The organism is Kitasatospora sp. NPDC051170 (genome assembly GCF_044455705.1).
Lineage (GTDB): Bacteria > Actinomycetota > Actinomycetes > Streptomycetales > Streptomycetaceae > Kitasatospora.
Genome location: NZ_JBITFA010000002.1, coordinates 1 through 56,666 on the forward strand (window position 1 = coordinate 1; position 56,666 = coordinate 56,666).

Below are 56,666 nucleotides of genomic sequence, written 5' to 3' on the forward strand. Positions count from 1 at the left end.
AGCCCTGTAAGGGGTGGAGTTGACCGGTACTAATAGGCCGAGGGCTTGTCCTCAGTTGCTCGCGTCCACTGTGTTGTTCTGAAACAACGACCCCCGATCCCCATGAGAAGTGGGGGGTTGGGTGCGGTTGACAGTTTCATAGTGTTTCGGTGGTCATAGCATGAGGGAAACGCCCGGTTACATTCCGAACCCGGAAGCTAAGCCTCATAGCGCCGATGGTACTGCAGGGGGGACCCTGTGGGAGAGTAGGACGCCGCCGAACAATTATTCAAAGCCGCGGCCCCAGCGATTTCGCTGGGGCCGCGGCTTTTTTGTTTTCCGCGAACGTGCACAACAAGGCCGGCCAGACCGGGACCCCCTCCGCCCAGGCGCGGGGGGATCCAGGATGCCGGACAATGGAGAAGGCGCATGGCCAGGAGGCCGGGCGCCGATACCGCGGCGGCAGTGAACCTGCCGGATACGCGGTGGAGCTGAAGAAGCAGAAGGAGTCACCAAATGTCGAACCAGTCCCAGGACCGTCCTGAGCGCCGATCGGACGGGGGCCGCGGCGACGAGCCCCGGTCCCGTGGGGGCTGGTCCAACGACCGTCAGGGCGGCGGCTTCCGCCGCGACGACCGTCGCGATGACCGTCCGTCGGGTGGCTACCGGGGTCGTGACGACCGTCCGTCCGGTGGCGGCTTCCGCGACCGTGACGACCGCCAGGGTGGTGGCGGCGGTGGCTACCGGGGTCGTGACGACCGTCCGTCCGGCGGTGGCTTCCGCGACCGCGATGACCGCCAGGGTGGCGGCGGCTTCCGCCGCGACGACCGCCCTTCGGGCGGGTACCGGGGGCGTGACGATCGTCCGGCCGGCGGCGGCTTCCGTGGCGGCCGTGACGACCGGCCGTCCGGTGGTGGGTTCCGTCGCGATGACCGCCCCTCGGGTGGTTTCCGTGACCGTGACGACCGCCAGGGCGGTGGCGGCGGCTTCCGCCGTGATGACCGCCCCTCCGGTGGTGGGTTCCGTCGCGATGACCGCCCCTCGGGTGGTTTCCGTGACCGCGATGACCGTCAGGGCGGTGGCGGCGGCTTCCGTCGCGACGACCGCCCGTCCGGTGGTTTCCGTGACCGTGACGACCGCCAGGGCGGCGGTGGCTTCCGTGGCGGCCGTGACGACCGTCCCGCCGGTGGCGGTTTCCGCCGCGATGACCGCCCCTCCGGTGGCTTCCGTCGGGATGACCGTGATGACCGTCCGCGTCGTGACGACCGTCCGGCCGGTGGCGGCTTCCGTGACCGCGATGACCGTCAGGGCGGTGGCGGCGGCTTCCGTCGCGACGACCGTCCGTCGGGCGGCTTCCGTGGCGGCCGTGACGACCGTCCCGCCGGTGGTGGCTTCCGCCGTGACGACCGCCCCTCGGGTGGTTTCCGTGACCGTGACGACCGTCAGGGCGGTGGCGGCGGCTTCCGCCGTGACGACCGTCCGTCCGGTGGCGGCTTCCGTCGCGACGACCGCCCCTCGGGTGGTTTCCGTGACCGTGACGACCGTCCGTCCGGTGGTGGCTTCCGTCGCGATGACCGCCCCTCGGGTGGTTTCCGTGACCGCGATGACCGTCAGGGCGGTGGCGGCGGCTTCCGCCGTGACGACCGCCCGTCGGGCGGCTTCCGTGGCGGCCGTGACGACCGTCCCGCCGGTGGTGGCTTCCGCCGTGACGACCGCCCCTCGGGTGGTTTCCGTGACCGCGATGACCGTCAGGGCGGTGGCGGCGGCTACCGAGGCGGCCGTGACGACCGTCAGGGTGGCGGCTTCCGCGGCCGCGATGACCGCCAGGGCGGTGGGTACCGGGGCCGTGACGACCGCGACGACCGCGGTGGTTACCGCCGCGACCAGGACGACCGGCGGGGCAACTACGAGCCCGTCAAGCGTCTGCCGATCCCGGAGGACGTCACGGGCTTCGAGATCGACGCGGACGTGCGTCAGGAGCTCAAGAGCCTGCCCAAGACCCTCGCCGACGACGTCGCCCGCAACCTGGTGATGGTCGCCCGCCTGCTCGACAGCGAGCCGGAGGAGGCGTACCAGTACTCCCGCGTCGCGCTCCGTCTGGCCTCCCGCGTGGCGGCCGTCCGTGAGGCGGCGGGCTTCGCCTCGTACATGACGCAGCGGTACTCCGAGGCGCTGACCGAGTTCCGCGCCGCCCGTCGGATGACCGGCCGTGCGGACCTGTGGCCCGTGATGGCCGACTGCGAGCGCGGTCTGGGCCGCCCGGAGCGCGCCCTGGCGATGGCCGGCGAGCCCGAGGTCAAGCAGCTGGACAAGGCCGGTCAGGTCGAGATGCGTCTGGTCGCCGCGGGTGCCCGCGCCGACATGGAGCAGTTCGACGCGGCTGTCGTCACCCTGCAGAGCCCGGAGCTGGCCTCCAGCTCGGTGCAGCCGTGGACCGCGCGTCTGCGGTACGCCTACGCCGAGGCCCTGATCGCCGCCGGCCGGGCCGACGAGGCCCGTGATTGGTTCGCGAAGGCCGCCGAGGCCGACACCGAGGGCAGCACCAACGCCTCGGAGCGGCTGGCCGAGATCGACGGCGTGGAGTTCACCGACGCGCTCGACCCGGAGCTGGCCGAGGAGACGGCCGAGCAGGCCGAGGCCCCGGCGAAGAAGCGCGCCGGCGAGGTCTCCGACGACCGCGTGATCTTCGAGGACGAGGAGGACGTCGAGGAGTTCTACGACGAGGACGACCTCGAGATCGACGAGGACTTCGACGGCGTGGTCCCCGGGCGCGAGACCAAGAGCACCGAGAAGGCCGAGAAGGCCGAGAAGGCCGAGAAGGCCGAGGAGACCGACCAGGTCTGAGCCCTTCGGCCGTGGTGAGCCGTGGTGAGCCGCGGTGACACGAGTGAGGCCCTGCCGTTCCCCCGAGGGGGAGTGGCAGGGCCTCATCGCGTTGCGGGTGACGCCCCCCGAGGGCGTCAGTCCGGTGTCAGCTCGGTGTCAGCCAAGTTCGAGGTTGCGCAGCACCAGGCCGGTGGCCGGTTTCGGCCCGAAGGAGGTGGACTTGCGCGGCATGGTGACGCCCTGCTCGGCGAGCCGCCGCACCACGCTCTCCTTCACGGGGTGCAGCAGGACGGCGGTGCCGCCGGTGCGGGCGGCCTCCCGTTCGGCGGAGGCGGCGGTGTGCAGGTAGCCGATGTCGTCGGGGCCGTCCGGGACGTGCCAGGTGTGGTCGAGCAGGGTGGCGTGCAGCACGGTGGCGTCCAGGCGGCGCCACTCCTCGGGCCGGTCGTGCGGCACGGTGGCGTCGAGCAGGGCCTCCTCGGGCTCGCCGACGAGCCAGAAGACGCCGTCCCCGCCGGTCAGGACGAAGCCGTTGCCGCCGTGGCGCTTCTGCTCGGCGAGGGCCTGGAGGGCGGCGGTCAGCGGGCCGGGCACCTCCTTGACCCGCCAGTGTTCGCCGAGCCCGTCCAGTGCCTCGGCGATCGGCAGGCGGTACAGCACCCGGTGGATGGCCCGTACGCGCAGCGGGTAGCGGGCGGTGTCCACGAGCAGGACCAGGCCCCGGTCCCAGGGGCTGCGCGGCAGGTGGCGGTGCTCGCGCTGGAGGCGCAGGTACATCTCCCAGCGGTGGTGGCCGTCGGCGATCAGCGCGCGGCAGGTGGCGAGGTCGCGGCCGATCTCGGCGATGTCCTCGGCGTCGGTGACGGCCCACAGCCGGTGGTGGGTGCCGTCGCTGGTGGCGGTGGAGAGCAGGGGCTCGCCCTGGACCGTCCGTTCGATGACCTCGGAGGCGCCGCCCTTGCCCCGGTAGGTGAGCAGCAGCGGTTCGAGGTTGGCACGGGTCGTGCGCATCAGGCCGACGCGGTCGGCGACCGGGCGGGGCATCACGTCCTCGTGCGGGAGGACGACGCCGGCCTCGCGGTCGCTGACGGCGAGGGCGCCGATCAGGCCGCGCTGGAGCAGTTCGGGAGAGTCGGCGGTGGCGGGAAGGCGCTGTTCGTAGACGTAGAGGGCGGGTTCGGAGTCGGAGGAGAGGATGCCCTCGCGCTGCCAGTCGGCGAGCAGCCGGGCGGCGTGGCGGTATTTGGTGTCGCGATCGGGTCGGTCGCCGGCGTCCTCCGGCTCGGGTCTGGGAAGGATCAGCCGGACGACGTTGTGCGGATCGGCGGTCTCGAGGTCCAGCCGACGCCCTGGGTCGACCACGTCGTAGGGCGGGGACATCACCGCGGCGAGCGCACCGACCCGGTCGGGGACGTAGCGCAGACCTCGGAAGGGGGACAGGGACAGTCCTGCGGCGGCGACGTGCCCGGGATCTCCGGGGCCGCCCTCGGGAGTCTCGACTCCGTCGTATGCACTGGGTGTGCTCATTCTGGGCATCGTAACCGGGTACGCGTTGTTGAGAGATCGGAACGCCCGCCTCCGCGGGCGCGGGAGTGCGACCGAGGGCGAGGTACGGCGTGGACGACGGTCAGGACCGGCTGGGCGAGGGGCTCGACGGGACGGGCGGCGGGGTGCCGCCGCAGAGCCGGGGAGGGGAGCCGACCGGCGACGTGTACGACTGGTTCCGGCGCGGCGCGAGGCTGCTGGCGCAGGGCAACCCGGCCGCCGCCGAGCAGTTGCTGGCCCGGGCGGCGGCCGCCGAGCCGCACTCGCGCAGCATCCGGGAGGCGCTGGCGCGGGCCCAGTTCGACGCGGGCTCGTACGCGGCGGCGCTGGAGAACTTCCGGGCCGTGGCGCTGGCCGATCCGTCCGACGACTACGCTCAGTTCGGGTGGGGCGTCTCGGCGGCCCGGCTGGGCGACTTCGAGACCTCGGCCGAGCACCTGGCGCTGGCCGTGGCGATGGCGCCCGGCACCGACCACTACCGGGCGGCGCTGCGGCAGACCAGGGCGACCCTGGCGGCCCGCACCGGGGCGTACGGCCCGCTGCTGCCCGGGGCGCCCGGGTACCTGGAGCCCGGGGCGGAACGACACGACGCCAGTGAATGACGCCAGTGAATGACGCCCGTGAATGACGGCAGTGAATGACGCCCGTGAACGGCGGCAGCGAACGACGGCAGTGAATGAGGTAGCGCAGGCATGAGCGAGACGGCCCCCATCGAGCGACGCACCGCCCCCGGCGGGAGCGCGGCCCCGCTGACCGGGGAGTACGACACGGCGCTGCTGGACCTGGACGGCGTGGTGTACGCGGGCCCGCACGCGATCGAGCACGCCGTGGAGTCGCTGGACGCGGCGCGGGCGGCGGGGATGCGGCTCGCGTACGTGACCAACAACGCCTCCCGGCCGCCCCGCGTGGTGGCCGAGCACCTGACCGGGCTGGGCGTGCCGGCCGAGCCGGCGGACGTGATCAACTCGGCGCAGGCCGCCGCCCGGGTCGTCGCCGAGCAGGTGCCGGCCGGGGCGAGGGTGCTGGTCGTCGGCGGGGCCGGGCTGGAGGAGGCGCTGGCCGAGCGTGGTCTGGTCGCCGTCCGCACGCTGGCCGAGGAGCCGCAGGCCGTCGTCCAGGGCTACGACCCGACGGTGGGCTGGGCGCAGCTGGCCGAGGCCGCGTACGCCGTCCAGAGCGGGCTGCCGTGGGTGGCCTCGAACACCGACCTGACCATCCCGACCGCCCGTGGCATCGCGCCGGGCAACGGGACGCTGGTCGCGGCGGTGCGGGCGGCGGCCGGGGTGGACCCGGTGGTGGCGGGCAAGCCGCAGCCGCCGATGCACCGGGAGACGGTGCTGCGCACGGGTGCGCGGCGGCCGCTGGTGGTCGGCGACCGGCTGGACACGGACATCGAGGGCGCGTTCAACGGCGGGGTGGACAGCCTGCTGGTCTTCACCGGGGTGACCACCCCGGCGGAGCTGCTGGCGGCCCCGGCCGAGCACCGGCCGACCTACCTGGCGAAGGACCTGCGGGGGCTGCTGACGGCGCACCCGGAGGTGGCGGCGGCCGGCGCCGGGTTCGTCTGCGGCGGCTGGACGGCGACGGCCGAGGGCGGCGCGCTGCGGCTGTCGGGGGCGGGGGACCGCTGGGACGGCCTGCGGGCGCTGTGCGCGGCGGCGTGGACGGCGCTGGACGCGGGCGCCGGGGCGGTGGACGGAGGGAAGGCGCTGGCGGAGCTGGGGTTCTAGGACCGCCGGCTCAGAGGAGGGTGCGCAGGCGCAGCAGGTCGCGGAATCCGGCCTCCAGCCGGACGCGGCCGCTCGCCCAGGCGGAGGCGAAGTTGAGCCCGCCGCCGACGAGGGCGACCAGGTCGTCGCTGCTCATGGTGAGCCGGATCTCGGCCTTCTCGGCGGGCGCGCCGGGGGTGGAGACGACGTCCTGGATGCTGCCGTCGCGCAGGCGGCCGGTGAAGGTCAGGTCGAGGTCGGTGATCCGGCAGCTGAGCGAGCGGTCGAGCGCGGCGGCCTTGCGGACGTCCCCGGTGGACTTCGCCATGTTGCGGCTGAGCTGCTCCAGGGCCTCGCGGCACTCTTCGGCGTTGGCCATGACGGCCCTCTCTTTCGACTCTTGCCGGGCGGTCGCCGCCGGGGCACGCACCTCGCCGGCTTCTCGTCAGTCGCCGATGCTCCGCATCTACTCCCTCCTCGGCACCGCCGATGCACGCACCCCAACGACGCCCGCTGATCCGACAAGAGTCGAAAGAGAGGGCCGGGTCCGTTCCCGGGGCGTGACGGTGACTGAAGGGGCCACGGTACCCCAGGGCGTGTTTGGCGGTAGCGTCGTGCGTGGGAACGGCCCGGGACGGCCCGGGTCAATGGCGACGGAGCGATGCGCGCAGGCGCTGAGGAGGCACCCGGATGCTGCCGAGGACGGTGCGGGGAGCGGTGGCGGCCGCCGCCGTGGTGGTGGAGGAGGTCGGCAGGCGGGTCACCGCCACGGCGGCGACGGTCCTGGAGAGGACCGGGGTCGACGTGGCCGAGGTGGAGCGCCGGTTCGGCGGCCAGTTCCCGCCCTCCGCCGAGCAGTTGCAGACCCTGGCCGGGGAGGCGTTCACCGCCGGGCGTGCCGGGGTGGACCTGGCGGTCGGGGTGGCGCGCGGCGAGGTGGAGAAGGTCTTCGAGAAGGTCGGGGACCAGGTCACCAAGGTGGGCGTGGTGCTGGCCTATCTGGAGAGCAAGCTGCGCGAGGTCGAGGGCGAGGAGGCGGCGCAGCCCGCGCCGGACCCGTATGCGACCGAGGCTCCGGCGCCCCGGGCGGACGACCTGTTCGGGCGCGGCTGGGAGGAGCGGGCCGACGAGCCGGTCCTGGCCGAGCGAGTGGAGGTGGACGAGCCGGTGGAGGTCGACCCGCCGGTGCCGCCCGTGGCCCCGGTCGTGCCGGTGCGCAAGGCTGCCGCGAAGAAGGTGGCGGTCGAGAGGACGGCGGCGCAGAAGACCACCGCGAAGAAGACGACGGCGAAGAAGACCACCGCGAAGAAGACCACGGCCTCCAAGGCGACGGTGAAGCAGCCGACCGTGAAGAAGGCGGCCGCGGCGAAGAAGACCGCCGTCAAGAAGACGACCGTGCGCAAGGCCACCAGCCGGAAGCAGCCCGATGGCGAGTGAGCCCGGCGGGGCGGACCCGGCCGCCGAGACGGCCGCCGAGGTGACCGGCCCGCTGGGCGTGGAGTTCACCGCGACCGGGCACCCCGGGGTGGACACGGCCCTCGCCCGGCTGGAGGCGTTGGACGGGGTGCCGGCCGAGGCGCACGTCCCGGTGTACGAAGATGTTCACCAGCGGCTGGTCGACACGCTGGCCGCGCTCGACCAGGACTGATCGCAACCCGCACCACCCGTAGGAGCTGAAGTACCAGTGGCAGTGGCACGACGCCGACTCGACGCGGAGCTCGTCCGCCGCAAGCTGGCCCGGTCGCGCGAGCACGCGTCCGAGCTGATCGCGGCCGGGCGGGTGACGGTCGGCGGGACCACCGCGACCAAGCCGGCCACCCAGGTGGAGACCTCGGCGGCCGTCGTGGTGGCCAAGGACGACAACGACCCCGACTACGTCTCGCGCGGCGGCCACAAGCTGGCCGGGGCCTTCGCGGCCTTCGTGCCGCAGGGCCTGGTGGTCGAGGGCCGCCGGGCCCTGGACGCGGGCGCCTCCACGGGCGGGTTCACCGACGTGCTGCTGCGCGCCGGTGCGGCCCACGTGCTGGCGGTGGACGTCGGTTACGGGCAGCTGGCCTGGTCGCTGCAGAGCGACGAGCGGGTGACGGTGATGGACCGCACCAACGTGCGCGAGCTGACCCTGGAGACGATCGGTGGCGCGCCCGTCGACCTGGTGGTCGGGGACCTGTCCTTCATCTCGCTGGGCCTGGTGCTGCCCGCGCTCGCCGCCTGCGCGGCCGAGGACGCGGACCTGGTGATGATGGTCAAGCCGCAGTTCGAGATCGGCAAGGAGCGACTGGGCAGCGGCGGGGTGGTGCGCAGCCCGCAGCTGCGCGCCGAGATGGTGCGCCAGGTCGCCGGGCAGGCGTGGGAGCTGGGTCTGGGCGTGCGCGCGGTCACCGCGAGCCCCCTGCCGGGGCCGTCGGGGAACGTCGAGTACTTCCTCTGGCTGCGGCGCGGCGCCCCGCAGTTGGACCCGGCGGAGGCGGACCGGGCCGTCGCGGAGGGGCCGCAGTAAAGGCGTGCCGACGTGATCCGACAAACACGCCCTAAGCTCCTCAGCGGACGTCCGGTCCGTCATGCTGGGTGGCGCGACCGAACCGGGGCTCAGGGCGCCCGGCAGGCGTAGGGCCCGGCAGGCGTAGGCCCGGCAGGCGTAGGCCCGGCAGTCGTAGGGAGAGGGGCAGCGGCATGAGCGATGAAGAGCGCACGGTCTTCCTGATCGCGCACACCGGGCGGGAGACGGCGCTGCGCAGCGTCGAGGCGCTGGTGCACGGGCTGCTCAAGGCGGGTATCCGGATCAGGCTCCTCGCCTACGAGGCGGAGGGGCTGGACCTGCCCGAGGGCGTCGAGAAGGTCGTCGAGGGGCCCCGGGCGGCGGACGGCTGCGAGCTGATCCTCGTCGCGGGCGGGGACGGGACGCTGCTGCGCGGCGCGGAGTTGGCGCGTGAGCACGGGCTGCCGATGCTCGGGATCAACCTGGGGCGGGTCGGCTTCCTCGCGGAGGCCGAGCGGGACGACCTGGCCGTGGTGGTCGAGCGGGTGGTCGACGCCGACTACGAGGTCGAGGAGCGGATGACGATCGACGTCCTGGTGCGTACCAACGGCGATGTGGTGCACCAGGACTGGGCGTTGAACGAGGCGTCGATCGAGAAGGCGTCCCGGGAGCGGATGCTGGAGGTCGTGACGGAGGTGGACGGCCGTCCGGTCTCCAACTTCGGCTGTGACGGGGTGGTGTGTGCGACCCCGACCGGTTCCACCGCGTACGCGTTCTCGGGCGGGGGCCCGGTGGTGTGGCCGGAGGTGGAGGCGCTGCTGATGGTGCCGATCTCCGCGCACGCGCTGTTCGCCCGGCCGTTGGTGACCTCCCCGGATTCGGTGCTGGCCGTCGAGGTGCAGCCCAAGACCCCGCACGGGGTGCTCTGGTGCGACGGGCGGCGTTCGGTCGAACTGCCCGCCGGCGCGCGGGTGGAGGTGCGCCGGGGGCAGACGCCGGTGCGGCTGGCCCGACTGCACCGGGCGCCGTTCACGGACCGCCTGGTCGCCAAGTTCGCGCTGCCGGTGACGGGTTGGCGGGGGCGCTCCGACACGGAGCGCTGACGGCCCGTCGGTTTCCTTACGGGGGTGGCGGCTGGGTGTCGTCGGCGGTGGCGAAGCCCGGCCCGGCGGCCGCGCGGGCGGCCAGGTCGGCGAGCCGGTCGACGGCGGCGGGAACGGCCGCGGCGGGCACCGTGAACGGGATGCGCACGTGGTGCTCGAAGGCGCCGTCCGAGCCGAAGCGGTTGCCGGCGGCGATCCGCACCCCGTGCTGCTCGCCGGCCCGGGCCAGCGCGGCGCCGGACAGGGTGCCGGTGGAGACCCACAGCACCAGGCCGCCGGGCGGCAGGTGGAAGCGCCAGTCGGGCAGCCGCTCGGGCAGGGCGGCGGCGAAGGCGTGCGCGGTGGCGCGCAGCCGGGCGAACCGTTCGGCGCGGATCCGCGCCAGTGGTTCGCCGAGCAGTTCGGTGGCGATGAGCTGTTCGAGGACCGGGCTCCCGGCGTCGCTGTAGACCCGCTCGGTGGCCAGCCGACGCACCAGCTGGGGCGCGGCCCGTACCCAGCCGATCCGCAGGCCGCCCCAGAGCAGCTTGGCGGCCGAGCCGACGGTGATCACCTGGGCGGCGCGGTCCAGGGCCGCCATCGGGCGCGGCAGGGGCTCGGACTCCGGTACGCCCCAGCCGAGTTCGGCCGTGGTCTCGTCGACCAGGACGAGGGTGCCCGAGGCGCGGGCGGCGGCCAGCAGCTCGCGGCGCGGCTCCTCGGGGACGAGGGCGCCGGTCGGGTTGTGGAAGTCGGGGATGAGGTAGGCCACCTTGGGCGAGGCCCCGCGCAGCACCTGGCGCCACTCGGCGAGGTCCCACGCCGGGGTGGGGCCCGTCTCGCGGGCCCCGGGCGTCCAGGCGAAGGGCACGGGCACCAGCCGGGCGCCGGTGAGGCGCAGGGCCTGCAGGGTGTGGGCGTAGCTGGGCGCCTCGACGGCGACGCGGTCGCCGCGGCCGACCAGCAGTCGCTGGACGAGGTGCAGGGCCCCCATGGCGCCGGTGGTGACGAGGATCTGGTCGGGCGTGGTCGCCAGCCCGCGCTCGGTGTAGCGGCGGGCGAGGGCCTCGCGCAGCACCGGCAGGCCCGTGGGGTAGTGGCCGTGCCCGGTGGCGTAGTGGGGCAGCAGCTCGACGGCGCGGGCGGCGGCCCGGCCGAGCCAGGGCTCGGGGGCGGGCAGGGCGGCGATGCCGAGGTCCAGGGTGGCGCCCTGCTCGTGCGGGGGGAGGGGGTGCAGGGCGTCGGTGGGCGGCGGGGTGCCCTCGGGCAGGGCCGTCCAGCTGCCGGAGCCGCGGCGGCTGCGCAGGTAGCCCTCGGTGCGCAGGGTCTCGTAGGCGGTGGCGACGGTGGTGCGGCTGAGGTCGAGGCCCGCGGCGAGTTCGCGTTCGGCGGGCAGCCGGGCGCCGACGGGCAGACGGCCCTCGGTGACGAGCAGCCGGATCTGCCCGGCGAGGGTCCGGTAGGCGGGGCGGCGGGCGCCGGTGGGCTCGGGCAGCCGGGTGGCGGCCAGCAGCCGGGCGAGCGCGGGCGGGGTGACGGTGGTGTGCCAGTCGGCCATCGGCGGCGGGTTTCCAGTCCACTTGCTCGTGATTGGCCCTTGGGTGGGCCGTTTTGGCCCGCCCATCATGGCAGGGCGGCCGTCGGGGCCGCCACCGCCGGAGCCGCCGCCCCGGGGTGCAGCACCACCCGCAGGAGCACCCGTTGGCCACCACGACCACCCCGACCCCGACCCCGACCTCGACCGCGACCTCGACCTCGACCTTGACCCCGACCTCGACCGCCGGAACGAGCGCAACGGCCGGAGCGGCCCGCCCGAGCCTGGCCGTCCGCGTCCTCGGCGACACCCACGCCCTGGGCCGGCGCCTGCCGCAGCTGGCCTTCGGCCTGGTGCTGTACGGCACCAGCATGGGGCTGATGCTGCGCTCCGGCCTCGGCCTGGACCCGTGGGACGTCTTCCACCAGGGCCTCCAGCGCACCATCGGCCTCTCCGTCGGCGCCTGGGTGACGATCATGGGCGCCCTGGTGCTGCTGCTGTGGATCCCGATGCGCCAGCGCCCGGGCGTGGGCACCGTCGCCAACGTGGCGGTGATCGGCGCGGCCATGGACGGCGCCCTGCGCCTGTTCGACGCGCCCGGGGGCCTGCCGGCCCGGATCGCGCTGATGGTCGGCGCCGTCCTGCTCAACGGCCTGGCCACGGGCCTCTACATCGGCGCCCGCCTGGGCTCCGGCCCGCGCGACGGCCTGATGACGGGCCTGCACCGGCGCACCGGCCGCTCGCTGCGCCTGGTGCGCACCGGGATCGAGGTCACGGTGCTGCTGGCGGGGATCCTGCTCGGCGGCACCGCCGGGGTCGGCACCGTCCTGTACGCGCTGGCGATCGGCCCGCTGGCCCAGCTGTTCCTGCCCTGGTGCACCGTGCCGGGCCCGGCCGGGATCGAGGGGGAACCCACGGTGCAAACGCCCCGGAAGGGATGAACTTCGCGGCATGCAGTTGCCGCGCGCCGTTGCCGCTCGTCGCGCGCCGGGGGTGGAACCTCGTAAGGTCGTCTCCGTGTTGGACGAGATGCGGATACGGGATCTTGGGGTCATCGACGACGCGGTGGTCGAACTCGCCCCCGGCTTCACCGCCGTGACCGGTGAGACCGGTGCAGGCAAGACCATGGTCGTGACCAGCCTCGGCCTGCTGCTCGGCGGCCGCGCCGACCCGGGCCTGGTACGCAACGGCGCCGGGCGGGCCGTGGTCGAGGGCAGGCTCGAGCTGCCGCCGGGCTCCCCGGCGGCGGCCCGCGCGCTGGAGGCCGGGGCGGAACTGGACGACGGCGCCCTGTTGGTCAGCCGCACCGTCTCCGCCGAGGGCCGCTCCCGCGCGTTCGTCGGCGGCCGGGCCGTGCCGGTCGGGCTGCTCGCCGAGCTCGGCGAGGACCTGATCGCCGTCCACGGCCAGACCGACCAGCAGCGGCTGCTGCGCCCGGCCCGCCAGCGCGGCGCCCTGGACCGCTACGCGGGCGAGGCCGTCGCCGAGCCGCTGGCCCGCTACCGGGAGACCTACCGCGAGCTGCGCGAGGTCGCCGCCACGCTGGAGGAGCTGACCACCCGGGCCCGCGAGCGCGCCCAGGAGGCCGACCTGCTGCGCTTCGGCCTGGACGAGATCGCCGCCGCCGAGCCCGTCGCCGGGGAGGACGTCGAGCTGGCCGCCGAGGCCGAACGCCTCGGCCACGCGGACGCGCTGTCCTCCGCCGCGACCCTCGCCCACGCCGCCCTCGCCGGGGACCCGGCCGACCCGGAGGCGCTGGACGCGGGCACCCTGCTCGGCCAGTCCCGCCGCGCCCTGGACGCCGTGCGCCACCACGACGAGCGCCTGGCCGCCCTGGCCGACCGCCTCAACGAGGTCGGCTACCTGCTCGCCGACGTCGCCGGGGACCTCGCCGGCTACGCGGACGACCTGGACGCCGACCCGGTGCGCCTGGCCTCCGTCGAGGACCGCCGGGCCGTCCTGGCCCAGCTGCTGCGCAAGTACGGCGGCGAGGAGAACACCCTCGCCGAGGTCCTCGCCTGGGCCGAGGAGGGCTCCGTCCGCCTCCACGAGCTCGACGGCGACGACGACCGGATCGACGAACTCGGCGCCCAGGAGACCGAACTGCGCGCCCGGCTCGCCGAACTGGCGGCCGAGGTGTCCGCCGCCCGGCAGTCCGCCGCCGGCCACTTCGCCACCGCCGTCTCCGCCGAACTCGCCGAACTGGCGATGCCGCACGCCCGGGTGACCTTCGCGATCAGCCAGGTCGACGACCTGGCCGGCCTCGAGGTCGACGGCCGCACCGTCGCCTACGGCCCGCACGGCGTCGACGAGGTCGAGGTGCTGCTCGCCCCGCACCCGGGTGCCCAGCCGCGCCCGATCGCCAAGGGCGCCTCGGGCGGTGAGCTCTCGCGCGTGATGCTCGCCGTCGAGGTGGTCTTCGCCGGCGCCGACCCCGTCCCCACCTACCTGTTCGACGAGGTGGACGCGGGGGTCGGCGGCAAGGCGGCCGTGGAGATCGGCCGCCGGCTGGCCAAACTGGCCGAAAGCGCCCAGGTCGTGGTCGTCACCCACCTCCCGCAGGTCGCCGCCTTCGCGGACCGGCACCTGGTGGTGGAGAAGACGAACGACGGCACTGTCACCCGTTCCGGCGTCAAGGTGTTGAACGACGAGGAGCGGGTGCGCGAACTCTCCCGGATGCTGGCCGGACTGGAGGATTCCGAGTTGGGCCGCGCCCACGCCGAGGAACTCCTCGCCGCCGCCAGGAGCCCGCGCCACCGCTGATCACGCGTCGGCGGCCCCGAGTACGCGACGGCGACGCGCCCCGGTGGCGCCGACTGTCCAAGAGGGCCGCCGACCTGGCATGGTGGCGGCTGGACACTGGCTTTCCAGTCCCCGAGCGCCGCCCGTGGGCAACCCTCGCGAGGCGGTGCGCGAACCCGATCGAGTCGGATGCGAGACGACGTGGACCATTCCGCCGCCCGGGCCACCGCGGCCAGCCCCGAACCGGGGCAGCTGCACGTGGTACTCGTCCTGGCCGCCAGCACCGGCGGCATCGGAGCGCATGTGCGCTCCCTGGCCCAGGGCCTGGTCGCGCACGGCGTGATCGTCACGGTATGCGCCCCGGCCGGCACCGACGCCCTGTTCGGCTTCTCCCGCACCGGCGCGCGGTTCCACACCGTCGACATCACCCCCACCTCGGGCGCCCGCAGCGACGCCACCGCGATCGGCGAACTGCGCCGCGCCTTCACCGGCGCCGACGTGGTCCACGCCCACGGCGTGCGCGCCGGGCTGCTCTCCGACCTCGCGCTGCGCACCGCCGGCCGCTTCCCGGGCCTGCGCCCGGAGACCCCGCTGGTCGTCACCATGCACCACGCGCTGCTGACCACCGGCATGGAGCGGCGCCTCCAGCGGCTGATGGAGCGCCGGGTCGCCCGCGCCGCCGACCTGGTGCTCGGCGCCTCCTCCGACCTGGTCGCCCGGGCCCGCGAACTGGGCGCCACCGACGCCCGGCTGGGCCCCGTCGCGGCCCCGCCGATGCCCGAGGGCCGCCTCACCCGCCCCGAGGCACGGGCCGCGCTGCTCGACGGGGGCCCGGAGCGCCCGCTGGTGCTGGCCGTGGGCCGGCTCGTCCCGCAGAAGGCGTTCGCCCTGCTGCTGGAGGCCACCCGGGAGCTGTCGGCGCTCGACCCCGAGCCGCTGCTGCTGCTCGCCGGGGACGGCCCCGAGGCGGGCCCGCTGCGCGAGCGGGCGGCCGCCGAGAAGCTGCCCGTGCGGCTGCTCGGCTACCGCACGGACGTGCCCGACCTGCTGGCCGCCGCCGACGTGGTCGTGGTCTCCAGCCGCTGGGAGGCCCGCTCCCTGGTGGTGCAGGAGGCGATGCGCGCGGGCGTGCCGGTGGTGGCGACGGCCGTCGGCGGCATCCCCGAACTGGTCGGCGACGCCGCCGTGCTGGTGCCCTCCGGCGACGCGGGCGCGATCGGACGGGCGGTCGGCGAGCTGCTCGCCGACCCGGCCCGCCGTCAGGCGCTGGTGGCGGCCGGCCTGCAGCAGGCCGAGACCTGGCCGGACGAGGCCGCCACCGTCGCCCAGGTGCTCAGCACCTACGACGAGTTGATGCAGAGGTCCTAAACGGTCGCTCCCTCGACGCGTTCGGCGGCCGGGACCTCCGGCTGGGCCGAGAGGTAGGCGGCGCCGCAGGCGGTGAGCCGCAGGGCGGTGTCGATCAGCGGCACGTGGCTGAACGCCTGCGGGAAGTTGCCGACCTGGCGCTTGAGGCGCGGGTCCCACTCCTCGGCGAGCAGGCCGATGTCGTTGCGCAGCGACAGCAGCTTGTCGAACAGCTCGCGGGCCTCCTGCACCCGGCCGATCATCGCCAGGTCGTCGGCGAGCCAGAACGAGCAGGCCAGGAAGGCGCCTTCGTGGCCGGAGAGGCCGTCCACGTTGTTGCCCGACTCGTCGTGGGTCGGGTAGCGCAGCACGAAGCCGTCCTCGGTGGACAGTTCGCGCTGGATGGCCTCGATGGTGCCGATGACCCGCTTGTCGTCCGGCGGCAGGAAGCCGACCTGGGGGATGAGCAGCAGGGAGGCGTCCAGCTCCTTGCCGCCGTAGTACTGGGTGAAGGTGTTGCGCTCGGGGTCGTAGCCCTTCTCGCAGACGTCCCGGTGGATGGTGTCGCGCAGCTCGCGCCAGCGCTCCAGGTGGCCGTCGGCGGGCGCGTCCCCCGGGGCGTCCTCGGGGGTCTGCTCCAGCATCTTGATGGTGCGGTCCACGGCGACCCAGGCCATCACCTTGGAGTGGACGAAGTGCCGGCGGGGGCCGCGGACCTCCCAGATGCCCTCGTCCGGGTTCTGCCAGTGGTCCTCCAGGTACTCGATCAGGCGCAGCTGGAGGTGGTGGGCGTGGTCGTTGCGCACCAGGCCCGTCATGTGGGCCAGGTGCAGGGCCTCCACGACCTCGCCGTAGACGTCGAGCTGGAGCTGGCCGGCGGCGCCGTTGCCGATCCGGACGGGCTGGGAGCCCTCGTAGCCGGGCAGCCAGTCCAGGGAGGACTCGGTGAGCTCGCGCTCCCCGGCGATGCCGTACATGATCTGCAGGTTCTCCGGGTCCCCCGCGACGGCGCGCAGCAGCCACTCGCGCCAGGCGCGGGCCTCGTCGCGGTAGCCGGTGCGCAGCAGCGAGGAGAGGGTGATGGCGGCGTCGCGCAGCCAGGTGTAGCGGTAGTCCCAGTTGCGCTCGCCGCCGATGTCCTCGGGCAGGGAGGTGGTGGGGGCGGCGACGATGCCGCCGGTGGGGGCGTAGGTGAGGCCCTTGAGGGTGATCAGGGAGCGGACGACGGCCTCGCGGTAGGGGCCCTGGTAGGTGCACTGGGCGGCCCACTCCTGCCAGAACCCGGCGGTGGCCTCGAGCATCTCCTCTGCGTCGGGGACGGCCGGGGGCTCGAGGTGGGACGCCTGCCAGGTGAGGGCGAAGGCGATGCGCTCCCCGGTGCGGATCGTGAAGTCGGCGTAGGTGGTGAGGTCGCGCCCGTAGGTCTCGGACTCGCCGTCGAGCCAGACGGAGTCGGGCCCGGCGACGGCGACGGTGCGGTGGCCGCCGTCCGGCTGCTCCACCCGGTGGACCCAGGGCACGATCCGGCCGTAGGAGAAGCGCATCCGCAGCGCCGAGCGCATCCGGACGGTGCCGGCGACGCCCTCGACGATCCGGATCACCTGGGGGACGGCGTCCTTGCCGGCCAGCGGGCGCGGCGGCATGAAGTCGATCACCCGGACGGTGCCGCCCTGGGTGTCCCACTCCTGTTCGAGGATCAGCGAGTCGCCCCGGTAGCGGCGCCGGTCGGCCGGGAGGGCGGGAGCGGCGGCGGTGGGCGGGGGCACGCGCAGGTCGGCGGAGTCGGCGAGGCGCACCTTCGCGGCGGCGGCCGCCGCGGGGGCCTGGACCTCGCTGAGCACGGCCTCGGCCGGGCCGATCCGCCAGAAGCCGTGTTCGTCGGTGCCGAGCAGGCCCGCGAAGACGGCCGGGGAGTCGAAGCGGGGAAGGCAGAGCCAGTCGACCGCCCCGTCCCTGCTGACGAGGGCGGCGGTCTGCATGTCCCCGATGAGTGCGTAGTCCTCAATACGGCCGGCCACGTGGATCTCCAGTTCGCAATGTGGTCAGGGCATCGGCGAAGGAGGGAGCGAGCGGGTCTGCGGGGCCGGAGGTTCACCCCGGGACGTCCGGCCCGCCGGGGGTGGTGGCGGGCCTTGCTGGAGTGTCCGCACGGGACCTTGGGCGGCCCCTGAGGGTGGGTGGGGAGGAGCTGGAATACGGGGAGGTCCGGTCGCGCATCGGGGACCGGGAGTGTCCTGACGCTCCCACGCCCTCCGCGTGCTCGTGCTGTCGGCGATGCGTCCGAGCAGCTTACGACGGACGAAAGGGGCGAAGCACGCGGGCGCAGCCCGGTGTGGCGCCGCAATTCGGGGGAAATGCCGTGCATCGCGGGCCCGGCCGCAAGGATGGCCCGGAAGGATCACCTCCGGGTGGTTCCGACGGGCGGGGCACCATGGCCCGTACGGAGTGCCACGCGCGGCCCGGAAGTGGCCCGGTCCGGCCGGAGTGCGACCGGTGGGACGCATGCGCCGGGTGGTGCGCCGGTGGTACACCCGGCGCGCGCTCCGGAGCGGGGCGGGCGGGCCGGAAGGCGACCGGGGCGGGGCACTGTTACCCTGGTATCCCGTGGACCGGTGGGGATGAAACGCCCCGGACCAGCCGAACCGACGACCCCCAGAGCGCCGTGCACCGCACAGGCCTCCCGTCGCCCGGCGACCCCGTGAGCCTCCCACCACGTCACCTTCGACAAGCGACCCACGGGAGCCCCCTCTTGGCACAGCCCCATTCCGGCAAGGCAGCGAACGGCCGCGCCGTGACGACCAAGCACCTCTTCGTCACCGGGGGTGTCGCCTCTTCGCTCGGCAAGGGGCTCACCGCCTCCAGCCTGGGCGCGCTGCTCAAGGCCCGTGGCCTGCGCGTGACGATGCAGAAGCTCGACCCGTACCTCAACGTGGACCCGGGCACGATGAACCCGTTCCAGCACGGTGAGGTCTTCGTCACGGACGACGGCGCCGAGACCGACCTCGACATCGGTCACTACGAGCGCTTCCTCGACACCAACCTGCACGGCTCCGCGAACGTCACCACCGGCCAGGTGTACTCGACGGTCATCGCCAAGGAGCGCCGCGGCGAGTACCTGGGCGACACGGTCCAGGTCATCCCGCACATCACCAACGAGATCAAGTCCCGGATCCGCCGCATGGCGACCGAGGACGTCGACGTGGTGATCACCGAGGTCGGCGGCACCGTCGGCGACATCGAGTCGCTGCCGTTCCTGGAGGCCGTCCGCCAGGTCCGCCACGAGGTCGGCCGGGACAACGTGTTCTTCGTGCACGTCTCCCTGCTGCCGTACATCGGCCCCTCGGGCGAGCTGAAGACCAAGCCCACCCAGCACTCGGTGGCCGCCCTGCGCAACATCGGCATCCAGCCCGACGCGATCGTGCTGCGCGCCGACCGCGAGGTGCCGCAGGCCATCAAGCGCAAGATCTCGCTGATGTGCGACGTGGACGAGGAGGCCGTGGTCGCGGCCATCGACGCCAAGTCGATCTACGACATCCCCAAGGTGCTGCACGGCGAGGGCCTGGACGCGTACGTGGTGCGCCGCCTGGACCTGCCGTTCCGCGACGTGGACTGGACCACCTGGGACGACCTGCTGCGCCGCGTCCACGAGCCGCAGCACATCGTCAAGGTCGCCCTGGTCGGCAAGTACATCGACCTGCCCGACGCCTACCTGTCGGTGACCGAGGCGCTGCGCGCCGGCGGCTTCGCCAACAACGCCCGCGTCGAGATCAAGTGGGTCACCTCGGACGACTGCGAGACCCCCGAGGGCGCCCAGGAGCAGCTCGGCGACGTGGACGCGATCTGCATCCCCGGCGGCTTCGGCGACCGCGGCGTCAACGGCAAGGTCGGCGCGATCACCTTCGCCCGCGAGAACAAGGTCCCGCTGCTGGGTCTCTGCCTGGGCCTGCAGTGCGTGGTCATCGAGGCCGCCCGCAACCTGGCCGGCCTGCCGGAGGCCAACTCCACCGAGTTCGACGCCGCCGCCAAGCACCCCGTCGTCTCCACCATGGCCGAGCAGCTGGCCATCGTCGACGGCAAGGGCGACCTGGGCGGCACCATGCGCCTGGGCCTGTACCCGGCCAAGCTGGCCGAGGGCTCGATCGTGCGCGAGGTCTACGACGGCGAGCAGTACGTCGAGGAGCGCCACCGCCACCGCTACGAGGTCAACAACGCCTACCGCGCCGACCTCGAGAAGACGGGCCTGCAGTTCTCGGGCCTCTCGCCCAAGGGCGACCTCGTCGAGTACGTCGAGTACCCGCGCGAGGTGCACCCCTACCTGGTGGCCACCCAGGCCCACCCGGAGCTGAAGTCCCGCCCGACCCGCCCGCACCCGCTCTTCGCGGGCCTGGTCAAGGCGGCCATCGAGATCAAGACCGCGGGCGAGTAGTCCACGGTTCATTCACGGTCGTTCACCGGACGGCGGTCCCGCGATTCCCGCGGGGCCGCCGTCCGGCGTTAGATTGTGTCGTACTGACGAAAAGGGGAGTGCGATGGAGCAGCAGGGGATCTTCGACGTGGCCGAGGAGTGGGAGGTCCGCGGCGGCACGACACCGTTCCAGGGCAGGGTCACCGGCGTACGCAGCGAAGAGGTCCTGATGCCGGACGGCAGCTGGGCCCGCCGCGACTACCAGACCCACCCCGGTTCCGTCTCCGTGCTCGCCCTCGACGCCGAGCGGCGGGTGCTGGTGCTGCGCCAGTACCGCCACCCCGTGCGCCAGCGGCTGTGGGAGCTGCCCGCGGGCCTGCTGGACGTGCCCGGCGAGAACCCCTGGCACGCCGCGCAGCGCGAGCTGTACGAGGAGGCGCACTGCAAGGCCGACACCTGGCGCGTCCTCGCCGACTACTACACCTCCCCGGGCGGCACCGACGAGGCGCTGCGGATGTTCGTGGCCACCGACCTGTCGGCGGCCGAGGGCGAGCGCTACGCGGCGGAGGGGGAGGAGCAGCAGATCGAGGTCGCCTGGGTGCCCGTGCCGGAGCTGATCCGGCTCATCCAGGCCGGCGAGCTCCACAACCCGACGCTGATCACCGGCACCCTCGCCGTGCACGCCGCGCTCACCTCCCCGGGGGGCTTGGACGCGCTGCGCCCGGCCGACTCGCCGTGGCCCGCTCGGCCCTTCGAGGGCTGAGGTTGATTCGCCCGGGTGATTCGCCGGTTCGTACGACCGGATGTCACCTCGGCCGAACCTGACGGTCGAACTACGCTTCGTGGTCAGGGCGCCCGTTCCGGGTGCCCCGCCGAGCGCGGATCCCGCGCCCGGCCTCCGAGCGCCGGACGACGTCGGGAGTGGCACGGGTGGCGAGGAAGAGCGCGACGATGGACCCCGGCCCCGACGCACCCGCCGGGGCCGTTCCCGGTCTGGAACGGCTGCCCGCCGGCCCCGCGCTGTTCGCCGGGCGCCGCACCGAACTCGCCGCGCTGCGGGCCGCCGCCGCCCGTCCGGCCAGCGGGCGCTGCCCGGTGCTGGTACTGGCCGGGCGCCCCGGCTCCGGCCGTACGGCGCTGGCCGTGCGCTTCGCCCGCACCTGCGCCGCCGACTTCCCGGACGGCGTGCTCTTCGCCCGGCTCTCCGCCCCGGACGGCTCCCGGGTGCCGCCGGCCCGGGCCGCCCGGCAGCTGCTGGAGCAGCTCGACCCCGAGGCGGCCGTGCCGCTGCCCGGCGCCGCCGAGGACGGGCGGGAGGAGCCCGGCTGCGTGGCGCTGCGCGAGGCACTGGCCGGGCGGCGGGTGCTGCTGGTGCTGGACGACGTGCGCGACGCCGGGCAGCTGTGGCCGTTGCTCGCCGACGAGAGCGGCTGCCTGGTGCTCGCCACCACGGCCGGGCCGCTCACCGGGATCGAGGACATCGACCCGGTGATCCTCGGCGGCCTGGACCGGCGGGCCTCCGGCGAGCTGCTCGCCGACCTGGTCGGCGGCACCCGCATCTCCTGCGACCCGGTCGGCGCGGCCGACCTGGCCGAAGCCTGCGGCTCCCGGCCCGCCGCGCTGCGGCTGATGGCGGGCTGGCTGCGGGGCAACCCGAAGGTCGCCGTGGCGGACGCGGCGCGGGAGCTGCACCGGGCGGTGGGGGAGGAGGCGGCGGAGAAGCCCGCGGAGAAGTCGGCGGAGAAGGCTGCCGGGAAGTCGGCCGAGAAGCCGGCGGAGAAGAAGGCCCCGGCGGAGCGGAAGGGGACCGATCCGGAGCCCTCCGCCGGGACCGGGGCCGAGCCCGCCACGGGGACGAACGGGTGGGTCAGGCCCGCCCCCGAGCCGGCCGGGCCGGTGCCCGTGCCCGACAACGACCCGCTGGTCGGCGCCTTCACCCTGCTGCACCGCACGCTGCCGCCCGTCCAGGCGCGGATGCTGCGCACCCTGACCCTGGCCCCGGCGCAGACGGCCGACGCCCGTACCGCCTCCGCCCTGGTCGGCTGCCCGGCGCCGGAGGCGGCCGCGACCCTGGCCGCGCTGGCCGAGCGGGAGCTGCTCGGCGAGGAGGCGCCCGCCGCCGACGGCACCGCGCGCTACCGGGTGCCCGGGCGGCTGCACCCCCGGCTGGTGCGGCTGCGGGAGAAGGAGGACCGGCCGGCCGAGACCGAGCTGGCCCGGGCCCGGCTGCTGGAGCGGCTCGTCCGGCTCACCGAGGCGGCCCGCGCCCTGCTCGACCCGACGGGCGGCCCCGCGCCCGACCCGCTGCCCGCCGCGCTGCGGCTGCGCTCGGCCGCGCACGCGAGGCAGTGGCTGCTCGGCGAGCGGGAGGTGCTGCTGGGCGCCGTCGCCGACGCGATCGGCCAGGGGGACCTGGACGGCTCGGCGGGCCGGCTGGTCACCGCGCTGCTGCGCACCCTCCCGCTGGCCGGGGCCGCCGCCCCCGCCGACCTCTACCGGCTGCACGAGCTGGTGCTGACCGTCGCCGAGCGCCACGGCCGCCCCCGCCGCGCCTCGGCCGCGCTGCTCAACCTCGGCGACCTCCAGGCCGCGGCCGGCCGCTGGGAACAGGCGTCCGGGCACTACCGGGCCGCCCTGGAGCACGCCCGGACGGCGGGGGACGAACCGCTCTGCGCCCGGGCGCTGGAGGGCGCGGCGGGCTGTCACCGGGCGCTCGGGGACCCGGTGCGCGCCGCCGACTGGTACGGGCGGGCGCTGGGCCTGCGGCAGTCGCTCGGCGACCAGGCCGCCGAGGCCCGGCTGCTGGCCCGGGTGGCCGAGGCGCACACCGCCCAGCGCCGCTTCGAGGAGGCCGACCGCGAGTACCGCGCCGCGCTGGCGGTGCTGCGCCGGACGGGCGACGAGCGCGGCCGGGAGGCGGTCGCCGCCGCCCTCGCGGACCTGCGGGAACGCGTGGAGGGCGGGTGGTGAGGACGGTTTCGGGAGTATCGTCGAAGATGCCCGGTTGGTGCCTATTGCGAGGGTAAGTGGGTGAGGAAGCCTACGAACCTGCCAATGCGCTCGGCAAAATTAGTCACTTTGGAAGGCTGACACGCCGACTGGGCTTCATTACACTCGAACTCAGTCGCGCAGCGTTCCCCTGCCCCGGGCTGCCCGGAGGCTTCCCCACGTGCGCGTAGCCCACCGGTATCTCTCCGGTCGGGACCCCCATGGCAAGAGGACGTGTTCAGTCGTGAAGGTCGGCATCCCCCGCGAGGTCAAGAACCACGAGTACCGCGTGGCCATCACGCCCGCCGGCGTGCATGAGCTGGTCCGCAACGGCCACGAGGTCTACATCGAGGACAACGCCGGTGTCGGCTCCTCGATCCCCAACGAGGAGTACGTCGCCGCCGGCGCCTCGATCCTCCCCACCGCCGACGAGGTGTGGGCCACGGCCGACCTGCTGCTGAAGGTCAAGGAGCCCATCGCCTCCGAGTACCACCGGCTGCGCAAGGGGCAGACCCTCTTCACGTACCTCCACCTGGCGGCCGACCGCGCCGGCACCGACGCGCTGATCGCCTCGGGCACCACCGCCATCGCGTACGAGACCGTGCAGCTGCCCAACGGCGCCCTGCCGCTGCTCGCCCCGATGTCCGAGGTCGCGGGCCGTCTGGCCCCGCAGGTCGGCTCGTACCACCTGATGCGTCCGGCCGGCGGCCGCGGCGTGCTGCCCGGCGGCGTGCCCGGCACCCACCGCGCCAAGGCCGTCGTCATCGGCGGTGGCGTCTCCGGCTGGCACGCGGCCACCATCGCCATCGGCATGGGCTACGACGTGACCCTGCTCGACCGCGACATCAACAAGCTGCGCGAGGCCGACCGCGTGTTCGGCACCAGCATCAAGACCGTCGTGTCGAACGCCTTCGAGCTCGACAAGGCCGTCACCGAGTCCGACCTCGTCGTCGGCGCCGTCCTGATCCCGGGCGCCAAGGCCCCCAAGCTCGTCACCAACGAGCTGGTCTCCCGCATGAAGCCGGGCTCCGTGCTCGTCGACATCGCCATCGACCAGGGCGGCTGCTTCGAGGACTCGCGTCCGACCACGCACGACGACCCGACCTTCACGGTCCACAACTCGGTCTTCTACTGCGTGGCCAACATGCCGGGCGCCGTCCCGAACACCTCCACCTACGCGCTGACCAACGCGACGCTGCCGTACGTCGTCGAGCTGGCCAACCGTGGCTGGAAGGACGCGCTGCGCCGCGACGCCGCGCTCGCCAAGGGCCTCAACGTGCACGAGGGCCAGATCACCTTCCCGGCCGTGGCCGAGGCGTTCGGCCTGGAGTCGGTCTCCCTGGAGAGCGTGCTCGCCTGAAACACCTGACCGCACGGCGGTCGTTCGCCCCCGACCTGATCGCTTCGGGCCGGGGGCTTCGCCGTGCCTGTGAACAGTGGGCGACATGGGCGGGTCGCTCTGTCGTCAATTTCGGGCGGTCGTGTCACCCGACCGCACCCGGGTGTGGAAAGGTCGGGGTCCCGGGGCTGCTCATCCCTTGACAGGAGCCCGGCCGACAGTCGACACATCCTGCCCACTACCGTGGATTGTGTTGCTGCGAACGCCTTGAACGGCCTAGAGTCGCAAACCGTCGGCATGCTGCCACGCTGACGAATCGACATAGAGTCCTGGATGCCCAAGGAGGTAAGACGACTTGTGAATGAGTCGACAATTGCTCCCGGGGGTGGTCAGCCAGGACTGGCGGAGCTCACCGCCGGCCAGCCGAGTGAGGAGCCCGGGGCCCGGCAGCCCTCCGTGGGCTCGGCCGAGGTCGGCTCGGTCGCACTCCGTACCTTCGAAGCTCGCCAGAACACAGCACAGGTGACCACGGTGACCGATCACGACGCCGACCTGGCGGCCTACGGCCTCGCCTACGGCGAGTTCGCCTACGGCGCCTACGACGACCCGGACGCGGAGTACGAGCCGGACCCGGAGTACGCCGCCACCCTGGCCCCCGACGCCGCGCGCCAGCGCCGCGAGCGGATCGGCCCCACCGGCCGTCCGCAGCCGTACTTCCCGATCCCCGCGCCGGTGGCCGAGCACGGCCCCGCGCAGATCATCGCCATGTGCAACCAGAAGGGCGGCGTCGGCAAGACCACGTCGACCATCAACCTGGGTGCGGCGCTGGCCGAGTACGGCCGCCGGGTCCTGCTCGTCGACTTCGACCCGCAGGGCGCGCTCTCGGTCGGACTGGGCGTCAACCCGATGGAGCTGGACGTCACCGTCTACAACCTGCTCATGGAGCGGGGCCTGACGGCCGACGAGGTGCTGCTCAAGACGGCCGTGCCGGGCATGGACCTGCTCCCGTCCAACATCGACCTCTCGGCCGCCGAGGTGCAGCTGGTCAGCGAGGTGGCCCGGGAGTCCGCGCTGGCGCGCGCCCTGAAGCCGCTGCTGCCCGACTACGACTTCGTCATCATCGACTGCCAGCCCTCGCTGGGCCTGCTGACGGTCAATGCCCTGACGGCCGCTCACAGCGTGATCGTGCCGCTCGAGTGCGAGTTCTTCGCGCTGCGCGGCGTCGCGCTGCTGACGGAGACCATCGAGAAGGTGTGCGAGCGGCTCAACCCCGACCTGCGCCTGGACGGCATCCTCGCCACCATGTACGACTCGCGCACCGTGCACAGCCGTGAGGTGCTGGCGCGGGTCGTCGAGGCGTTCGGCGAGCACGTCTTCCACACCGTCATCGGGCGGACCGTGCGCTTCCCGGAGACCACCGTCGCCGGCGAGCCGATCACCACGTACGCGACCAACTCGGTCGGTGCGGCCGCCTACCGCCAGCTCGCCAGGGAGGTGCTCGACCGGTGCCGCCCCGCCGAGTGAGTCTCCCGGGTGCCGACGAGCTGTTCCGGACCACCGGGGGGATGGCGCTCTCGCCGTCCCTCGCGCCGCGTCCGGCCGCCGAGGCATCCAGACCGGAGACCGCGCGGAGCGTCGACGGCACGGACGGGACGGACGGCGCCGAGACCCCGCAGGGCGCCCCCGAGGGCCGGGAGGAGCGCCGGGACGAGCGCGGGGCCGGTGACGGGCGCCGGCAGAGCGCCTCCGTGCCCGCGCAGCCGCCCGTCCAGCGGGCGGCGGGCACGGCGGGTGCGGCCGGCACGGGTTCGGTCGGCGCGGGTGCCGCAGCGGCGGCCCAGGCCGCCGCCAGGGGCGCCGCAGGCGCTCCCGCGGGCCGCCAGCACCCCGGCGGGGCCGAGGAGCAGGCGACGGCCGCCTCGGGGCGCGCCAGGCCGCGTGGACGGGCTCCGCGCCGCCCCAGCGGGCGCGAGCGGCACGACGAGAAGATCACCGTGTACGTGTCCGCCGAGGAGCTCATGGACCTGGAGCACACCCGGCTGGTGCTGCGCGGCGAGCACGGCCTGGCCGTGGACCGCGGGCGGATCGTCCGGGAGGCCATCGCGGTCGTCCTGGCGGACCTGGAGCAGCGCGGGGAAGCCTCGATCCTGGTGCGGCGGCTGCGCGGGCGCTGAGCCCCGGTGAGCCCCGTCTGCGGCGTGTCGTGAGGGCCCCGGGGCGGGGCCGGCGGCGCGGACGGGTGAAGATGGACCGCCATGCCGAGTACCGCCGAACCAGCCGCCAGCACCGCGAACGCGACCGAGGACGAGTCGCGCGGCGGCTTCCGGGTGCGGCTGGACAACTTCGAAGGCCCCTTCGACCTGCTGCTGAGCCTGATCGCCAAGCACAGGATGGACGTGACCGAGGTGGCGCTCGCCACCGTCACGGACGACTTCATGGCGCACATCCGGGCGATGGGCCCGGACTGGGACCTCGACGCCGCGACGGAGTTCCTGGTCGTCGCCGCCACCCTCCTCGACCTCAAGGCCGCCCGGCTGCTGCCCGCCGCGGAGGTCGAGGACGAGGAGGACCTCGCCCTGCTGGAGGCCCGTGACCTGCTGTTCGCCCGGCTGCTGCAGTACCGGGCGTACAAGCGGGCGGCGGCGGTGCTGGGCGAGCGCTGGGCGGCCGAGCTGCTCAGCCGGCCCCGTACGGTCGGACTGGAGCCCCGGCACGCCGAGCTGCTGCCCGAGGTGGTCATCACCATCGGGCCGCAGCGTTTCGCCGAGCTGGCGGCCAGGGCGATGGAGCCCAAGCCGAAGCCCGTGGTCTACGTGGACCACATCCACACCCCGCCGGTCAGCGTGCGCGAGCAGGCGGCGCTGGTGGTCTCGCTGCTGACCGAGCTGGGCGAGGCGTCCTTCCAGGAGCTGGTCCGGGACGCGCCGGACACGCTCGTCGTCGTCGCCCGCTTCCTGGCGCTGCTGGAGCTGTACCGGGAGAAGGCGCTCGACTTCGACCAGCCCGAGGCGCTGGGCGAGCTGCGGGTGCGCTGGGTGGCCGAGCCCGGGCGGGCGGTGGTCGAGGTGACGGACGAGTTCGACCGGCCGGTGGAGGCCGAGAAGGCGCAGGAGGAGGTCGGGCGCGGATGAGCGGCGTGGACGAGGGCGGCGGGCGGCCGGTGCGGCGCCCGCTGGGGCTGCCGGGGCAGCCGAGGGCGCAGGAGTGGCTGGAGCCGGTCTTCGAGCTGCTCCCGGACCCGGACCTGGAGCCGCTGCCGGTGCCGGAGCCCGTGGTGGAGGCTGTCGGGCCCGAGGAGCCGCGGATCGTGCACCAGAAGTCGGCCCCGCCGACTTCCGGCGTCGTGGAGGCCTCCGATCCGGCGCTGAGGGCCGACCTGGAGGCGATCCTGATGGTCGTCGACGAGCCCGCGCGGGAGGAGCGCCTCGCCTCGGTGCTGGAGCGGCCCCGGGCGCAGGTGGCCGCCGCGCTGCACGAACTCGCCGCCGAGTACACCGCCCAGGGCCGCGGATTCGACCTGCGGCCGGTGGCCGGGGGCTGGCGCTTCTACAGCCGTGACCTGTGCGCTCCGGCCGTCGACCGCTTCGTCCTGGACGGCCAGCAGGCCCGCCTCACCCAGGCCGCGCTGGAGACGCTGGCGGTCGTCGCCTACCGCCAGCCCGTGTCCAGATCGAGGGTCTCGGCCGTCCGCGGTGTGAACTGTGACGGAGTGATGCGTACCCTGGTACAGCGAGGACTGGTGGAAGAGGCCGGATCCGAGCCCGAAACAGGTGCGATCCTGTATCGGACGACGAACCACTTCCTGGAACGGATGGGGCTCCGCGGGCTGGACGAGCTGCCGGAACTCGCACCCTTCCTGCCCGAGGTCGACGACGTGGAAGCGGAGTCCCTGGAGGGCACGATGATCGCGGAGGCGATCGCCGCCGCGCAGACCGCGGCGGGTGATGGCGAAGCCGATGGGGCTGCGCCCGATCGGTAGGGGGCGGTGAGGTCGGCCGAGACGACCGCACGGCCCAGACGGAAAAACGACGTACGGACATTTCATGCGCAGCAGTGGCAACGGCAGGAACAGCGGCGGCGGCGGCAGCGGCCGCGGCGGACAGGGCGGGGGCCGGGGCGGCTCCTACGGCGGTAGTGGCAGCGGCGGTGGCCGCGGAGGCTCCGGCTCGGGGTCGGGCTCGCGCGGGGGTTCGTACGGCGGTGGCCGGGGCGGCTCGGGCTCGGGCGGGGGTTCGTACGGCGGTGGCCGCGGCGGCTCCGGTGCGGGGTCGGGTTCGCGCGGCGGCTCGTACGGCGGTGGCTCGTACGGTCGTGACGACCGCCGCGACGACCGTCGGGACGACCGGCGCTACCCGGACCGCCCGCTGCGGCCCGAGGAGCGCAAGTACGACCGCCCCGAGTTCGGCGGCGGCCCCAACGCCACCCCCGCCCGCGGCGGCTTCTCCGGCCGCAAGCCCGGCCCGGCGCCGCGCCCGCGCCGCGAGGGCCAGGGCGCCCCGGGCGACCCGCGCCGCCAGCCGCAGCGCTCCCGCGAGCTCCAGGCGAAGATCGAGGACGCCGTTCTTGCCCGGCACGACAAGCCGGTCGTCAAGACGCCCAAGACCTTCGGCGAGCCCGAGGGCGAGCGGCTGCAGAAGGTGCTCGCCCGTGCGGGCATGGGCAGCCGCCGGGCCTGCGAGGAGCTGATCGAGCAGGGCCGCGTCGAGGTCAACGGCAAGCGCGTCACCGAGCAGGGCAAGCGCGTCGACCCGGAGAACGACGAGATCAAGGTGGACGGCCTGACCGTCGCCACCCAGTCGTACCTGTTCTTCGCGCTCAACAAGCCGGCCGGCGTCGTCTCCACCATGGAGGACCCGGAGGGGCGCCAGTGCCTGGGCGACTACGTGACCAACCGGGAGACCCGGCTGTTCCACGTCGGCCGGCTGGACACCGAGACCGAGGGCATCATCCTGCTCACCAACCACGGTGAGCTGGCCCACCGCCTCACCCACCCGCGCTACGGCGTGACCAAGACCTACCTGGCCGCCATCCAGGGCCCGATCCCGCGCGACCTGGGCAAGCAGCTGGCCAAGGGCATCGAGCTGGAGGACGGCTACGCCCGCGCCGACAGCTTCAAGGTCATCTCCAACGTCGGCAAGAACTACCTGGTCGAGGTGACCCTCCACGAGGGCCGCAAGCACATCGTCCGCCGGATGCTGGCCGAGGCCGGCTTCCCGGTCGAGAAGCTGGTGCGCACCCACTTCGGGCCGATCGCGCTGGGCGACCAGAAGTCGGGCTGGCTGCGCCGCCTGACCAACCCGGAGGTCGGTCAGCTGATGCACGAGGTCGGTCTGTAGGACCGGTCCGGTTCCGGGCAGGGCCCCGCTCACATCCGATGTGGGCGGGGCCCTGCCGCGTTTCCGGGCCGTACGCGCTGTGAGGACGGGCTCACGCCCTGGTCAAGGGCAGGTCCTGCCCTGGCTCCGGCCTTGTCAGCGTCATGATCCGTGGCAGAGGATGGCCACCCGGACCACCGCCCGCCACGTGGCGGGACCGCGCCACCGGGCGCCCGCGGGTCCGTGACCGGGGCGAACAGGGGGAGACGGCGTCGTGTCCGATGCACCGCTGACTGCGTTGGGGCTGGCCGAGCAGGACGGGCAGGTCTACGCGGCGCTGGTGGCCAATCCGCAGTCCACCGCGGAGGAACTGGCCGCCGGCTGCGGCCTGACGCTCCAGCAGGGCGTGCGCGCGCTGGACCGGCTGGCCCAGCAGGGCATGGCGACCCGCGCGCCGGTGGACCGCCACCGCTACCTGCCCGTCGCCCCGGACGTCGCGATCGGCACCCTGATAGGCCACCGGGAATCCGAACTGCGCCACGCCCGCGCCGAGATGCACCGGCTGATGGACGCCTTCCGGGAGGCCTCGCGCTACACCGACCCGGCGCACTCGGTGGAGGTGCTCACCGGCGGGGAGGCCATCGCCCAGCGGCTGGAGCACATCACCGAGACCAGCCAGTACCAGGTGCGCGGCTTCGACCGCCCGCCGTACATCCAGGACCCGGTCGGGCCGATGCCCCTGCAGCGGCGGCGGCTGCGGGAGGGGCTGAAGTTCCGGACCGTCTACGACCGGGAGGCCGTGGCCTGGCCGGGCCGGCTGGAGCGCAGCATCCTGGTCGGGGTCGCGGACGGGGAGGAGGCCCGGGTGAGGCCCGCCCTCCCGATGAAGATGATCATCTCGGACGACCGGATGGCGGTCATCCCGATCAGCGTGGGCGACAGCGTGCTCGACGCCGCGTACGTCATCCACCCCTCGGCGCTGCTCCAGGCGCTGGACGCGCTGTTCGAGGCCGAGTGGGAGCGGGCCGTGCAGCTCCAGGCCGCGATCGGCTCCGGCGAGGCCGGCCTCGAGCCGGAGGCCGACCACCGCAAGCTGCTCGGGCTGCTGGCGGCCGGGCTGACGGACGAGTCGATCGCCCGCTCGCTGGGCTGGAGCGCCCGCACCACCCAGCGGCGGCTGCAGGCGCTGATGCGCTCCCTGGGCGCCACCACCCGCTTCCAGGCCGGGATGGCGGCCCGGGAGCGGGGGTGGCTGTGACCGGCGGCGTCAGCTCCAGGGGCTGAGGGAGGCCCAGCGGCCGTCCGGGCCCCGCAGGACCTTCTCCAGGCCGACCACCGCGGTGCGGTTGAGCCGGCCGTAGATGTGCGGGAACAGCACGCCGGGTGCGGTGCCGGGCGGCGGGGCGCCGTTCGGGGCCTCCCACTTGACCATCGGCTCGACCAGCGACTCCTCGATCAAGAGCACCATCAGCGGATCGGGCGTGTCGGCGAAGAAGGAGTTGGCCACGGCCAGCACCGTCCGCTCGTCCGGCGAGCAGTGGATGAACCCGTCGGTGAGCAGCGAGGCGGCGGCGTACGGACGGCCGGGGTCGGACAGCCAGTCGTCGAGGGGGGCGAGGTGCAGGATCATGTTCCTGTTGTACCCGTTCGGTGGGGTCGGTCCTGAGCGGACGTCACGGGGAGACTCACAGGCCCGCCACCTTGGCGGAGGCGGTGATCTCGTACGACAGGGTGAGCGTGCGGCGGGCGCCCGGGCCCAGGGGGACGTCCCAGCGGACGATGCCCTCGGCGTCGAAGGAGTCCGGGGCCGGGGAGCACTCCTCCTTGCGCAGCCGCACCTCGACGGCGCTCACCTCGGAGACCGGCACCCGCTCGCGGACGGCGACCAGCCGCTCGTCGCGCTCCTCCGGGCCGGAGAAGCGGGACAGGTGCAGCCGGACGGTGCGGACGGTGGTCTGGCGCCCGGTGAGGCCGCCGGTGGACTGGCGCTCCTCCGACTCGCGGACCACCCGGTAGCCGTCCGTACTGCCGAAGGACAGCTCGGCCTCGGCGCCGGCGGCCGTGAAGCGCAGCTCGCCGCGGCCCGTGAAGCCGCTGTCGCGCACCAGCTCCACCGGGCCCGCCAGCAGCGGGTGCCCGGCCGCGTTGCGGAACCGGACGACCTGGGTGACCAGGGGGGACAGCTCCGGCGCGCAGGCGTACTCGCTGCTCGCGTCGGTGGTGAAGGCGCTCAGCGGCACCCGGTGCGCCCGGCCGTCGGAGGGGACGGTGGCCGGGGCGGGGGCGGGCAGGACGCGGGCCTCGCCGCCGTCGTCCAGGCCAGGGACGACGGCGGCCGGGCCGAGGGTGTTCACCGCTTCTTCGCGCAGCTCGACCTCGACCTTGCGGCGCTCCTCGTCGGTGCGCTCGCGCAGCGTCAGCACGTCCGCGGCGATCGAGGGCGGGTCGGTGGCCAGGGCGGAGCGGGCGGTGGACAGGGTGAGCGCGACGCCCGTCCAGTCCTCGCCGGTGCGCTGCCAGACCACGGCCTCGGACTCCAGGCGCAGTGAGCCCTTGGGGTTTTCGGGGGAGAGGACGGCGCGGTAGGAGGGCCGCCACAGGGCGCAGGGCACCAGGTGGGCGACGGTCAGCGCGACCGGGCCCGGCTCGGAGGCCTCGACCGTCAGCTCCAGGTGGGCGACCAGCTCGGCCGGCTCCTCCTCGGCGCGGTCCAGGGCGAGCAGCGCCTCGGTGCGCTCCTGGTCCAGGCGGCGCAGCCGGGAGCGGGTGGCGCGCAGCTCCTCGCCGAAGCGCTCGCGCTCGGCGTCCACGCGCTCCAACTCGCGGGCCCAGCGAGTGCGTTCGATCTCGCCGACGCCCGCTCCCTCGCCGACCTCGCGCAGCAGGTCGGCGCAGAGCTGGGCGAGCAGGGCCAGCCGGGCCTCCAGCCGGACGCGGCCCTGGTCGGCCTCGCGGTAGGACGTCTCCAGCTCGTGCAGGCGGTGGCGCAGGGCGGAGTCCTCGGGGCCGGGCGGCAGCGGGGCCCTGGCCGACCAGCTGCGCACCAGGCGGGCTTCGAGGACGCGGGCGCCCGGGGTGGCGGTCTCGGCCCGCAGGGTGTGGTCGACGGCCAGGGCGGTGATCGGGCCGAGCCGCAGACGGTGGACGCCGGCGGTGAGCCGGAGGGTCGTGGCGCGCTCGATGCGGCTGCGGTCCTCCAGGCAGGTGACGGCCGTGACGGGAAGGGCCGTGACGGGGTGGGGGGAGGTGCTCGCGGTCATCTCTCAGTTCCTCCGGTTTCCACCGACGATGGCCTTGCCGGCCGGGATCTTGATCTGGAAGCCGCCGTCCAGCTCGGTGCGGCCGCCCGGGGGCAGCTCGACCCGCCAGAGCCGGGTGCCGGGCGGGCACTCCGGGGTGGGGACGGCCGGGGCCTGCCAGGCGGCGCGCTCCTCGATCCGGATCTCGGCGTCGGAGGTGACGGGTACCCGCTCGCGGACCTCGACCGTGACGGCCCGGCCGAGCCGGTTGGCGAGCTGGACGTGCACCCGGTGGTCGAGGACGGTGCTGTTGCCCATCAGCTTGCCGGTGGTGGACTCCTGCAGTTCGGTGCGGCGCGCCACCTCGACGCCCTCGGCGACGCCGACGCCCAGGCGGCGGGTGCCGCCGGGGGCGAGGGTGGGGAAGGCGGCGGTGAGGAGGAAGTCGTCGTCGACGGTGACCTCGACCGGGCCGGCCAGCAGGGCGCGGTCGGTGTGGTTGGCGAGCACCAGCGTCGCGTACACCTTCTCCTCGACGGCGGGGACGGTGACGTACTCGGGGTGCGCGTCGAGCGGGAACTCGTCGACGGTGACGGTGTGCCAGGTGCCGTCGGAGGGGATGTCGGCGGGCGCGGCGGCGTCGTAGCGGTGGTCGAAGGAGCCGGCCGACTCGCGTGGGGCGACGGCGTGGCGGGGCGGGTCGAGGTAGCGGAGGTGGCCGGCATGGGTGCCGGGGGACGCCTGCTCGGGCGGGCGGCGCAGGGTGCCGCGCTCGTTGCGGGGCGCGTCGGGGCCGGAGAGGACGAGGCCGGGGTAGTCGAGGAGGGCCTCGCCGGGGTCGTGGCCGGGCGGGGGCGGCGGGGGGAGGGCGGTGGAGGGGGCGAAGGCGACGGGTGCGGCGGGGGCCGCCGGAGCGGGCGGCATCGAGGCGCCGGGGGCCGGGGGCATCGCGCGGAGGAACTCGGGGGCTTCGGTGTCGGCGTGGAAGGCGGCGGCCTGGGGTGCGGCGCCGCCGTATCCGTAGCCGACGGCGATCGGCTCGTCGGCGGAGAGGGCGCCGCCGCCGGCCGGGCGGGCGCCGAAGCTGCCGCGGGCGCGACGGGAGACCGCCTTGTCGAGGGGGCGGGCGGGCGCGTGGGCGCGGCGGGGGGTGCGGGCCTGGCCGTCGTAGTCGGTGAACAGGTCGGACAGGCCGGCCGGGGGCTCGCGCCAGCCGGAGGGCGGCGGGGCGGGCTGACTGCGGCCGATCCGCAGGGAGTTGAGGCGGGGCAGGTCGGTGCGGCGGTCGAGGTCGGCGGTGGAGAGGGCGAGGCGCACGCCCGTCCAGTCCTCGCCGCTCTGCTGGGCGACGCAGGCGCGCAGGACCAGCTCGGCGCCGTCGGCGCCGGTGCGGTAGGAGAGGCGGTAGGCGGGGACCCAGCGGGCGGCGGGGACGGCGTACTCGAGTTCCAGCGTGAGGTCCGTCGTGAGGTTCGTCGAGGGGTTCGTCGCGGGGTCCGTCGTGAGTTCCGTCGTGAGTTCCGTCGCGGGGTCCGTCGTGAGGTCCGTGGCCGTGTCCGTGCCGGACAGGGTGAGCAGGACGGTGGTGTCGGTGTCGGTGGCCGTGACGCGCTCGGCGGTGGACTCGCGCTCCAGGCGGTCGGTGGCCTCGGCGAGTTCGTGGTCGGCGAGTTCGATCGCCCGGGTCAGCTCCTCGGCGCGACGCTGGAGGCCCGCCAGGCGCTCGTCGACGAACTCGGCGAGCTCCAGCCAGGCTTCGGCCGGGGTGCGGCGCAGCGGGTCGCCCCGGCGGGGCTGCGGGGGGAGGGCGCGCAGGGCCGTGGTCTCGTCGATGGCGGCCAGGACGAGGTGGTGGCGGTCGGAGAGGGAGCTGCGGCGCTCGGTGATCTCGTCCAAATCGCGCTGGAGCTGCGGGAGTTCGGCGGGCTCGCGAAGCTCGGCGAGGTGCTCGACGCGGGCCTCGGTGACGGCGGCGCCGGGCGGGCCGTCGAGGACCCGGGCGCGCAGCGAGCGGCCGTCCAGGGAGGCGGGCAGGCCCGCCAGGCGCAGCCGCCCGTCCGGGGGGACGGGGACGGTGGCCCGGCGGCGGCACAGCGCGCCCTCGGCGTACACCACGACGGAGTCGAGGGTGGAGGTGTGGGCCGGTACCGGCGGTGGTGCCCCGATGCTTCGCTGATCGTCCATGCGCAACCCCTTCGTTCGCCTGTCGCCTGCGGTGTGCCCGTCCCGGGCGGCCAGTGTGCCCCGGTTCGGGGCGCCCGCCGCCGGAATTCGCCGGGCGCGGCGTGTGCACTGTGAGGGACGGGGGCGGGGCGGCGGCGGTTGCCTCGGGTCGATGGGGGCGGGGGTAGGGGGTGGGGCGGAGCGGGGGTGGACAGATGAGCGGCGGGGGCGGTGGATGCGAGAGGATGGGGCGCGGGTCACGTAGTGGGTAACCGGTCGGGTCCGGTCATGAAAGAGAAGAGAGCGACCAGCCATGCGCACAGCCGTCGTCGTCGGCACCGGACTGATCGGCACCTCCGCCGCGCTCGCCCTGGCCGGCCGCGGGCTGACCGTCCACCTGGAGGACGCCGACCCGGACGCCGCCCGCACCGCCGCCTCGCTCGGCGCCGGCACCACCGAAGCGGCGGACGGCCCCGTCGACCTGGCGATCATCGCCGTGCCGCCCGCGCTGGTCGGCAAGGTCCTCGCCGACTGCCAGCGCCGCAACCTGGCCCGCTGGTACACCGACGTGGCCAGCGTGAAGGCCGGCCCGCGCGCCGAGGTCACCGCGCTCGGCCTCGACACCGTCCACTACATCGGCAGCCACCCGATGGCCGGGCGCGAGCGCTCCGGCCCGCTGGCCGCCCGCGCCGACCTCTTCGAGGGCCGGCCCTGGGTGCTCACCCCGACCGGGGACACCGACACCGAGACGCTCAACGCCGCCCTGGAGCTGGTCGCCCTCTGCGGGGCCATGCCGATCGTGATGGACGCCGCCGCGCACGACCGGGCCGTCGCCCTGGTCTCGCACGCGCCGCAGCTGCTGTCCTCGCTGGTCGCGGCCCGGCTGGAGCACGCCGACGAGACGGCGATAAGGCTCTCCGGGCAGGGCGTGCGCGACGTCACCCGGATCGCCGCCTCCAACCCCGGGATGTGGGTGGACATCCTGTCCGCGAACGCGGGCGCGGTCGCCGACATCCTGGAGGAGGTCGCCGCCGACCTCGGCGAGACCGTCACCGCACTGCGCGCCCTGGACGCCGCCGAGGAGGGCGAGCGCCGGGCGGGGGCGGCCGGCATCGAGGCGGTCATGCGGCGCGGCAACACCGGCCAGTCCCGCATCCCCGGCAAGCACGGTGCGCCGCCCACCCGGTACGAGACGGTGGCGGTGGTCCTGGGCGACCAGCCCGGCGAGCTGGGCCGGCTGTTCGGGGAGGTCGGCGCGGCCGGGGTGAACATCGAGGACGTGATCATCGAGCACTCCACCGGGCAGCAGGTCGGCTTCGTGCAGCTGTCGGTGGCGCCGGGGGCGGTCAAGCCGCTGACGGTGGCGCTGCGGGCGAGCGGGTGGAGCGTGCGGGACTGACGGCTCCGGGGAGGGGTGGGGCGGGATGATCATCGATGTGGGGGTTCCCGGGGAGGCAGGGCCTCCCGTGGACGTCGTGAGGCTGGTGGACTTCGGGAACGAGCGGTTCCTGCGGGCCGTGGTGGGCCCGCAGGCGCGGATCCACCACCGCAGCCTGACGGCGCTGGTGGAGCCGCCCCGGCCGGCCCCGCCGGGGGACCCGGACGAGCCGCAGCCGGAGCTGGTCTGGAGCCTGCTGCTGCGGGCCGCGTACGCCGCCTTCGCCGAACACCGGCCGCTGAGCCTCTCCCCGGACGTCCTCTGGTACGCGGTGGTGCACGAGGTCGCCGTGCACGTACGGATGTACGCGCCGCGCTACCGGGCGCTGTTCGGGGCGCAGCCCGACCGGCGCGGGCGGATCGTCGTCCGGGACGACGAGCTGGCGGGCCCCGGCGCGGACTGGGGACGCTCGATCCACCTGGTGCGCGAGCCGCTGGCGGCGGCCGTCGGCCCTCAGCTGGTGGAGCTGTTCACCCCGGCGTTCTCCACCACGACCCCCGACGACGCGGCCTGTGCGCTGGTCGCCCTGATGGGCGCGGCCGGCCCGTACTACGACTTCCGCTGGGAGACCCGCTGCGGCATCCCGCGCGTACGGCTGGAGGGCACGGCCGAGGACTGGGCCCTGCTGGCCGTCCGGGTCGGCGAGCTGGCCGGGCACCTCGCCTGGTTGGAGCCCTGGTTCGCCGGGCTGCGGCCGGTCGTCGGGGAACTCGCGGCGACGGCGGCGGGCGGCCCGGCGGACGAGGAGTTCTGGCGCTCCCTCTTCAAGTGGCGCTCCGTCTCCGGCGGCCCGCGCGTCACCGGCTGGCTGACCGCCTTCCTCGCCCACACCCAGACCCCGGACGGACCTCGCATGCGCAGCTCCTTCGACTGGCGCGCCGCCGCCGACGACCCGTACCACCGCGACGCCTTCGAGGTGAACGACTTCCCCGCGCACCTGTCCACCGTCCCCTTCGGCTGGGACCTCCTCGGCACCGAACGGCCGATGGCCTTCCTCGCCGGGGTCCTCTCCATCGAGCAGGACGGCCCCTACCTCCGGCCCCGGCTGGGCCACGCCGTCGTGGAGACCCCGCAGCGGTGAGGGTCGTTGACGTTCCGCTCGGGGAGGGCCAGGAGCCGGGCGACGTACGGGAGTTGGAGCGCTGTGGGAACGAGGGGTTCCTGGCGGCGGTGGTGGGCGGGGAGTTCGCGGTGGTCCACCGCAGCACCGCGACGCTGCTGGAGGCGCCCGATCGGTGGCGGCCGCCGGGCGAGGCGGAGCCGACCTGGAGCCTGCTGCTGCGCGCCGCGCACCTGGCGTTCTGCCGGCACCTGCCGCTGAGCCTGTCGCCGGACGTGCTCTGGTACGCGGTGGTGCACGAGATCGCGGTGCACGTGCGGCTGAACGCGGAGACGTACGAGGGGGTGTTCTCGGCGACTCCCGGGCGGAAGCGGACCGTCCAGGTGGAGGACGACAGCCTGCTCGGCCCCGAGCCGGACTGGGCGCGCTCGATCCGGCTGGTGCGGGAGCCGCTGGCGGTGGAGGTCGGCCCGGACCTGGTGGAGCTGTTCACCCCGGCGTTCTCCACGACGACGCCGGACGAGGTCTCGGCGACGCTGGTGGCGCTGATGGACGTGGTCAGCCCGTACTACGAGTTCCTGTGGGTCTCGCTCTGCGGCATCCCGCGCGTGCGGCTGGAGGGCACGGCCGAGGATTGGGCGCTGCTGGCCCGGCGGGTCGCCGAGCTGGGGGAATGGTTCGAACCGCTCGGGCCGTGGTTGGCGGGACTGCGCCCGGTGGTCGAGGAGATCGCGGCCACGGCGGAGGGCGGGCCGGTGGACGAGGAGTTCTGGCGCTCGCTGTACAAGTGGGAGTCGGAGTCCGGGGGCGACTTCGTCTCCGGCTGGATCACCGCCTTCTTCGCGCACACCCGGACCGAGGCGGGCCCGCGGCCCCGTACGGAGTTCGCCTGGAAGGCGATGCGGCGCAGGTGGAAGGGGCGGACGGTCGAGACGGGCCCGGACCGGTTCACCGAGAACGCCTTCCCGTCCCATGTGTCGAAGGTGCCCTTCGAGTGGCAGACGCCGCAGGGCACCTACCGGATGGCTTTCGTCGGCGGGGTGCTCGGAATCGAGGAGGACGATGGGTACGTGCGGCCCCGGCTGGGCAACGCCGTGCTGCGGATGCCGGAGGACGCTCCGTAGCCGTCCCGGGGAGGGGGCTGACCGGGGCGGGGCGGGAGGGGGCGGGGGTCCATTAACCTTGAGGGAGATGATCCCCGGCCGTTCGCCCGTACAGGGTGTCGGCTTCCATGCTCATCCCATGATCATTCCAAGTGATCATTCCAAGCTCAGAGAGAGGTTCGGGCCCGTGGACACTGCCGACCGAGCGCACGTTCCGGTCGTCGTCGCCATCGACGGACCCTCCGGCTCCGGCAAGTCGACCGTCTCTCGGGCGGTCGCTGCGCGGCTGGGCCTGAGCTTCCTGGACACCGGTGCGATGTACCGGGCGATGACCTGGTGGATGCTGGCCAACGAGGTCGACGTGGACGACCCGGAGGCCGTGGCCGTGGCCTGCGGGAAGCCGGTGATCGTGTCCGGGACGGACGCGGACGGGCCGACCATCACGGTGGACGGCCAGGACGTGTCCGGGCCGATCCGGGGGCCGGAGGTGACGGCCCACGTGAGCGCCGTCTCGGCCGTGCCGGCGGTGCGGACGCGGCTGGTGGAGCTGCAGCGCGGCTGCGCCGAGGTGGCCGAGCGGGGGATCGTCACGGAGGGCCGGGACATGGGGTCGGTGGTGTTCCCGGACGCCACCGTGAAGGTGTTCCTGACCGCCTCCGAGCGGGCCCGCGCCGAGCGCCGGGCCGCCGAGCTGCGGGCCAAGGGCGTCGACGAGGCGACCATCACCGCGATGGCCGCCGACCTCGCCCGGCGGGACGCCGCCGACTCCTCCCGGAAGACGGCGCCGCTGACGCAGGCTTCCGACGCCGTGCTGGTGGACACCAGTGACCTCACACTGGAGCAGGTGATCGACAGGATCGCCGCGCTGGTGGAGGAACGGGCGGGACTCTCGTCGGTCTGAGGACCGAGGGGTCTGAGGACCGAGGGGTCTGAGGGCCGAGGGGTCTGAGGGCCGAGGGTTCTGAGGGCCGATGGGTCTGAGGGCCGACGGGTCTGAGGGCCGACACACACGCCCCGGGGCCGTTCAGCCGCCGCGGGGAAACGATCGCGCTGCCCCGGAACGGGCAGGTACGCACGGCGCGCCCCTGGGAAGGGCCGGGCCGGGAAACGGAACAGACGAACATGACCGCAGAGCACTCCGACGCCGGACCCGGCGAGCTGGACGCCGCCGACTACGCCGAGTTCATGGCACTCGCCGCCGAAGAGGGCTTCGACCTCGACGGCATCGACGCCGTGGACGGCGCCGAGTTCGCCCCGCTGCCGGTGCTGGCCGTCGTCGGCCGCCCGAACGTCGGCAAGTCGACCCTGGTGAACCGCATCATCGGCCGCCGCGAGGCCGTCGTCGAGGACAAGCCCGGCGTCACCCGCGACCGCGTGACCTACGAGGCGGCCTGGAACGGCCGCCGCTTCAAGGTCGTCGACACCGGCGGCTGGGAGATCGACGTCCTCGGCATCGACGCCCTGGTCGCCGCTCAGGCCGAGCTCGGCATCGAGCAGGCCGACGCGGTGCTGTTCGTGGTGGACGCCACCGTCGGCGCCACGGACACCGACGAAGCCCTGATCAAGCTCATCCGCCGGGCCGGCAAGCCGACCGTCCTGTGCGCCAACAAGGTCGACGGCCCGTCCACCGAGGCGGAGGCCGCGTACCTGTGGTCGCTGGGCCTCGGCGAGCCGTACGCCGTCTCGGCCCTGCACGGGCGCGGCTCGGGCGACCTGCTCGACGCCGTCATGGCCGCGCTGCCCGAGGCCCCGCCGCAGACCTTCGGCGACGCCGCCCCCGGCGGCCCGCGCCGCGTCGCGCTGATCGGCCGGCCGAACGTCGGCAAGTCCAGCCTGCTGAACAAGGTCGCCGGCGAGGAGCGCGTCGTCGTCAACGAGCTGGCCGGCACCACCCGTGACCCGGTCGACGAGATGATCGAACTCGGCGGCAAGACCTGGAAGTTCGTCGACACGGCGGGCATCCGGCGGCGGGTCCACCTGACGGCCGGCGCCGACTTCTACGCCTCGCTGCGCACCTCCTCCGCGCTGGACAAGGCCGAGGTCGCGGTCGTCCTGATCGACGCCAGCGAGACCCTCGCCGAGCAGGACACCCGCATCATCTCGATGGCCGTCGAGGCCGGGCGCGCCGTCGTCATCGCGTACAACAAGTGGGACCAGCTCGACGAGGAGCGCCGCTACTACCTGGAGCGCGAGATCGAGCGCGACCTCGTCCAGGTGCAGTGGGCGCCGCGCGTCAACGTCTCGGCGAAGACCGGGCGGCACATGGAGAAGCTCGTCCCGGCGATCGAGGCCGCGCTGGAGGGCTGGGAGACCCGCGTCCCCACCGCGCGCCTGAACGCCTTCCTCGGCGAGCTGGTGGCCGCCCACCCGCACCCGATCCGGGGCGGCAAGCAGCCGCGCATCCTGTTCGGCACCCAGGCGGGCATCCGTCCGCCGCGCTTTGTGCTCTTCGCCTCGGGCTTCCTGGAGGCGGGCTACCGGCGCTTCGTCGAGCGCCGGCTGCGTGAGGAGTTCGGGTTCGTGGGGACGCCGATCTCGATCTCGGTGCGGGTGCGGGAGAAGCGCAAGAGGAAGTAGTCCGCTTCGTGGAGGAGGGCCTCGTCGCTTCGGCGGCGGGGCCCTCCTCTGTGTTGTCGGGCTGCTGTGTTGTCGGGCTGCTCGGGGCTGCGGCGTCGTCAGGGGCGCTCGGGGCTGCGGCCCGGGGGGAGGGAGAGCATCTGGCGGTGGCGGCCGCCTCCGGTGGGCGGGGCGGCGAACCCGGTGGCCGTTCCGAGGACGGGGGAGGGGGCCGGGGGCGGCGGGGGCTGGACGGAGCCGAGGTAGCCGGTGGCGACCCAGCCCTGGCCGGTGGCCTGGGGGGCGGGGGGCTGGGGGTGCTGCTGCTGGGGCGTGAACTGGGGGAGGTTCGGGGGCTGGCCGGCGTAGGTGTGGAACGCCTGGGGGTGGTGGGGGGCGGTGGCGGCCGACGTTGTGTACGGGCGGTGGTCGCGGTGGTCGCGGTGGTCCCGGTGCTCGCGGTGCTCGCCGAGGAGGGGGTGGTGGTCGCGGACGGCGAAGCCCGTGAAGGAGAGATCCTCCTCGCCGGTGCGGTCCCCGGGCAGGGCGCGGAAGAGGCGCCGGTACTCGGAGTACAGCTCGTCGTAGATCGGGGTGGGGGAGACGGCCGGGGGCGTCACGTACGGGTGCTCCGTGTCGTACGACGGGCGCATGCCCGGGATCGAGCGGGGGGCGGTGGCCGACCGGCCGGGGGCTGCGGCGACGTCGTAGCTGTACACGTAGGGGCCAACGAGTGAGGGGGCGCGGGGATGCGGGGCACGGGGGTGCGGGGATGCGGGGATGCGGGGTGCCCGGAGGCGGGGGCTCCGGGCTGTCCGCGTTCGGGCATCAGGCGGGCATCAGCCGGACGTCAGCCGGACATCAGGCGGGCGTCACGTGCCGGCGAGGGGGAGCGAGGCGGCGACGACCTGGCCCAGTGCCACCGCGCGCTCCAGCGCCTGGCGCAGCAGGTCCTCGCGGGGCTGGCGGCCGACCATGCCCGCCGGGACTGCGTACATCGTCACCTCGGAGAGCTGGCTGGCGGCCGAGCGCCAGGCGTCGGTGACCTGGAGGGGCTGGTGCGCCTGCCACCAGCCGGTGCTGCCGCCCGCGGCGGCGGGCTGCAGGATCGCGTGCAGCTGGCCCATCGCCACCAGGACCGACCAGCCGCCCAGCTGCTCGGGGGTCACGTTGAGGTCGGTGACGGGCTGGAAGCCGGCGTCCTGGAGGAGGTCGAGGAACTCGTCCTCGCCCGAGGTGCTGCCGGGGCGGCCGACCGGGCCGGTGGGCTCGACGACGAGGGAGGCGTGGCCGACCTTGTCGTGGAGGATCAGACCGCAGGTGATGCCGAGGATGGCGGCCTGACCGGGGGCGCTCGGCGGGGTCGAGGCCGAGGTCGGGACGGCCGGGTTGGGCACGATCGGGTGCGCGGGGGCGGCCGGGTGCGGGGCGGCGGGCTGGGGCTGGCCGCTGATGCTGCGGACGGCTCCGGCGAGCTGCGCCTCGGAGACGGGCACCACCTGGGAGGGGATGCAGCGGGCGTGGGCGAAGGCCAGTACGGCCGTTTCGTCGGCGACGAAGAGCACGGTGCTGGTGCGCTCCGCGTGGGTGTCGCCGGGGGTGCGGCAGGAGGTGCACTCGTAGCTGTCGGGGGCGCGGTCGCCGCCGAGGAGGCGGTCGGCCTCGTCGTCGCCGATCTCTGACCGGACCTCGTCGCTGACGTCGAGCATGCGCGGCACTGGGTCTCCTCGGGGGGCGTTCGTACGGAGGTCGCACTGCCCAACGGGCCCCTGTGGCAGGCGTCACGGGTGGGCGTCGAGGCTGACGGGAATTGCCCGTGATCCGACCGCGCCGCGTGTTCTCGTGGTCGCAATCTGTCGAAGTCGGTGGCGGGACTGCCGGAATGGGGCCGTGAGGTGAGTCACGCCGGTTGGATGTTTGATCTAGGAATTGACGGCTAAAGCGGACATTTCGGACAAGGTTTGAAGATTATTACCGGCGGTAACCCCGCGCTGAGCTGGGCAGACCACCGGAGCTTTGTGTTTCCCGCCGACCGGCTCGTAGCTTCTTGGTCGGCGCAACGAGCGCCACCCGGGTTCACCCCCGACGCACCGCCCCCCGGTTCCCGCCGGGCGAGGCAGGTGCCCGCCGACGCGATCGCTCGAACAGGTCGCCGGTGCGCGGGTGGGTGGCCGGGGCGGCAAGCGGCACGTCCGACACGTGCACGGCCGTCCGATGGACGCGGCAGGCGATTCACGGCCCCTCGGGGTCTGGTTCCGCATGCCCGCCCGGGGCTGTCGAGAGGAACCCCATGACCTTCCGTCACGAGACCGCCGCTGCCACCACCTCCACCGCCACCAAGCGCAACCGCATGCGCATGGCGGTCGTCGCGGGCGCCGCCGTCGCGGCCCTGCCGGTGGCCGGCCTCGTCACGGCCACCTCGGCCTCCGCCGCCTCCGTCTCCACCTGGGACGCTGTCGCCCAGTGCGAGAGCGGCGGCAACTGGGCCATCAACACCGGCAACGGCTTCTACGGCGGGCTGCAGTTCACCTCCAGCACCTGGGCCGCCTTCGGTGGCACCGCCTTCGCGTCGCAGGCCAACCAGGCCACCAAGGCGCAGCAGATCTCCGTCGCCGAGAAGGTCCTCGCCTCGCAGGGTCCGGGCGCCTGGCCCGTCTGCTCCGTCAAGGCCGGCCTGACCAAGGGCGGCGCCCCGGCGGCCGTCGACACGTCGGCGGGCTCCTCCGCCGCTGCGAAGCCGGCGCAGACCCCGGCTCCGAAGGCCGCCGCGCCCAAGGCCGCCGCCGCGCCGAAGGCCGAGGCTGCGCCCAAGGCTGCTGCCGCGCCGAAGGCCGACGCCCCCAAGGCCGACGCTGCGCCGAAGAACGACGTCAAGGGCTGGACCGGCTCGAACGACGCCAAGCCCGTTAAGCCGGCGCAGTCGGCCAAGGGTGGCGACTACACCGTCAAGTCCGGTGACACCCTGAGCTCCATCGCCGCCGCGCAGGGCCTGGACTGGCACGACCTGTACAAGAACAACGCCAAGGTCGTCGGTGGCAACCCCGACCTGATCCTCCCGGGCCAGGTCCTGAGCATCTGAACCACCTGAACCACCTGAACCACCTGAACCACCTGAAGCGTGCTGCTCGGCTGAGCCACGGTAGTTCGTGTGGCTTCTGAAGGCCGCTCCTCCACCATGTGGGGGAGCGGCCTTCGGCGTGTCCGGGCGGCGAGGGCGAGGGGCGCTTAGGGTCGGGCGCCATGCTGCTGTATTCGTATGACGGACGTATAGGCAGGCTGGTGCTGCGGGTGGGAGGCGTGTTGGTGCTGATGTGGGCCGTCGGCGCCGCGGTGCCGGTCGCCGACGTGGTGTGGGACGGGCTCGCCGACTGCGAGAGCGGCGGGGACTGGCAGGCCGACACCGGCAACGGCTTCTACGGAGGCCTGCAGATCCGGCCGTCCACCTGGTCCGAGGCGGGCGGGCTGCCCTTCGCCGACCGGCCCGACCACGCGAGCCGGCGGCAGCAGACGACGGTGGGGGAGGAGATCCTGCGGCAGCAGGGGTGGGAGGCATGGCCGTCCTGCGCCCGGGAGTTGGGGCTGATCGGGGGATCATCGAGGAGTGGGAAGCTGGAGGGGTGATCCAGGGAGAGCTGTTCGGCGAGTCGTCCGGCGGGCAGTCCGGGGGCGGGGGCCGTCCTGCGCGCAGTGAGCCCGCGCCCGGGGCCGTCCTGCTGCCCGGCTGGCTGGACCTGGACGCGCAGCGGCGCCTGCTCGCCGCCTGCCGGGAGTGGGCCCGCCCGCCGGCCGGGCTGCACGAGGTGCGGATGCCCACGGGCGGGATGATGTCCGTCCGGATGGTGAGCCTGGGCCTGCACTGGTACCCGTACGGCTACCGGCCGATCGCCGAGGACGGTACGCCCGTCAAGCCGTTCCCGCCCGAGCTCGGCGCGCTCGCCCGCCGCGCCGTCGCGGAGGCGTACGGGGACGGGGATGGGGGCGGAGGCGGAGACGGGGGCGGGGGCGGGGGCGGGCTGGGCGAGATCGCGGGCGCGGCCTCGTACGAGCCGGACGTCGCGATCGTCAACCACTACCCGCACGGCGCCAGGATGGGCCTGCACCAGGACCGGGACGAGCGGGCGGACGCGCCGGTGGTGTCGTTCTCGCTCGGCGACACGTGCGTGTTCCGGCTGGGGAACACCGAGACCCGGACGCGGCCGTGGACGGATCTGGAGCTGCGGGGCGGGGACGTGCTGGTGTTCGGCGGGCCGGCGCGGTACGCGTACCACGGGGTGGTGCGGACGCTGGCGGGGACGGGGGAGGAGGCGCTGGGCCTGGTGGGGCGGCTCAACGTCACGGTGCGGGAGTCGGGGTTCGGGCGGTAGGGCCCCTGTCCGTCCTTCTTCTGTCCTGATTCCGTCCTGGGTATTCCGTCCTGGGTGTCGGTCTGGGTTTCGGTCTCGTTCGGCCACACGTTCGGGTGAATCGGGAGACCCGCCCCGAGGTGCGGGAATGACCCCGGTCGCGCAGGGATTCGAGTGAGCGGGAGAATTCGATCGGAGCGGGTCCGCCCGCCCTCGCTGAGAGGAAGTGCGCATGGGTACCCCCGTCGACGACTTGGTCGACCTGCTCGACCTGGAGCAGATCGAACTGAACATCTTCCGCGGGCGCAGCCCCGAGGAGGCGCTGCAGCGGACGTTCGGCGGCCAGGTCGCCGGGCAGGCGCTGGTCGCGGCAGGGCGTACGGTGGAGGACGCGCGCCCCGTCCACTCGCTGCACGCCTACTTCCTGCGCCCTGGGGTGCCCGGCCTGCCGATCGTCTACCAGGTCGACCGGATCCGTGACGGCCGCTCGTTCACCACCCGCCGGGTCCTCGCCATCCAGGGCGGCCGGTCGATCTTCGCGCTGACCGCGGACTTCCACCGTCCGGAGCCCGACAGCATCGAGCACCAGCACCCGATGCCCGAGGTCCCCGCGCCCGAGGACCTGCCCAGCGCCCTCGACGAGGTCGGCTCCCGGCTCGGCGAACTGCCCCCGTTCATCAGCCGCCGCCAGCCCTTCGACATCCGGTACGTCGACCGGCTGCGCTGGAGCCAGGAGGAACTGGCCGGCGTCGAGGCACGCAGCGGCGTCTGGCTGCGCACCAACGGCCCCCTCCCCGACGACCCGCTGATACACGTCTGCGCCCTCACGTACGCGAGCGACATGACGCTGCTCGACGCGGTCCGCGCGCCCGCCGAACCGCTGTGGGGCAAGCGGCACTTCGACATGGCCTCGCTCGACCACGCGATGTGGTTCCACCGGCCGTTCCGTACCGACGACTGGCTGCTGTACCAGCAGGAGTCGCCGATCGCGCACGGCGCGCGGGGCCTGGCGCGCGGGCAGATCTACGACCGGGAGGGCCGGCTGGTGGTGTCCGTGGTGCAGGAAGGGCTGTTCCGGCGGCTGGGCGGGTGAGTGCGGCGGTGGTGTTGTCGTCGTGATGCGCGGGTGTTTCCGTGCGTTTCCCGGTGCTGCGCCGGGTGACGGTTTCGGACGTTCGTCCGCCCGGCGGGAATGATCCGTTCGGGCGGGGAGCGTTCGTACTGAATGGTTGCCGGATGAACGGCTACTGGATGACCGAGGAGGACGGCCCGAACGGCGGGCCGCCCCCGGACCGGACCGGGAGGGTGCACCGATGACGGATAAGGCCGCGGAGGACTGGAAGCGCTGGAGCGACCAGCGGGCGGCGTCCGTGAGCGCGCAGCACGGCCAGCTGGCGCTCACCGGCACCCACTGGCTGGACGCGGAGTCCGTCCAGGTCCCCGGCCTGCCCGGGCAGTGGTGGGCCGACACCGAGGGCGTCCGCGTCCGGGCGGCCGCCGCCGACGGCCTGCTCGCGCACGGCCTGCTGGTGGACGGCGAGGTGCTGCTGCGCCCCGACACCGACCCGGCCGCGGGCACCGCCACCCTGGGTGACCTGCTGCTCGTCCCGATCGAGCGCGAGGGCGAGCTCGCCCTGCGCGTCTTCGACCCGGCCGCGCCCCGCCGCGTCGCCTTCGCGGGCATCTCCGCCTTCCCGTACGCGCCCGAGTGGGCCGTGCCCGCCGTCTTCACCCCGTTCGAGGGCGAGCCGCAGGCCGTCGTCGTCCCCAACGCGGACGGGCGGGAGCGCCCGCTCGCCGTCACCGGGCGGATCGAGTTCACCGTCGCCGGAGAGCACCGCACCCTCACCGTCAGCCGCGCCGGCAAGCGCCTCAGCGGCGTGATCGCCGACGCGACCAGCGGCGGCGACACCTACCGGTTCCGGTTCATCACGCTCCCCGAGCCGGACGCGGACGGGCGGACGGTGCTCGACCTCAACCGGGCCTACCTGCCGCCGTGCGCCTTCTCGGACCACTTCATCTGCCCGTTCCCGCCGCCGGGCAACCGGCTGGACTTCGCCGTCGAGGCGGGGGAGCGGCAGGTCCTCAGCCGGTAGCGCTGGGCCGTCGTCCCACCCGTCACACCGCCCCACACCGCGCCACACCGCCCCCGGCGCGGGGCGGTGTGACGGGTGGGACGACGATGACGGGTGTGACCTCACCGACCGAACAACTGCCCGACTCCGCCGCCCTTCCGTCCTCTTCGCCTTCGCCGCCCTGGTACCGGCGGACGTTCGCCGACCTCAGCCCGCTGCGCGACAACCCCGACTACCGGCGCGTCTGGTCCGGCCAGGCCGTCTCCTCCATAGGCCAGCAGATGACGGCCGTCGCCGTCGCCGTCCAGATCTACGATCTGACCGGCTCGGCCTTCGCCACCGGCTTGGTCGGCCTGTTCTCGTTCGTCCCGCTCGTCGTCTTCGGCCTCTACGGCGGGGCCGTCGCCGACACCGTCGACCGGCGCAGGCTCGGCCTCATCGGCGCCGCGGGCCTCGCCGCCGTCTCGCTCGTCCTCGCCGTCCAGGCCGCCGCGGGCCTCGACCAGGTCGCCGTCCTCTACGCCGCCGTCGCCCTCCAGGCCGGGTTCTTCGCGATGAGCTCGCCCGCCCGCTCCGCGATGATCCCCCGGCTCGTCCCCGGCCACCAGCTCCCCGCCGCCAACGCCCTCAACACCGTCGGCATGAACCTCGGCCTCACCGTGGGCCCCATGCTCGGCGGCCTCCTCATCGGCGCGTACGGTCCCCAGGCCGCCTACCTCGTCGACACCGTCGCCTTCACCGGCACCCTCTACGCGATGTGGCGCCTTCCCGCCATCCGGCCGCTCGGCGACCGTACGGGCCGCGCCTCCGTCCTCGAGGGCCTGCGCTTCCTGCGCGAGCAGCCCAACCTGCGCACCAGCTTCCTCGCCGACCTCGCCGCGATGGTCTTCGGAATGCCCCGCGCCCTCTTCCCCGCCCTCGCCGTCACCCTCTACGGCGGCGACGCCCGCACCGTCGGCCTCCTGGTCTCCGCCCCCGCCGTCGGCGCCCTCCTCGGCGCCCTCTTCTCCGGCTGGGTCGGCCGCATACACCGCCAGGGCGTCGCCGTCCTCGCCGCCGTCTGCGCCTGGGGCCTCGCCATCGCCGCCTTCGGCGCCCTCCACAACCTCTGGCTCGGCCTCCTCCTGCTCGCCGTCGCCGGCTGCGCCGACACCGTCAGCATGATCTTCCGCAACACGATGATGCAGGTCGCCGCCCCCGACGAGATGCGCGGCCGCCTCCAGGGCGTCTTCATCGTCGTCGTCGCCGGCGGCCCCCGCCTCGGCGACTTCGAATCCGGCGCCGTCGCCTCCCTCACCACCCCCATCACCTCCGTGATCACCGGCGGCCTCGCCTGCGTAGCCGCCGCCCTCCTCCTCGCCGCCCGCCGCCCCGCCTTCCTCACCTACGACTCCCGCCACCCCACCCCCTGACCCCACCCCCCGATACCTGGCAGCGAGCACCCCCCGACGTGCTGTATTGTTTTCCACGTCGCCGGGACAACAACCGGAGACAAGGTCGAGAAGCCGCCCGGCAGAGCCCCCCAGGCCCCGCCGCCGGCACCGAGACCACGGGACGTGGCGCAGCTTGGTAGCGCACTTGACTGGGGGTCAAGGGGTCGCAGGTTCAAATCCTGTCGTCCCGACAGTGATGTCGGAGCCCCGCTGACTGGACGGAAGTCCAGGCCAGCGGGGCTTTTGCTGTTCCTGAGGGCGGTCAGCGCACGAGCCGCAGGTGGCGGCCGGGGGACTCCGGGGGGACTACTTCGGGACCAGGGGCCTCGCGCGGCCCGCTCAGGTGCGCGCTCAGCACCTCGCCGGCCAGCTCGATCGAGCGCCGGTCCGGATGCAGGTACCGCTGCGTGGTGGTGAGCGATCCGTGCCCCGCGATCTTCCGCAGGACGTGCAGCGGCACCCCGGCGTCGGCCATCCACGTCAGCCCGGTGTGCCGAAGGTCGTGCCGGCGCAGGTGCTCGAAGCCGAGCCCCCACCACGACCTCGTCCCAGTGCGTCGCGTCCCGCAGGACCGCGGTGGTGATCCGCCCGCCCCGCGGTCCTGTGAACAGCCGGGCCATCGGGTCCTGGTCGATCACGTCCAGGCGCCAGGCCACCAGCTCGCGGATCTCCGGGATCAGCGGCACTGTCCGCCGCCGCTTGCCCTTGGTCCGAACTCCTCGACACCCTCGCGGCCGCCGGCCTGTGGCTGCGCTACCACGGCGATTTCGACTGGCCGGGCATCGCGCTCGCCAACCGCGTCATCCGACGCTGCTCGGCCCTACCGTGGCGGATGGCGGCCCAGGACTACGAACAACTCGCCGCCCACGCCCGGGACCAGGGCAGCCCGGGCCTTCCGCTCGTCGGAGCCCCGGTGGAGGCGAGCTGGGACGCCGACCTCGCCGCCGCCATGACGGTACTGAACGTGGCGCTGCACGAGGAGTCGGCACTCGACCGGCTCATCGCGGACCTGGCGCCGGGGCAGCGGTGACCAGGGGGCCGGCCGCCAGGGGAGCGTGAGTCAGGCAGGTGCGGCGGACAGGGCCCGGGCGCAGCGGGCTCATCCGGAGTCCCGCCCCAGGACTCCGGTTCCCCGAGGTGCGCGCGTAGTCGCTCGAGCGCGGTCGGGCTCTCCGGCTGGGGGCAGAAGATTGCTGCGGTCAGCACTGCCACAGGAACACGGCCTGTGTGCAGGGCTCGCACGCGAAGGCATAGGCCTCACCGCGCCCGCCGAAGTTCATCGCGGTGGCGTGGTCCCGTCCTTCCTCGAGCTGAGCGACGAGCCTCATCTCCCGTGCGCAGGTCGGGCAGGCAGGGGTCTCGTCGTTCTGCAGCCACGCGGGCTGCCCGCCGAGCTGACCGAGGACGTCAAGAGGAGTCCGGCCCGGCTGCCTCGCCCACTCCGTGTATGCCTGGCCGTAATCGGCCGTCGTGGACGGAGTCTCGTACGCGACGGCGCTCACCGCGCCGAGCAGGATCGGCTCCTGGTCGTCGTCCTCGTCCAGCACGGGCACCGGGATCGGCTGGAGTGCGGCCGTGGGGAACAGCAGTGCGCGGTTGCCGCCCGCCTGCGGGTCCCACTCCTCGCACATGCCTGGGTCGTTCTGGCACATGAACAGGGCGAGCACGTCCCGCCCCTCGACGGCGCCCTGGCCAGTGTGGCGGCCGAGATCGTCGAGGAGCACCTGCGCCAGGAACTGCATCGGTCCGTCGCACGTGGAGCACTCAGGCCACGAAGTCCCGGCCGGGGCCAGCGGCACCCCGCCGGTGCGGGTGACAAATGCGGTGGGCTCGGTGGTGCCCGCGTACGTCATCAGGGTCGTCGTCACAGCTGGCGACTGTACGACAAGCCGCTGACACCTCGGCCTACCATGGCCATGGCCCGTGGTCACGACTCCGCAGACCGGGCTTGGGACGAAGTGGATCGGGCACGTCAGTTGGCAGGGGCACCGGTCATCGCGGTTACGTCTTTCGGCGAACGGAACGCCGGACGTGCTGCGCCCAGGGCAGGCGTTCGGCTTTCACACGGGGAGCCTCCCTCGACTGCCGGGATGGCCGAGCGTTCGGCTTCCGTCACCAGCCTTCGTCCCATTGTCAGCCCGATCCGCCACACTGCTGCCCGTGATCACTCCTGGTGAGCCGCCTGCCGGCATCGAATCGGTCCCGCCCCCCAAGGCTGTCCTGCTCGAAACGCCGTGGGCGGAGCTGAGCCACGCGTATGGATCGGCCGAGGACACACCCACCCTGCTGGTAGGCCTGCTGGACGAGGACCCCGAGGTCCATGCCCATGCCCTGGGCCAGCTGCAGATGTCGGTCCTCCACCAGGGCTCGATCTACAGCAGCACCGCGCCGGTCGCACTGTTCGTGGCCGGCATTCTGGACCATCCGCACACCTCGGCCGAGCACGAGAGCGAGTACCCGTGGGACGACCGGGTCCGCCCGCTGCGCGCCGCGCTTCTGGAGTGGCTGGGCGAGATCGCCGAGTCGGTCGGCTACTACGACGACCGCGAGCAGGATCCCGAGGACGACGACCCAGCCGACATCGCGGCCTGCCGCGCAGCCCGCCCCGCGATCCACCATGCGGTAGCTTCCTACCTGGCCGATCCCGACCCCGTGGTTCGCGAGGCCGCCGTCGGTGCCGCCGGCCACCTGCTCAGGGCCCCCGAGCTCCGCGACCGGATACCCGACGCCGCCAAGCGGCTGCGCACCATCCTCACCACAACCGGGGATCGGCGGGAGCGCGCCGCGGCCGTTCTGACCCTCGTCGCCTGGGCACAGGACACCAGCGACCTGCTCACCGACCCGGACCCGGCGATCCGCGCCTGCGCCGCCCTCGCCCCGCTCCCCTCCGAGGACCCGCGCCCCACCGCCATCCTTCTGGAGGCCCTGTCGGACCCGCACACCGCCGACCACTGGTTCGACGCCGAACCCCTGCCCCAACTCGACGGATGGTTCCGCTTCACCCTCCTCCAGGCCCTGCTCGCCCGCACCAGCACCCTGGAAGAAGTCCTGGACGCCGCACTGGCCTTGATGCCCATGGCCGACGACTACACCGTCGAACGCGACTGGGGACCCCTCCTGCTGCGCGCCTTCCCCGACGGCAACGCCGGCGAGGCGGCCCTCACCGACGCCCAGTACCGACTCCTCAGCGCCGTCGCGGCCAAGGACGACTGCTGGGGCAACATCGGCAACAAGATCACATGGCTGCGCCGAGCCGGACTACCGACAGAACGAGACTCCTTCCGCACGCTCCTGACAAACCCCCACAGGGCCCCCGACTTCTGACGGCTCGCGGAGAGCACGGATCCTTGCGGCCCCCGCTGCCCGTCGGGGCCTGGGCCGAGTTCCGGCACCCTCACAGGCTCATCGGATGCCCGGAGCAACCGGGTGTTCGGCTTGGAAGGCCAGCCTGCGTTCGGCGTCCTGCGCGATGTGGTCGAGAACATCGTCGAGTGCCACGAACGCCTCCCACGGTCGCTGGCGGCCGGCTTCGGCAAGGCACTCGATCAGCAGTTGTTCGAGATCAGTGACGCGCTTGCCCTTCCAGATCTTGTCGGCGAGGCTTACCAGCAGGTCGTCGGTGCTGATGCCGGGGGCGTTCCACGATGCGTGGTTGCGGGCGAAGCGGGCGAGTTCCTCGGTGACGCCCCGGGCGATCAGCAGGTCGTGGCCGGCCTCCTCGTGTGCGGAGCCGGGCCGGGAGAGCTCCTCGGGGTGCAGGATCTTCCCGATGTCGTGGGTGGCGGCGCCGAAGAGGACGGCGTGCCGGTCGAAGTCCAGCTGGGGGTAGTGCCGTTCGGCCCAGTCGACCAGTTGGTGGGCGACATCGTGGACGGCCCGAAGATGGGCCGCGAGCCTGGGCGGGGCCTGCAACTCTTCGAGGAGGACGGCGACCTGGTGCGGGAGCGGTCGCAGTACGGGGTCGCCAGGTAGGGTGAGGGCTCGCTGCAGCGCATTGAGGGCCATCCGGGACACGGTATGTCAGTGCCTCGAATGGCGTCGCTACCCGGGATATGGCTGCTGTCTTTGGTTGGTTGTCGATATCCCTTGTGCGGCGGCTGGCGGCGACCGTGCGGGTTGTCACTGGGGTCGGCTTGGATGGTCCGCATGACCGTCAACGATGTCGCCCGTTCTCTGCCCGATCCTGACGTCCTGCGGGACCACTGCCGGGCTTTGGCGATGCTGGATGCGATCCTCAGCCCTGATTGGTCCTCGCGCTACTACTCCTTCGACTCGCGGTGGTCGCCGACGGAGGAGCTGGCGTCGATGCGCAACGGTTCGGGGGACGAGTACTCGATCGTCTTCGCTCCGGTCGGTGTGTACGTCCGGGGCTTCGACCACGAGTCGCCGATGAGCCCCTACGCCGAGGACGGAGTGTGGCCGGGCGTGCTGGACTCCGTTCCCGAAGAGTTCCGGTCGTGCGTCGAGGAACCCGCGTTCAACGACGACGGCGTACCGACGGTGACGGCCTGCCTGTGGCGCAGGACGACTGATGGGAGCTGGCAGACGGGGGAGATCGACTTCCCGGAGGGCCACGCCGACCCCGACGGGGCCGACTGGCTGTTCCGGCTCCTCACCGACCGATCTCCGGAGGCGTACGCGAGCTTCGCCGTCGACTACTACGAAGTACCAGTCGACCTGGATACCGTCCGGCACGTCTGTGCACTGCGGCCACTCACCGATGACGTGGTCCGTGCCCTCAACGTCGAGCTGACCCTCGCGGACGTTGCCGAGGACATCGCCGAGATCGGCTACCCCACAACGTAGGAACCGGGGACGGCCGCGGGCGGGCTGTCGGTGCCCACCCGCGGTCAACCGTCCTCGCGTCGGCGGCTCGGCATCAGAATGCGGCGATCCGTGGGCGCTCGTAGCACTGGGTAGCGAGCGACGAAGGCGGCGTCGATCTCGAACCTGGTGACGTAGCCGACGCCCGAGGCGGGCACGTTCCAGTCCCGCGCGATCCGGACGCGTAGTCCTCGTTCAGCACCGGATAGAAGATCGGCTGCTCGGGCAGGCGAGGCGGCCAGGCACGCACGCCCGACGACTCTCCGAGCCCACAGATGGCCGGTTGCGAGAGCGAGGAGCTTGCCCGGCACTTCATCCAGGGCACCGCCGAACGGGGCCGGCGCAATCTGTGGCTGAGGACCCTGGACCGGCTCGGCTCTGATTCGACTCCTGCCAGTTCGGCTGTTTTCCCGGCTGGAGCCGGGGCAGCCGACAGGTGGGAATTTCGGGGGAACGCCGTCCGGCAGCCTATTATCGCTTCTTGGGCCTGTGGACCTGATCCCTGGCTCACCAGGTACGGAGAGGCGTCACCCGGCCTGCTGCCGATGCGTACCCGAGGAATCACGTGAGCACCGAACAGTCCGTCCCCGTCACGCAGGTCCTTCATGAGGCCAGCCGCCGACGGACCTTCGCCGTGATCAGCCATCCGGACGCGGGCAAGTCCACGCTCACCGAGGCGCTGGCGCTGCACGCGCGGGCGATCACATCTGCCGGTGCGGTGCACGCCAAGGGTGACCGACGCGGCGTGACCAGTGACTGGATGGAGTTGGAACGCGAGCGCGGCATCTCGGTGACCTCGGCCGCATTGCAGTTCGGCCATCGCGGCCACGTGATGAACCTGGTCGACACCCCCGGCCACGCCGACTTCTCCGAGGACACCTACCGGGTGCTGGCCGCCGTCGACTGCGCGATCATGCTGGTCGACGCGGCCAAGGGCCTGGAGGAGCAGACCCGCAAGCTCTTCGCGGTCTGCCGCCATCGTGGCGTCCCCGTGATCACCTTCATCAACAAGTGGGACCGGCGCGGCCGGGATGCACTCACCCTGCTCGAGGACATCGAGACGCACCTCGGGATCACCCCCGTCCCGGTCGTCTGGCCGGTAGGCAACGCGGGCAACCTGCGCGGCCTGGTCGAAGCGGGGAACACCGAGCAGATGCTGCGCTACACCAAGGTGCCGGCCGGCACGCACGCCGCCCGCGAGGAGCTGCTCACCTCCGAGGAGGCCGCCGAGCAGGAGGGCGAAGCCTGGACGACCGCGCTGGAGGAGCTGGAGCTGGTGCTATCCTCCGGCCCCGGCTACGACCAGGAGGCCTTCGAGGCCGGCAAGATCAGCCCGGTCTTCTTCGGCGCCGCGCTGACCAACATCGGTGTGAAGCCCCTGCTGGACGCCGTGGTCGACCTCGCTCCGGCTCCCGGGCCCCGCCCGCTGGCCAAGGGCGGCAGCCGCGAGGTCGGCGAGGAGTTCTCCGGCCTGGTGTTCAAGATCCAGGCGAACATGGACCCGGCCCACCGCGACCGGATCGCCTTCGTCCGAGTCTGCTCCGGCGTCTTCGAGCGCGGCATGCACGTCACCCGGGCGGCCAGCGGCCGTTCGTTCGCCACCAAGTACGCGCACACCGTCTTCGGAGCCGAGCGCACCGTGGTCGACACCGCGTACCCCGGCGACGTGGTCGGCCTGATCAACGCGAGCGCGCTGCGGGTCGGCGACACCCTCTTCACCGGCAAGAAGACCGAGTTTCCCCCGCTGCCGGCCTTCGCCCCCGAGTACTTCGCGGTGGCACGGCCCAAGGACATCAGCCGTTCCAAGCAGTTCCGCAAGGGCGTCGCCCAACTCGATGAGGAAGGCGTGATCCAGGTGCTGGTCTCCGACCGGCGTGGCGACCAGGCGCCGGTCATGGCTGCGGTCGGCCCGATGCAGTTCGACGTGATCCTGCACCGGATGGAGCACGAGTTCTCCTCCCCGATCGCCCTCGACCAGCTCTCCTACCGCTTGGCCCGGATCACCGACGCCGACGGCGCCGCAGCCCTGGCCAAAGCCCGTCTGACCAACGGCGAGGTGCTCACCCGCCGCTCGGATGACGCGCTGCTGGCCTTGTTCGCCGACAAGTGGCACCTGAACGCCTTCCAGCGCGCCCAACCCGACATCCTGCTCCAGCCGCTGATCGCCACGGCGGACTGATCGCCGACCTCTCGGTACGGCGGCGCCGCTCGGCACGGCGGCGCCGCTCGGTACGGCGGACGGCGCGTGGTACGGCCCCTGCCGGGGGTCTTCCGGCGCGCGCCGCCCCTGTGGGTGCCGACGAGTGCTCGGGACGCATCACCGTCCGCCCCGCCCCTGGGTCCCCAGCGCCCGGGAGCGCCCTTGGAACGCGAGGGCCTCGACCGCCTTGGCTACTGCGGTGTCCACGGCCTCGTGCTCCCAGACCCGTAGGGGGAGCCACCCCAGTCGGACGAGGTGCGCGTCGGTGTCCTCGTCACGACGGACATTGTTCTGGAGCTTGTCCCACCACACTCCGCGTTGTGCTTCGGCATGTGCAGGTGATCCGGGCATGCTGCATGGAGGGGCCTGGGGCCTTGCTCCCAGCCTCGGTCGAGAGGATCGCTGTCCTCCCTCTCGGGGCTCCACCCGAATATTGGGTGGAGCTTCGATGACGGTGATGTCAGGGTGGGGCGCATGCCGCCTGACTTCGAACAGTTGCTCAGGGAGCTGCATGCCACGCTGAAGCTGCGCAAGCGTCCGGAGGACGTGGCCCAGCTCATCCAGGACCTGTACGCGGCCCGGGGCGTCAGCCTAGATCCGGCCACCGAGGCTGCTCTCGCCAAGGCTGCCGAGCACTCGCTGACCCGGCTGTGGCACGGCTACACCTCCATGCTGGAGGGCTTTGCCCAGCCGGTCGGTGCTCAGCGTCAACTTTCCTGCGCGGAACGCCTGTTCGCCAGTGTGACGGACCTGCCGGTCGGTGCGGCGGACGACCCAGGACAGATCGAGGCGGTGATTCGTCGCGCAGGGCAGGAGATCTGCCGTGCCTACGGGGAGAACGACTTCGGCAGGGACCGGCTGGACCGGGCCGGGCGTGCCGAAGCCGGCCTGGGCGAGCTGTCCAAGCGTCAGTACAACAAGCGCTTCCGGTTGCTCTGCCGTATG

Annotated in this window: 48 protein-coding genes, 1 tRNA gene, 1 rRNA gene and 2 pseudogenes (1 of these 52 running past the window's edge); 39 read left to right on the forward strand and 13 right to left on the reverse strand. The window is 73.6% G+C overall.

Annotation, left to right across the window (positions count from 1 at the left end; all coding sequences use genetic code 11):
- Nucleotides 1-145: 145 nt before the first annotated feature.
- From rrf to ACIBCA_RS04010, 3 genes and pseudogenes are all read left to right on the forward strand, one after another.
- Nucleotides 146-262: ribosomal RNA gene (gene rrf, locus ACIBCA_RS04000) — 5S ribosomal RNA — on the forward strand.
- Between the two features lie 260 nt (nt 263-522).
- Nucleotides 523-1,236 (forward strand): annotated as a pseudogene (locus ACIBCA_RS04005) (hypothetical protein); the annotation flags it as partial.
- Nucleotides 1,237-1,902: 666 nt separating this feature from the next.
- Nucleotides 1,903-2,823 (forward strand): hypothetical protein, encoded by a 921-nt coding sequence (locus tag ACIBCA_RS04010; RefSeq protein ID WP_396281786.1) that lies wholly within the window; start codon nt 1,903-1,905, stop codon nt 2,821-2,823.
- A 138-nt stretch (nt 2,824-2,961) separates the two neighbouring features.
- Here the strand turns inward: ACIBCA_RS04010 and ACIBCA_RS04015 are convergent, their stop codons facing one another.
- The gene (locus ACIBCA_RS04015; RefSeq protein WP_396281244.1) at nt 2,962-4,332 is read right to left on the reverse strand and encodes a DUF1015 family protein; all 1,371 of its coding nucleotides are present in this window, start codon (nt 4,330-4,332) and stop codon (nt 2,962-2,964) included.
- An 89-nt stretch (nt 4,333-4,421) separates the two neighbouring features.
- On the opposite strand from ACIBCA_RS04015, the gene ACIBCA_RS04020 reads away from it, so the two are divergent.
- On the forward strand, nt 4,422-4,952 hold the full coding sequence (locus ACIBCA_RS04020; RefSeq protein ID WP_396281245.1) for a tetratricopeptide repeat protein: 531 nt from the start codon (nt 4,422-4,424) through the stop codon (nt 4,950-4,952).
- Between the two features lie 90 nt (nt 4,953-5,042).
- Nucleotides 5,043-6,080 (forward strand): HAD-IIA family hydrolase, encoded by a 1,038-nt coding sequence (locus tag ACIBCA_RS04025; RefSeq protein WP_396281246.1) that lies wholly within the window; start codon nt 5,043-5,045, stop codon nt 6,078-6,080.
- Nucleotides 6,081-6,090: 10 nt separating this feature from the next.
- Here the strand turns inward: ACIBCA_RS04025 and ACIBCA_RS04030 are convergent, their stop codons facing one another.
- Nucleotides 6,091-6,438, reverse strand: coding sequence for an alkyl sulfatase C-terminal domain-containing protein (locus tag ACIBCA_RS04030; RefSeq protein ID WP_396281247.1), 348 nt, complete (start codon nt 6,436-6,438; stop codon nt 6,091-6,093).
- Nucleotides 6,439-6,749: 311 nt separating this feature from the next.
- Between ACIBCA_RS04030 and ACIBCA_RS04035 the strand changes: the two genes are divergently transcribed.
- The 4 genes from ACIBCA_RS04035 (at nt 6,750) to ACIBCA_RS04050 (ending at nt 9,638) form a co-directional block, all read left to right on the forward strand.
- Nucleotides 6,750-7,496: a hypothetical protein gene (locus tag ACIBCA_RS04035; RefSeq protein WP_396281248.1), complete on the forward strand. Its 747-nt coding sequence runs from the start codon at nt 6,750-6,752 to the stop codon at nt 7,494-7,496.
- Nucleotides 7,486-7,707 carry a hypothetical protein gene (locus ACIBCA_RS04040; RefSeq protein ID WP_396281249.1) on the forward strand — a complete coding sequence of 74 codons (222 nt, stop codon included), beginning with the start codon at nt 7,486-7,488 and terminating at the stop codon, nt 7,705-7,707. Before ACIBCA_RS04035 ends, ACIBCA_RS04040 begins: the two co-directional genes overlap by 11 nt.
- A gap of 42 nt (nt 7,708-7,749) precedes the next feature.
- Nucleotides 7,750-8,556 carry a TlyA family RNA methyltransferase gene (locus tag ACIBCA_RS04045; protein WP_396281787.1) on the forward strand — a complete coding sequence of 269 codons (807 nt, stop codon included), beginning with the start codon at nt 7,750-7,752 and terminating at the stop codon, nt 8,554-8,556.
- Between the two features lie 173 nt (nt 8,557-8,729).
- Entirely contained in the window at nt 8,730-9,638 is a 909-nt protein-coding gene (locus ACIBCA_RS04050; protein ID WP_396281250.1) for an NAD kinase, read from the forward strand.
- A gap of 16 nt (nt 9,639-9,654) precedes the next feature.
- Here ACIBCA_RS04050 and ACIBCA_RS04055 read toward each other — a convergent pair whose 3' ends face one another.
- Nucleotides 9,655-11,175, reverse strand: a complete 1,521-nt coding sequence (locus ACIBCA_RS04055; protein ID WP_396281251.1) for a PLP-dependent aminotransferase family protein — start codon at nt 11,173-11,175, stop codon at nt 9,655-9,657.
- A gap of 143 nt (nt 11,176-11,318) precedes the next feature.
- On the opposite strand from ACIBCA_RS04055, the gene ACIBCA_RS04060 reads away from it, so the two are divergent.
- The 3 genes from ACIBCA_RS04060 to ACIBCA_RS04070 all read left to right on the forward strand — a co-directional run bounded on the left by ACIBCA_RS04060 (nt 11,319) and on the right by ACIBCA_RS04070 (nt 15,261).
- Nucleotides 11,319-12,092 (forward strand): YitT family protein, encoded by a 774-nt coding sequence (locus ACIBCA_RS04060; protein WP_396281252.1) that lies wholly within the window; start codon nt 11,319-11,321, stop codon nt 12,090-12,092.
- 88 nt (nt 12,093-12,180) lie between these two features.
- A complete protein-coding gene (gene recN, locus ACIBCA_RS04065) occupies nt 12,181-13,914 on the forward strand; it encodes a DNA repair protein RecN (protein ID WP_396281788.1) in 1,734 nt (577 codons plus the stop codon).
- A gap of 168 nt (nt 13,915-14,082) precedes the next feature.
- Nucleotides 14,083-15,261 carry a glycosyltransferase family 4 protein gene (locus ACIBCA_RS04070; protein WP_396281253.1) on the forward strand — a complete coding sequence of 393 codons (1,179 nt, stop codon included), beginning with the start codon at nt 14,083-14,085 and terminating at the stop codon, nt 15,259-15,261.
- Here the strand turns inward: ACIBCA_RS04070 and ACIBCA_RS04075 are convergent.
- A complete protein-coding gene (locus tag ACIBCA_RS04075; protein ID WP_396281254.1) occupies nt 15,258-17,258 on the reverse strand; it encodes a glycoside hydrolase family 15 protein in 2,001 nt (666 codons plus the stop codon). The genes ACIBCA_RS04070 and ACIBCA_RS04075 overlap by 4 nt on opposite strands.
- 731 nt (nt 17,259-17,989) lie before the next feature.
- Here ACIBCA_RS04075 and ACIBCA_RS04080 point away from each other — a divergent pair.
- From ACIBCA_RS04080 to ACIBCA_RS04125, 10 genes are all read left to right on the forward strand, one after another.
- Nucleotides 17,990-19,666: a CTP synthase gene (locus tag ACIBCA_RS04080; RefSeq protein WP_396281255.1), complete on the forward strand. Its 1,677-nt coding sequence runs from the start codon at nt 17,990-17,992 to the stop codon at nt 19,664-19,666.
- A gap of 103 nt (nt 19,667-19,769) precedes the next feature.
- Nucleotides 19,770-20,408 carry an NUDIX domain-containing protein gene (locus tag ACIBCA_RS04085; protein WP_396281256.1) on the forward strand — a complete coding sequence of 213 codons (639 nt, stop codon included), beginning with the start codon at nt 19,770-19,772 and terminating at the stop codon, nt 20,406-20,408.
- 167 nt (nt 20,409-20,575) lie between these two features.
- Entirely contained in the window at nt 20,576-22,615 is a 2,040-nt protein-coding gene (locus tag ACIBCA_RS04090; protein WP_396281257.1) for an AAA family ATPase, read from the forward strand.
- Nucleotides 22,616-22,877: 262 nt separating this feature from the next.
- Nucleotides 22,878-23,993: an alanine dehydrogenase gene (gene ald, locus ACIBCA_RS04095; protein WP_396281258.1), complete on the forward strand. Its 1,116-nt coding sequence runs from the start codon at nt 22,878-22,880 to the stop codon at nt 23,991-23,993.
- A 435-nt stretch (nt 23,994-24,428) separates the two neighbouring features.
- Entirely contained in the window at nt 24,429-25,496 is a 1,068-nt protein-coding gene (locus tag ACIBCA_RS04100; protein ID WP_031076941.1) for a ParA family protein, read from the forward strand.
- A 41-nt stretch (nt 25,497-25,537) separates the two neighbouring features.
- Nucleotides 25,538-26,146 carry a hypothetical protein gene (locus tag ACIBCA_RS04105; protein ID WP_396281259.1) on the forward strand — a complete coding sequence of 203 codons (609 nt, stop codon included), beginning with the start codon at nt 25,538-25,540 and terminating at the stop codon, nt 26,144-26,146.
- Nucleotides 26,147-26,227: 81 nt separating this feature from the next.
- The gene (locus ACIBCA_RS04110) at nt 26,228-27,103 is read left to right on the forward strand and encodes a segregation and condensation protein A (RefSeq protein WP_396281260.1); all 876 of its coding nucleotides are present in this window, start codon (nt 26,228-26,230) and stop codon (nt 27,101-27,103) included.
- Nucleotides 27,104-27,363: 260 nt separating this feature from the next.
- Nucleotides 27,364-27,951: an SMC-Scp complex subunit ScpB gene (locus tag ACIBCA_RS04115; RefSeq protein ID WP_396281789.1), complete on the forward strand. Its 588-nt coding sequence runs from the start codon at nt 27,364-27,366 to the stop codon at nt 27,949-27,951.
- A gap of 64 nt (nt 27,952-28,015) precedes the next feature.
- The gene (locus ACIBCA_RS04120; protein WP_396281261.1) at nt 28,016-29,308 is read left to right on the forward strand and encodes a pseudouridine synthase; all 1,293 of its coding nucleotides are present in this window, start codon (nt 28,016-28,018) and stop codon (nt 29,306-29,308) included.
- A gap of 253 nt (nt 29,309-29,561) precedes the next feature.
- Complete coding sequence (locus ACIBCA_RS04125) at nt 29,562-30,545, forward strand: helix-turn-helix domain-containing protein (protein WP_396281262.1); 984 nt, start codon at nt 29,562-29,564, stop codon at nt 30,543-30,545.
- 9 nt (nt 30,546-30,554) lie between these two features.
- Here the strand turns inward: ACIBCA_RS04125 and ACIBCA_RS04130 are convergent, their stop codons facing one another.
- The 3 genes from ACIBCA_RS04130 to ACIBCA_RS04140 are packed head-to-tail and all read right to left on the reverse strand — an operon-like array spanning nt 30,555 to nt 34,710.
- On the reverse strand, nt 30,555-30,917 hold the full coding sequence (locus tag ACIBCA_RS04130) for a DUF952 domain-containing protein (protein ID WP_396281263.1): 363 nt from the start codon (nt 30,915-30,917) through the stop codon (nt 30,555-30,557).
- Nucleotides 30,918-30,972: 55 nt separating this feature from the next.
- Nucleotides 30,973-32,547, reverse strand: coding sequence for a mucoidy inhibitor MuiA family protein (locus ACIBCA_RS04135; protein ID WP_396281264.1), 1,575 nt, complete (start codon nt 32,545-32,547; stop codon nt 30,973-30,975).
- A 3-nt stretch (nt 32,548-32,550) separates the two neighbouring features.
- A complete protein-coding gene (locus tag ACIBCA_RS04140; protein WP_396281265.1) occupies nt 32,551-34,710 on the reverse strand; it encodes a DUF4139 domain-containing protein in 2,160 nt (719 codons plus the stop codon).
- Between the two features lie 292 nt (nt 34,711-35,002).
- On the opposite strand from ACIBCA_RS04140, the gene ACIBCA_RS04145 reads away from it, so the two are divergent.
- The 5 genes from ACIBCA_RS04145 (at nt 35,003) to der (ending at nt 40,867) form a co-directional block, all read left to right on the forward strand.
- Nucleotides 35,003-36,088, forward strand: a complete 1,086-nt coding sequence (locus ACIBCA_RS04145) for a prephenate dehydrogenase (RefSeq protein WP_396281266.1) — start codon at nt 35,003-35,005, stop codon at nt 36,086-36,088.
- Nucleotides 36,089-36,155: 67 nt separating this feature from the next.
- Nucleotides 36,156-37,208: a DUF4419 domain-containing protein gene (locus ACIBCA_RS04150; protein ID WP_396281267.1), complete on the forward strand. Its 1,053-nt coding sequence runs from the start codon at nt 36,156-36,158 to the stop codon at nt 37,206-37,208.
- Nucleotides 37,205-38,311, forward strand: a complete 1,107-nt coding sequence (locus tag ACIBCA_RS04155; RefSeq protein ID WP_396281268.1) for a DUF4419 domain-containing protein — start codon at nt 37,205-37,207, stop codon at nt 38,309-38,311. Before ACIBCA_RS04150 ends, ACIBCA_RS04155 begins: the two co-directional genes overlap by 4 nt.
- 166 nt (nt 38,312-38,477) lie before the next feature.
- Entirely contained in the window at nt 38,478-39,191 is a 714-nt protein-coding gene (gene cmk / locus ACIBCA_RS04160; protein WP_031079117.1) for a (d)CMP kinase, read from the forward strand.
- Between the two features lie 221 nt (nt 39,192-39,412).
- The gene (gene der, locus ACIBCA_RS04165; RefSeq protein WP_396281269.1) at nt 39,413-40,867 is read left to right on the forward strand and encodes a ribosome biogenesis GTPase Der; all 1,455 of its coding nucleotides are present in this window, start codon (nt 39,413-39,415) and stop codon (nt 40,865-40,867) included.
- A gap of 98 nt (nt 40,868-40,965) precedes the next feature.
- Here der and ACIBCA_RS04170 read toward each other — a convergent pair whose 3' ends face one another.
- Both ACIBCA_RS04170 and ACIBCA_RS04175 read right to left on the reverse strand, forming a co-directional pair.
- Nucleotides 40,966-41,565, reverse strand: coding sequence for a hypothetical protein (locus ACIBCA_RS04170; protein WP_396281270.1), 600 nt, complete (start codon nt 41,563-41,565; stop codon nt 40,966-40,968).
- Between the two features lie 153 nt (nt 41,566-41,718).
- Nucleotides 41,719-42,564: a hypothetical protein gene (locus ACIBCA_RS04175; RefSeq protein ID WP_396281271.1), complete on the reverse strand. Its 846-nt coding sequence runs from the start codon at nt 42,562-42,564 to the stop codon at nt 41,719-41,721.
- A 572-nt stretch (nt 42,565-43,136) separates the two neighbouring features.
- Here ACIBCA_RS04175 and ACIBCA_RS04180 point away from each other — a divergent pair.
- From ACIBCA_RS04180 to ACIBCA_RS04210, 7 genes are all read left to right on the forward strand, one after another.
- A complete protein-coding gene (locus tag ACIBCA_RS04180; protein WP_396281272.1) occupies nt 43,137-43,925 on the forward strand; it encodes a transglycosylase family protein in 789 nt (262 codons plus the stop codon).
- A 161-nt stretch (nt 43,926-44,086) separates the two neighbouring features.
- Nucleotides 44,087-44,467 carry a transglycosylase family protein gene (locus ACIBCA_RS04185; protein WP_396281273.1) on the forward strand — a complete coding sequence of 127 codons (381 nt, stop codon included), beginning with the start codon at nt 44,087-44,089 and terminating at the stop codon, nt 44,465-44,467.
- An 11-nt stretch (nt 44,468-44,478) separates the two neighbouring features.
- Nucleotides 44,479-45,210 carry an alpha-ketoglutarate-dependent dioxygenase AlkB family protein gene (locus ACIBCA_RS04190; protein WP_396281790.1) on the forward strand — a complete coding sequence of 244 codons (732 nt, stop codon included), beginning with the start codon at nt 44,479-44,481 and terminating at the stop codon, nt 45,208-45,210.
- Nucleotides 45,211-45,421: 211 nt separating this feature from the next.
- The gene (gene tesB, locus ACIBCA_RS04195) at nt 45,422-46,282 is read left to right on the forward strand and encodes an acyl-CoA thioesterase II (RefSeq protein ID WP_396281274.1); all 861 of its coding nucleotides are present in this window, start codon (nt 45,422-45,424) and stop codon (nt 46,280-46,282) included.
- Between the two features lie 220 nt (nt 46,283-46,502).
- A complete protein-coding gene (locus tag ACIBCA_RS04200; protein ID WP_396281275.1) occupies nt 46,503-47,285 on the forward strand; it encodes a DUF1684 domain-containing protein in 783 nt (260 codons plus the stop codon).
- Between the two features lie 86 nt (nt 47,286-47,371).
- Nucleotides 47,372-48,676, forward strand: coding sequence for an MFS transporter (locus ACIBCA_RS04205; protein WP_396281276.1), 1,305 nt, complete (start codon nt 47,372-47,374; stop codon nt 48,674-48,676).
- Between the two features lie 138 nt (nt 48,677-48,814).
- Nucleotides 48,815-48,888 (forward strand) — tRNA-Pro (locus ACIBCA_RS04210).
- A gap of 71 nt (nt 48,889-48,959) precedes the next feature.
- On the opposite strand, the gene ACIBCA_RS04215 is transcribed toward ACIBCA_RS04210, so the two are convergent.
- Complete coding sequence (locus ACIBCA_RS04215) at nt 48,960-49,172, reverse strand: hypothetical protein (RefSeq protein WP_396281277.1); 213 nt, start codon at nt 49,170-49,172, stop codon at nt 48,960-48,962.
- Nucleotides 49,173-49,445: 273 nt separating this feature from the next.
- Between ACIBCA_RS04215 and ACIBCA_RS04220 the strand changes: the two genes are divergently transcribed.
- A complete protein-coding gene (locus ACIBCA_RS04220) occupies nt 49,446-49,727 on the forward strand; it encodes a DUF2399 domain-containing protein (RefSeq protein WP_396281791.1) in 282 nt (93 codons plus the stop codon).
- Nucleotides 49,728-49,896: 169 nt separating this feature from the next.
- On the opposite strand, the gene ACIBCA_RS04225 is transcribed toward ACIBCA_RS04220, so the two are convergent.
- Nucleotides 49,897-50,565, reverse strand: coding sequence for a DUF1963 domain-containing protein (locus ACIBCA_RS04225; RefSeq protein WP_396281278.1), 669 nt, complete (start codon nt 50,563-50,565; stop codon nt 49,897-49,899).
- Between the two features lie 292 nt (nt 50,566-50,857).
- On the opposite strand from ACIBCA_RS04225, the gene ACIBCA_RS04230 reads away from it, so the two are divergent.
- Complete coding sequence (locus tag ACIBCA_RS04230) at nt 50,858-52,021, forward strand: HEAT repeat domain-containing protein (protein WP_396281279.1); 1,164 nt, start codon at nt 50,858-50,860, stop codon at nt 52,019-52,021.
- Nucleotides 52,022-52,099: 78 nt separating this feature from the next.
- Here ACIBCA_RS04230 and ACIBCA_RS04235 read toward each other — a convergent pair whose 3' ends face one another.
- Nucleotides 52,100-52,702: an HD domain-containing protein gene (locus tag ACIBCA_RS04235; RefSeq protein ID WP_396281280.1), complete on the reverse strand. Its 603-nt coding sequence runs from the start codon at nt 52,700-52,702 to the stop codon at nt 52,100-52,102.
- 141 nt (nt 52,703-52,843) lie between these two features.
- Here ACIBCA_RS04235 and ACIBCA_RS04240 point away from each other — a divergent pair, with 141 nt between their 5' ends.
- A complete protein-coding gene (locus ACIBCA_RS04240; RefSeq protein ID WP_396281281.1) occupies nt 52,844-53,503 on the forward strand; it encodes a hypothetical protein in 660 nt (219 codons plus the stop codon).
- Nucleotides 53,504-53,598: 95 nt separating this feature from the next.
- On the opposite strand, the pseudogene ACIBCA_RS04245 reads toward ACIBCA_RS04240, so the two are convergent.
- A pseudogene (locus ACIBCA_RS04245) lies at nt 53,599-53,837 on the reverse strand (hypothetical protein); the annotation flags it as partial.
- Nucleotides 53,838-54,086: 249 nt separating this feature from the next.
- Between ACIBCA_RS04245 and ACIBCA_RS04250 the strand changes: the two are divergent.
- Both ACIBCA_RS04250 and ACIBCA_RS04255 read left to right on the forward strand, forming a co-directional pair.
- Nucleotides 54,087-55,700 carry a peptide chain release factor 3 gene (locus ACIBCA_RS04250; protein WP_396281282.1) on the forward strand — a complete coding sequence of 538 codons (1,614 nt, stop codon included), beginning with the start codon at nt 54,087-54,089 and terminating at the stop codon, nt 55,698-55,700.
- Nucleotides 55,701-56,195: 495 nt separating this feature from the next.
- Nucleotides 56,196-56,666, forward strand: the start of a protein-coding gene (locus tag ACIBCA_RS04255) for a hypothetical protein (RefSeq protein WP_396281283.1). It continues 981 nt past the right edge of the window; 471 of the gene's 1,452 nt are visible here — the first part of the coding sequence; the start codon lies at nt 56,196-56,198; the stop codon falls past the right edge of the window.

What these genes read in the sequence shown, in the direction of transcription:
- ACIBCA_RS04015 (WP_396281244.1), bottom strand. Translation starts at nt 4,332, where the DNA reads ATGAGCACACCCAGTGCATACGACGGAGTCGAGACTCCCGAGGGCGGC.
- ACIBCA_RS04025 (WP_396281246.1), top strand. Translation starts at nt 5,043, where the DNA reads ATGAGCGAGACGGCCCCCATCGAGCGACGCACCGCCCCCGGCGGGAGC.
- ACIBCA_RS04030 (WP_396281247.1), bottom strand. Translation starts at nt 6,438, where the DNA reads ATGGCCAACGCCGAAGAGTGCCGCGAGGCCCTGGAGCAGCTCAGCCGC.
- ACIBCA_RS04035 (WP_396281248.1), top strand. Translation starts at nt 6,750, where the DNA reads ATGCTGCCGAGGACGGTGCGGGGAGCGGTGGCGGCCGCCGCCGTGGTG.
- ACIBCA_RS04040 (WP_396281249.1), top strand. Translation starts at nt 7,486, where the DNA reads ATGGCGAGTGAGCCCGGCGGGGCGGACCCGGCCGCCGAGACGGCCGCC.
- ACIBCA_RS04050 (WP_396281250.1), top strand. Translation starts at nt 8,730, where the DNA reads ATGAGCGATGAAGAGCGCACGGTCTTCCTGATCGCGCACACCGGGCGG.
- ACIBCA_RS04055 (WP_396281251.1), bottom strand. Translation starts at nt 11,175, where the DNA reads ATGGCCGACTGGCACACCACCGTCACCCCGCCCGCGCTCGCCCGGCTG.
- recN (WP_396281788.1), top strand. Translation starts at nt 12,181, where the DNA reads ATGCGGATACGGGATCTTGGGGTCATCGACGACGCGGTGGTCGAACTC.
- ACIBCA_RS04070 (WP_396281253.1), top strand. Translation starts at nt 14,083, where the DNA reads ATGCGAGACGACGTGGACCATTCCGCCGCCCGGGCCACCGCGGCCAGC.
- ACIBCA_RS04085 (WP_396281256.1), top strand. Translation starts at nt 19,770, where the DNA reads ATGGAGCAGCAGGGGATCTTCGACGTGGCCGAGGAGTGGGAGGTCCGC.
- ACIBCA_RS04105 (WP_396281259.1), top strand. Translation starts at nt 25,538, where the DNA reads ATGGCGCTCTCGCCGTCCCTCGCGCCGCGTCCGGCCGCCGAGGCATCC.
- ACIBCA_RS04110 (WP_396281260.1), top strand. Translation starts at nt 26,228, where the DNA reads ATGCCGAGTACCGCCGAACCAGCCGCCAGCACCGCGAACGCGACCGAG.
- ACIBCA_RS04115 (WP_396281789.1), top strand. Translation starts at nt 27,364, where the DNA reads ATGGTCGTCGACGAGCCCGCGCGGGAGGAGCGCCTCGCCTCGGTGCTG.
- ACIBCA_RS04120 (WP_396281261.1), top strand. Translation starts at nt 28,016, where the DNA reads ATGCGCAGCAGTGGCAACGGCAGGAACAGCGGCGGCGGCGGCAGCGGC.
- ACIBCA_RS04130 (WP_396281263.1), bottom strand. Translation starts at nt 30,917, where the DNA reads ATGATCCTGCACCTCGCCCCCCTCGACGACTGGCTGTCCGACCCCGGC.
- ACIBCA_RS04135 (WP_396281264.1), bottom strand. Translation starts at nt 32,547, where the DNA reads ATGACCGCGAGCACCTCCCCCCACCCCGTCACGGCCCTTCCCGTCACG.
- ACIBCA_RS04140 (WP_396281265.1), bottom strand. Translation starts at nt 34,710, where the DNA reads ATGGACGATCAGCGAAGCATCGGGGCACCACCGCCGGTACCGGCCCAC.
- ACIBCA_RS04145 (WP_396281266.1), top strand. Translation starts at nt 35,003, where the DNA reads ATGCGCACAGCCGTCGTCGTCGGCACCGGACTGATCGGCACCTCCGCC.
- der (WP_396281269.1), top strand. Translation starts at nt 39,413, where the DNA reads ATGACCGCAGAGCACTCCGACGCCGGACCCGGCGAGCTGGACGCCGCC.
- ACIBCA_RS04180 (WP_396281272.1), top strand. Translation starts at nt 43,137, where the DNA reads ATGACCTTCCGTCACGAGACCGCCGCTGCCACCACCTCCACCGCCACC.
- ACIBCA_RS04185 (WP_396281273.1), top strand. Translation starts at nt 44,087, where the DNA reads ATGCTGCTGTATTCGTATGACGGACGTATAGGCAGGCTGGTGCTGCGG.
- tesB (WP_396281274.1), top strand. Translation starts at nt 45,422, where the DNA reads ATGGGTACCCCCGTCGACGACTTGGTCGACCTGCTCGACCTGGAGCAG.
- ACIBCA_RS04200 (WP_396281275.1), top strand. Translation starts at nt 46,503, where the DNA reads ATGACGGATAAGGCCGCGGAGGACTGGAAGCGCTGGAGCGACCAGCGG.
- ACIBCA_RS04205 (WP_396281276.1), top strand. Translation starts at nt 47,372, where the DNA reads ATGACGGGTGTGACCTCACCGACCGAACAACTGCCCGACTCCGCCGCC.
- ACIBCA_RS04215 (WP_396281277.1), bottom strand. Translation starts at nt 49,172, where the DNA reads ATGGCCGACGCCGGGGTGCCGCTGCACGTCCTGCGGAAGATCGCGGGG.
- ACIBCA_RS04235 (WP_396281280.1), bottom strand. Translation starts at nt 52,702, where the DNA reads ATGGCCCTCAATGCGCTGCAGCGAGCCCTCACCCTACCTGGCGACCCC.
- ACIBCA_RS04240 (WP_396281281.1), top strand. Translation starts at nt 52,844, where the DNA reads ATGACCGTCAACGATGTCGCCCGTTCTCTGCCCGATCCTGACGTCCTG.